The organism is Streptomyces sp. NPDC012794 (assembly GCF_042901085.1).
GTDB lineage: Bacteria > Actinomycetota > Actinomycetes > Streptomycetales > Streptomycetaceae > Streptomyces.
The window spans coordinates 1-52,123 of record NZ_JBIBCI010000028.1 but is presented as its reverse complement, the minus strand read 5'-3'; the positions used below and the strand labels follow the sequence as shown (position 1 = coordinate 52,123).

At 71.7% G+C, this 52,123-nt stretch carries 47 protein-coding genes; 13 read left to right on the top strand and 34 right to left on the bottom strand.

Annotation, left to right across the window (positions count from 1 at the left end; all coding sequences use genetic code 11):
- The first annotated feature begins 448 nt into the window (after positions 1–448).
- The gene (locus ACFY7H_RS31690) at positions 449–1,642 is read left to right on the top strand and encodes an amino acid deaminase/aldolase (protein WP_388945345.1); all 1,194 of its coding nucleotides are present in this window, start codon (positions 449–451) and stop codon (positions 1,640–1,642) included.
- Here the strand turns inward: ACFY7H_RS31690 and ACFY7H_RS31685 are convergent.
- The 4 genes from ACFY7H_RS31685 to ACFY7H_RS31670 all read right to left on the bottom strand — a co-directional run bounded on the left by ACFY7H_RS31685 (position 1,639) and on the right by ACFY7H_RS31670 (position 6,589).
- Positions 1,639–2,925: an HAD family hydrolase gene (locus tag ACFY7H_RS31685; RefSeq protein ID WP_388945342.1), complete on the bottom strand. Its 1,287-nt coding sequence runs from the start codon at positions 2,923–2,925 to the stop codon at positions 1,639–1,641. The two genes, ACFY7H_RS31690 and ACFY7H_RS31685, sit on opposite strands and share 4 nt — an antisense overlap.
- 101 nt (positions 2,926–3,026) lie before the next feature.
- Positions 3,027–3,818: a 3-oxoacyl-ACP reductase gene (locus ACFY7H_RS31680; protein WP_388945339.1), complete on the bottom strand. Its 792-nt coding sequence runs from the start codon at positions 3,816–3,818 to the stop codon at positions 3,027–3,029.
- A gap of 5 nt (positions 3,819–3,823) precedes the next feature.
- Positions 3,824–5,188, bottom strand: a complete 1,365-nt coding sequence (locus ACFY7H_RS31675; protein WP_388945333.1) for an aldehyde dehydrogenase family protein — start codon at positions 5,186–5,188, stop codon at positions 3,824–3,826.
- Between the two features lie 36 nt (positions 5,189–5,224).
- Positions 5,225–6,589 (bottom strand): glutamine synthetase family protein, encoded by a 1,365-nt coding sequence (locus tag ACFY7H_RS31670; protein ID WP_388945330.1) that lies wholly within the window; start codon positions 6,587–6,589, stop codon positions 5,225–5,227.
- 77 nt (positions 6,590–6,666) lie between these two features.
- On the opposite strand from ACFY7H_RS31670, the gene ACFY7H_RS31665 reads away from it, so the two are divergent.
- The 3 genes from ACFY7H_RS31665 (at position 6,667) to ACFY7H_RS31655 (ending at position 9,805) form a co-directional block, all read left to right on the top strand.
- Positions 6,667–7,413, top strand: a complete 747-nt coding sequence (locus tag ACFY7H_RS31665) for a FadR/GntR family transcriptional regulator (protein ID WP_388945327.1) — start codon at positions 6,667–6,669, stop codon at positions 7,411–7,413.
- Positions 7,414–7,557: 144 nt separating this feature from the next.
- Positions 7,558–9,039 carry an ethanolamine permease gene (gene eat / locus ACFY7H_RS31660; protein WP_388945324.1) on the top strand — a complete coding sequence of 494 codons (1,482 nt, stop codon included), beginning with the start codon at positions 7,558–7,560 and terminating at the stop codon, positions 9,037–9,039.
- Positions 9,040–9,085: 46 nt separating this feature from the next.
- A complete protein-coding gene (locus ACFY7H_RS31655) occupies positions 9,086–9,805 on the top strand; it encodes a gamma-glutamyl-gamma-aminobutyrate hydrolase family protein (protein WP_388945321.1) in 720 nt (239 codons plus the stop codon).
- A 101-nt stretch (positions 9,806–9,906) separates the two neighbouring features.
- Here the strand turns inward: ACFY7H_RS31655 and ACFY7H_RS31650 are convergent, their stop codons facing one another.
- On the bottom strand, positions 9,907–10,830 hold the full coding sequence (locus ACFY7H_RS31650) for a LysR family transcriptional regulator (RefSeq protein ID WP_388945318.1): 924 nt from the start codon (positions 10,828–10,830) through the stop codon (positions 9,907–9,909).
- Positions 10,831–10,900: 70 nt separating this feature from the next.
- Between ACFY7H_RS31650 and ACFY7H_RS31645 the strand changes: the two genes are divergently transcribed.
- Positions 10,901–12,025, top strand: coding sequence for a TDT family transporter (locus ACFY7H_RS31645; RefSeq protein ID WP_388945315.1), 1,125 nt, complete (start codon positions 10,901–10,903; stop codon positions 12,023–12,025).
- Here ACFY7H_RS31645 and ACFY7H_RS31640 read toward each other — a convergent pair.
- The 4 genes from ACFY7H_RS31640 to ACFY7H_RS31625 form a co-directional block, all read right to left on the bottom strand.
- Positions 12,015–12,725 carry a helical backbone metal receptor gene (locus ACFY7H_RS31640; RefSeq protein WP_388945313.1) on the bottom strand — a complete coding sequence of 237 codons (711 nt, stop codon included), beginning with the start codon at positions 12,723–12,725 and terminating at the stop codon, positions 12,015–12,017. The genes ACFY7H_RS31645 and ACFY7H_RS31640 overlap by 11 nt on opposite strands.
- Before the next feature lie 4 nt (positions 12,726–12,729).
- Positions 12,730–13,278, bottom strand: a complete 549-nt coding sequence (locus tag ACFY7H_RS31635; protein ID WP_388945355.1) for a helix-turn-helix domain-containing protein — start codon at positions 13,276–13,278, stop codon at positions 12,730–12,732.
- 249 nt (positions 13,279–13,527) lie between these two features.
- The gene (locus ACFY7H_RS31630; RefSeq protein WP_388945310.1) at positions 13,528–15,507 is read right to left on the bottom strand and encodes a Dyp-type peroxidase; all 1,980 of its coding nucleotides are present in this window, start codon (positions 15,505–15,507) and stop codon (positions 13,528–13,530) included.
- Positions 15,508–15,572: 65 nt separating this feature from the next.
- Positions 15,573–16,994, bottom strand: a complete 1,422-nt coding sequence (locus ACFY7H_RS31625; protein ID WP_388945306.1) for a galactose oxidase-like domain-containing protein — start codon at positions 16,992–16,994, stop codon at positions 15,573–15,575.
- A gap of 308 nt (positions 16,995–17,302) precedes the next feature.
- Between ACFY7H_RS31625 and ACFY7H_RS31620 the strand changes: the two genes are divergently transcribed.
- The 4 genes from ACFY7H_RS31620 (at position 17,303) to ACFY7H_RS31605 (ending at position 21,787) form a co-directional block, all read left to right on the top strand.
- Complete coding sequence (locus tag ACFY7H_RS31620) at positions 17,303–18,208, top strand: 5'-3' exonuclease H3TH domain-containing protein (RefSeq protein ID WP_388945352.1); 906 nt, start codon at positions 17,303–17,305, stop codon at positions 18,206–18,208.
- A 49-nt stretch (positions 18,209–18,257) separates the two neighbouring features.
- Entirely contained in the window at positions 18,258–19,103 is an 846-nt protein-coding gene (locus ACFY7H_RS31615) for a siderophore-interacting protein (RefSeq protein WP_388945302.1), read from the top strand.
- Between the two features lie 155 nt (positions 19,104–19,258).
- Entirely contained in the window at positions 19,259–20,800 is a 1,542-nt protein-coding gene (locus ACFY7H_RS31610; RefSeq protein WP_388945299.1) for a serine hydrolase, read from the top strand.
- Positions 20,801–20,818: 18 nt separating this feature from the next.
- Entirely contained in the window at positions 20,819–21,787 is a 969-nt protein-coding gene (locus ACFY7H_RS31605; protein ID WP_388945296.1) for a pseudouridine synthase, read from the top strand.
- On the opposite strand, the gene ACFY7H_RS31600 is transcribed toward ACFY7H_RS31605, so the two are convergent.
- The 12 genes from ACFY7H_RS31600 to ACFY7H_RS31545 form a co-directional block, all read right to left on the bottom strand.
- Positions 21,732–22,433: a helix-turn-helix domain-containing protein gene (locus ACFY7H_RS31600; protein WP_388945292.1), complete on the bottom strand. Its 702-nt coding sequence runs from the start codon at positions 22,431–22,433 to the stop codon at positions 21,732–21,734. The genes ACFY7H_RS31605 and ACFY7H_RS31600 overlap by 56 nt on opposite strands.
- Positions 22,434–22,524: 91 nt before the next feature.
- Complete coding sequence (locus tag ACFY7H_RS31595; protein ID WP_388945289.1) at positions 22,525–25,377, bottom strand: DEAD/DEAH box helicase; 2,853 nt, start codon at positions 25,375–25,377, stop codon at positions 22,525–22,527.
- A gap of 136 nt (positions 25,378–25,513) precedes the next feature.
- On the bottom strand, positions 25,514–26,479 hold the full coding sequence (gene tatC, locus ACFY7H_RS31590; protein ID WP_388945286.1) for a twin-arginine translocase subunit TatC: 966 nt from the start codon (positions 26,477–26,479) through the stop codon (positions 25,514–25,516).
- 53 nt (positions 26,480–26,532) lie between these two features.
- Complete coding sequence (tatA, locus tag ACFY7H_RS31585) at positions 26,533–26,829, bottom strand: Sec-independent protein translocase subunit TatA (RefSeq protein WP_388945284.1); 297 nt, start codon at positions 26,827–26,829, stop codon at positions 26,533–26,535.
- Between the two features lie 209 nt (positions 26,830–27,038).
- On the bottom strand, positions 27,039–27,239 hold the full coding sequence (locus ACFY7H_RS31580) for a hypothetical protein (protein ID WP_388945282.1): 201 nt from the start codon (positions 27,237–27,239) through the stop codon (positions 27,039–27,041).
- 23 nt (positions 27,240–27,262) lie between these two features.
- Entirely contained in the window at positions 27,263–27,496 is a 234-nt protein-coding gene (locus ACFY7H_RS31575; RefSeq protein ID WP_388945279.1) for a hypothetical protein, read from the bottom strand.
- A 15-nt stretch (positions 27,497–27,511) separates the two neighbouring features.
- The gene (locus tag ACFY7H_RS31570) at positions 27,512–28,480 is read right to left on the bottom strand and encodes a helix-turn-helix transcriptional regulator (RefSeq protein WP_388945276.1); all 969 of its coding nucleotides are present in this window, start codon (positions 28,478–28,480) and stop codon (positions 27,512–27,514) included.
- A gap of 47 nt (positions 28,481–28,527) precedes the next feature.
- Positions 28,528–29,484 carry a helix-turn-helix transcriptional regulator gene (locus ACFY7H_RS31565; protein WP_388945274.1) on the bottom strand — a complete coding sequence of 319 codons (957 nt, stop codon included), beginning with the start codon at positions 29,482–29,484 and terminating at the stop codon, positions 28,528–28,530.
- A 125-nt stretch (positions 29,485–29,609) separates the two neighbouring features.
- Positions 29,610–30,002 (bottom strand): FKBP-type peptidyl-prolyl cis-trans isomerase, encoded by a 393-nt coding sequence (locus ACFY7H_RS31560; protein ID WP_388945271.1) that lies wholly within the window; start codon positions 30,000–30,002, stop codon positions 29,610–29,612.
- Between the two features lie 31 nt (positions 30,003–30,033).
- Positions 30,034–31,041 carry an FKBP-type peptidyl-prolyl cis-trans isomerase gene (locus ACFY7H_RS31555; protein ID WP_388945269.1) on the bottom strand — a complete coding sequence of 336 codons (1,008 nt, stop codon included), beginning with the start codon at positions 31,039–31,041 and terminating at the stop codon, positions 30,034–30,036.
- Between the two features lie 128 nt (positions 31,042–31,169).
- Positions 31,170–32,531, bottom strand: a complete 1,362-nt coding sequence (gene pafA, locus ACFY7H_RS31550; RefSeq protein WP_388945265.1) for a Pup--protein ligase — start codon at positions 32,529–32,531, stop codon at positions 31,170–31,172.
- 58 nt (positions 32,532–32,589) lie between these two features.
- Positions 32,590–33,840: an MFS transporter gene (locus ACFY7H_RS31545; RefSeq protein ID WP_388945261.1), complete on the bottom strand. Its 1,251-nt coding sequence runs from the start codon at positions 33,838–33,840 to the stop codon at positions 32,590–32,592.
- Positions 33,841–33,976: 136 nt separating this feature from the next.
- On the opposite strand from ACFY7H_RS31545, the gene ACFY7H_RS31540 reads away from it, so the two are divergent.
- Positions 33,977–34,975 carry a LacI family DNA-binding transcriptional regulator gene (locus ACFY7H_RS31540; protein ID WP_388945257.1) on the top strand — a complete coding sequence of 333 codons (999 nt, stop codon included), beginning with the start codon at positions 33,977–33,979 and terminating at the stop codon, positions 34,973–34,975.
- Positions 34,976–35,045: 70 nt separating this feature from the next.
- On the opposite strand, the gene prcA is transcribed toward ACFY7H_RS31540, so the two are convergent.
- From prcA to arc, 6 genes are all read right to left on the bottom strand, one after another.
- Positions 35,046–35,810, bottom strand: coding sequence for a proteasome subunit alpha (gene prcA, locus ACFY7H_RS31535; protein WP_388945255.1), 765 nt, complete (start codon positions 35,808–35,810; stop codon positions 35,046–35,048).
- A gap of 43 nt (positions 35,811–35,853) precedes the next feature.
- Complete coding sequence (gene prcB / locus ACFY7H_RS31530; RefSeq protein ID WP_388945252.1) at positions 35,854–36,693, bottom strand: proteasome subunit beta; 840 nt, start codon at positions 36,691–36,693, stop codon at positions 35,854–35,856.
- Complete coding sequence (locus ACFY7H_RS31525) at positions 36,645–36,821, bottom strand: endonuclease domain-containing protein (protein ID WP_388945250.1); 177 nt, start codon at positions 36,819–36,821, stop codon at positions 36,645–36,647. The genes prcB and ACFY7H_RS31525 overlap by 49 nt, the downstream gene beginning before the upstream one ends.
- Positions 36,822–37,023: 202 nt before the next feature.
- Positions 37,024–37,236, bottom strand: a complete 213-nt coding sequence (locus ACFY7H_RS31520) for a ubiquitin-like protein Pup (protein WP_030016348.1) — start codon at positions 37,234–37,236, stop codon at positions 37,024–37,026.
- Positions 37,237–37,410: 174 nt separating this feature from the next.
- Positions 37,411–38,922 carry a depupylase/deamidase Dop gene (gene dop, locus ACFY7H_RS31515; protein WP_388945246.1) on the bottom strand — a complete coding sequence of 504 codons (1,512 nt, stop codon included), beginning with the start codon at positions 38,920–38,922 and terminating at the stop codon, positions 37,411–37,413.
- Positions 38,923–39,193: 271 nt separating this feature from the next.
- Entirely contained in the window at positions 39,194–40,960 is a 1,767-nt protein-coding gene (gene arc, locus ACFY7H_RS31510) for a proteasome ATPase (RefSeq protein WP_388945243.1), read from the bottom strand.
- Positions 40,961–41,224: 264 nt separating this feature from the next.
- On the opposite strand from arc, the gene ACFY7H_RS31505 reads away from it, so the two are divergent.
- Entirely contained in the window at positions 41,225–41,545 is a 321-nt protein-coding gene (locus ACFY7H_RS31505; RefSeq protein ID WP_388945240.1) for a ferredoxin, read from the top strand.
- Positions 41,546–41,549: 4 nt separating this feature from the next.
- On the opposite strand, the gene ACFY7H_RS31500 is transcribed toward ACFY7H_RS31505, so the two are convergent.
- The 3 genes from ACFY7H_RS31500 to ACFY7H_RS31490 form a co-directional block, all read right to left on the bottom strand.
- Positions 41,550–42,125: a hypothetical protein gene (locus tag ACFY7H_RS31500; protein WP_388945239.1), complete on the bottom strand. Its 576-nt coding sequence runs from the start codon at positions 42,123–42,125 to the stop codon at positions 41,550–41,552.
- 220 nt (positions 42,126–42,345) lie between these two features.
- A complete protein-coding gene (locus tag ACFY7H_RS31495) occupies positions 42,346–43,242 on the bottom strand; it encodes a tRNA (adenine-N1)-methyltransferase (protein ID WP_007263187.1) in 897 nt (298 codons plus the stop codon).
- An 18-nt stretch (positions 43,243–43,260) separates the two neighbouring features.
- Positions 43,261–44,394: a site-2 protease family protein gene (locus tag ACFY7H_RS31490; protein WP_388945348.1), complete on the bottom strand. Its 1,134-nt coding sequence runs from the start codon at positions 44,392–44,394 to the stop codon at positions 43,261–43,263.
- A gap of 221 nt (positions 44,395–44,615) precedes the next feature.
- Here ACFY7H_RS31490 and ACFY7H_RS31485 point away from each other — a divergent pair, with 221 nt between their 5' ends.
- Both ACFY7H_RS31485 and ACFY7H_RS31480 read left to right on the top strand, forming a co-directional pair.
- Positions 44,616–45,500 (top strand): RecB family exonuclease, encoded by an 885-nt coding sequence (locus ACFY7H_RS31485; protein ID WP_388945236.1) that lies wholly within the window; start codon positions 44,616–44,618, stop codon positions 45,498–45,500.
- A gap of 59 nt (positions 45,501–45,559) precedes the next feature.
- Positions 45,560–46,231 carry a response regulator gene (locus tag ACFY7H_RS31480; protein ID WP_388945234.1) on the top strand — a complete coding sequence of 224 codons (672 nt, stop codon included), beginning with the start codon at positions 45,560–45,562 and terminating at the stop codon, positions 46,229–46,231.
- A gap of 67 nt (positions 46,232–46,298) precedes the next feature.
- Here ACFY7H_RS31480 and ACFY7H_RS31475 read toward each other — a convergent pair whose 3' ends face one another.
- From ACFY7H_RS31475 to ACFY7H_RS31460, 4 genes are all read right to left on the bottom strand, one after another.
- A complete protein-coding gene (locus ACFY7H_RS31475) occupies positions 46,299–47,882 on the bottom strand; it encodes an ABC transporter substrate-binding protein (protein WP_388945231.1) in 1,584 nt (527 codons plus the stop codon).
- A gap of 70 nt (positions 47,883–47,952) precedes the next feature.
- Positions 47,953–49,557: an ABC transporter substrate-binding protein gene (locus tag ACFY7H_RS31470; RefSeq protein ID WP_388945228.1), complete on the bottom strand. Its 1,605-nt coding sequence runs from the start codon at positions 49,555–49,557 to the stop codon at positions 47,953–47,955.
- Positions 49,558–50,038: 481 nt separating this feature from the next.
- On the bottom strand, positions 50,039–50,740 hold the full coding sequence (locus ACFY7H_RS31465) for an HAD family hydrolase (RefSeq protein WP_388945226.1): 702 nt from the start codon (positions 50,738–50,740) through the stop codon (positions 50,039–50,041).
- A gap of 111 nt (positions 50,741–50,851) precedes the next feature.
- The coding region (locus ACFY7H_RS31460) for a vitamin B12 dependent-methionine synthase activation domain-containing protein (RefSeq protein ID WP_388945223.1) at positions 50,852–52,123 on the bottom strand (1,272 nt) is incomplete at its 5' end.

Here is a 52,123-nt window from a genome sequence, read left to right as displayed (position 1 = left end):
GGGGGGGGGGGGGGGGGGGGGGGGGGGGGGGGGGGGGGGGGGGGGGGGGGGGGGGGGGGGGGGGGGGGGGGGGGGGGGGGGGGGGGGGGGGGGGGCGGGGGGGGGGGGGGGGGGGGGGGGGGGGGGGGGGGGGGGGGGGGGGGGGGGCGGGGGGGGGGTGTCGTCCGGGGCGGGCTTCGATGTTCGGCGCCCGTTCCGGGTTTTGGTTGTACGGGGCACCGCGCGCCGAATTCATCTCGTTTTAGCCCCGGACGACACCCCACCCCGTCCCCGCCCCCTCACGTAGCAACTCCGGGTTGGCCGGCCCCCTCAGCCTCGCCGGCGTTTGAGGCGCGGGGGGGGCTGGGGGCGGAGGCCCCAGGGGACGGGGCGCGCAGCGGGGCGCACGGACGGCCCGGCCAGGGCAAGGGCCTACCCACCGGTAGAGCCGTCTGGCAAGCTGCCGCCCATGACTTCGGACCGGGCCCGGTACGACCGGGCGACCGCGCATCTCGACGCGCCCCTGGCCATCGTGGACCTGGACGCCTTCGACGCCAACGCCGACGATCTCGTGCGGCGGGCCGGCGGGAAGCCGGTCCGGGTCGCGAGCAAGTCCGTGCGGTGCCGGGCGCTGCTCGAACGGGTGCTGGCCCGGCCGGGGTTCGCCGGGGTCATGTCGTACACCCTCGCCGAGTCGCTGTGGCTCGCCCGGTCCGGGTTCGAGGACGTGCTGCTCGCCTACCCTTCCGCCGACCGGGGCGGGTTCGCGGAGCTGACCGGTGACGCGAAGTTGGCTTCCGCGGTGACGGTGATGGTGGACGACCCCGCGCAGTTGGACCTCATCGACCGGGCGCGGGGCGGTGGGGCCGAGGTGGTGCGGGTGTGCCTGGAGCTGGACACGGCCCTGCGGTTGCTCGGCGGGCGGGTGCGGGTCGGGGCGCGGCGGTCGCCTCTGCGGGAGCCGGGGCAGCTGGCGGAGCTGGCGGCGGCGGTGGCGGCGCGGCCGGGGTTCCGGGTGGTGGGGCTGATGGGCTACGAGGGGCATGTGGCCGGCGTCGGGGACGCGCTGGCCGGGCGGCCGGTGCGTTCGCGGGTGATCCGGCTGATGCAGGGCGCGGCGCGCAAGGAGCTGGCGGTGCGGCGCGCCGAGGCGGTGCGGGCCGTGCGGGCGGTGGTGGGGGAGCTGGAGTTCGTCAACGGCGGCGGGACGGGCAGCGTCGCGGAGACGGCGGCGGAGGAGGCGGTGACGGAGATCGCCGCCGGGTCGGGGCTGTACGTACCGCGGCTGTTCGACAACTACACGACGTTCCGGGGGCGTCCGGCGGCGCTGTTCGCGCAGCCGGTGGTCCGGCGGCCCGGGGTGGGGGTGGTGACGGTGCTGGGCGGTGGCTATCCGGCTTCCGGGGCGGCGGGGGCCGACCGGCTGCCGGTGCCGTACCTGCCGGCCGGGCTGCGCTACGACCCGCAGGAGGGCGCGGGCGAGGTGCAGACCCCGCTGCTGGGGAGCCCGGCCGACGACCTGCTGATCGGCGACCGGGTCTGGTTCCGGCACGCGAAGGCCGGTGAGCTGTGCGAACGGTTCGACACCCTGCACCTGGTGGAGGGCGACCGGGTGACCGGGTCCGTTCCGACGTATCGGGGTGAGGGGCGGACGTTCCTCTAGAAGACCGTGTCCGTCTGGTCGGGGACGATGCTCGCGTCGGGGCGGCGGACGGGGGCCGGTGTGCCGTCGTGGTCGGTGTAGCCGGTGGTGGAGCAGGGGTAGGGGCCGGGCTTCTGCTTCTTGGGTTCGATGAACATCGGGTTCACGATCCACTTGCCGTCGCTGTTGTCGTAGGCGCGGCACATGAGTTCGTTCTTGTTGCGGTTGATGACCAGGCGCAGGGCGGTGGCGTCGCGCAGGAAGGAGATGTCGGTGTCGGAGTCGCCCGCGGCGAAGACCTGGCGGCGGGCGGGCGGCTGGACCTTCTCGGCGGCGCGGCCGCGGACGCCGAAGACCTCCTGGTTGATCCAGCAGCGCTTGCCGTCGATGTAGGTGGTCATCGTGTCTGCGCCGTCGGGGACGGATCCGCAGCCCTGGAAGTGGCTGGTCAGCCTGCCGTCGCGGGTGGTGTTGCGGATGCCGATGACGTGGTCCGCCGCGATGCCTACGTCCTGGGCCCAGACCTCGACGACGGGCTGCGGGGAGGCGGAGCTGATCCAGACGTCGAAGCCGGCGCGCCGGAGCGTCTCGATCAGGTCGCGCTGCTGGTCGTAGTAGCGGACCCAGGCGGTGGCGGTGCCGGTGCCCACCCGCTGCACGGCGCCGATGGGCGCGGCGAGGTTCTCGGTGCGGGCGGCGGCCGCGAAGCCGCGTACCTCGTCGGCGGCCCAGCCCTGCATCAGCTGCGGCAGCCAGGCGTAGGCGGGGTCGGTCGTACGGCGGTCCCAGCCGGCGAAGGCGGCGGCGCCGGTGCGGGTGGCGGAGGTGCCGTAGACGGTGTGGAGTTCGTCGGCGCAGGCGGCGCCCTCGGGGGTGCCGGTGGGCAGGGGGGCGCCGGGGCGGGCGAGGGGGCCGCAGGCGGTGGCGAGGGCCTGGGCAGCGGCCGGGGTGAGGTGGCGGCTGGTGGTGCTCCAGTCGCCGCCGTGGGGCTGGCGGACCTTTCCGTTGCGCAGGAGCCAGAACATGGTGGCGTCGCCGACGTCGTTCTTGACGACGGTGTTGTCCCAGTCGAAGACGGCGACGGGTCTGGCGCGGTGCGGGCGGTGCGGGGCGCAGTCGCCGTACCGGTCGATGAGCTGCTGGAGGCGGGCCCGGTTGTCCCCGTACCAGCCCGCGCCGGGTTCCGGGGTGGTGCAGGCGGTGGGTGCGGCCTGGGCGGGGGCGGCGGTGGTGAGGGTCGCGGCGGCCGTCGCGACGGCGGCGGCGAGGGTCTGGAGCCGTCGGGCGGGGGAGGGTCGGGTCACGTGGGCTGGTGCTCCTGTTCTCGTACGGGATCGCCGGGGACGGTGGAGCACGGCGGCCGGGCGTCGTGGACGCCCGGCCGCCGTCGAGGGGGTGAGCCGGCCTACAGGGGGGTGACGTACGCGCCGGAGATGCCTCCGTCGACCAGGAAGTCGGTGGCGTTGATGAAGGAGGAGTCGTCGCTGGCGAGGAAGGCGACGGCGGCGGCGATCTCGGTGGGTTCGGCGAACCGGCCGAGCGGGATGTGCACGAGGCGGCGGGCGGCGCGCTCGGGGTCCTTGGCGAACAGTTCCTGGAGCAGGGGGGTGTTGACGGGGCCCGGGCAGAGGGCGTTGACGCGGATGCCCTCGCGGGCGAACTGGACGCCGAGTTCGCGGGACATGGCGAGGACGCCGCCCTTGGAGGCGGTGTAGGAGATCTGGGAGGTGGCGGCGCCCATGATGGCCACGAAGGAGGCGGTGTTGATGATGGAGCCGCGTCCCTGGCGCTGCATGTAGGGGAGGGCGGCCTTGCAGCAGAGGTAGACGGAGGTGAGGTTGACGTCCTGGACGCGGCGCCAGGCGTCGAGCTCGGTGGTGAGGATGGAGTCGTCGTCCGGGGGCGAGATGCCGGCGTTGTTGAAGGCGATGTCGACGGAGCCGTAGGTGTCGAAGGCCGTCTTGAAGAGGGCCTCCACCTGGTCCTTGTCGGTGACGTCGACCTGGACGAAGGTGCCGCCGACCTCCTCGGCGGCGGCCTTGCCGGCGGCCGGGTCGATGTCGGCGCAGACGACGTTGGCGCCTTCGGAGGCGAGGCGGCGGGCGGTGGCGAGACCGATGCCGCTGCCGGCTCCGGTGATGACGGCGGTGCGGCCGACCAGGCGGCGGCAGACGATCTCTTCGGTGCGGTCGGTCATGGGGTTCAGGCCTCCGTGCTGATGAAGACGTTCTTGGTCTCGGTGAAAGCGGTGAGGGCGTCGGGTCCGAGCTCGCGGCCGAGGCCGGACTGCTTGTATCCGCCGAAGGGGGTCCAGTAGCGGACGCTGCTGTGGGAGTTGACGGAGAGGTTGCCGGCCCGGACGGCGCGGGACACGCGCAGGGCGCGGCCGACGTCGCGGGTCCAGAGGGAGCCGGAGAGTCCGTACTCGGTCGCGTTGGCCAGGCGTACGGCGTCCTCCTCGTCCTCGAAGGGGAGGATGACGGCGACCGGGCCGAAGACCTCTTCGGCGGCGACGGGCGCGGTGGGGTCCACGTCCGTGACGAGGGTCGGCGGGTACCAGAAGCCGGGGCCCTCGGGGGCCTTGCCGCGGATGGTGCTGAGGTCGTCGGTGACGTACGAGCGGACGCGCTCCAGCTGGCCGCGGGAGATGAGCGGGCCCATCTGCGTCCTCTCGTCCAGCGGGTCGCCGACGACGACGGACTCGATGCCGGGGGCGACGAGCTCCAGGAAGCGGTCGTAGGCGGAGCGCTGTACGAGGATCCGGGTGCGGGCGCAGCAGTCCTGGCCGGTGTTGTCCAGGTAGGCCATGGGCGCGGCCGCGGCGGCGGCCTCCAAGTCGGCGTCGGCGAAGACGATGTTGGGGCTCTTGCCGCCGAGTTCGAGGGTGAGGCGCTTCACGCGGTCGGCGCACTTGGCCATGATCTGCTTGCCGACCCGGGTGGAGCCGGTGAAGACGATCTTCGCGACGCCGGGGTGTTCGACCAGCGCGTCGCCGGTGACCGCTCCGTGGCCGGGGAGCACCTGGAAGAGGTGTTCGGGGATCCCGGCTTCGAGGGCGAGTTCGGCGAGGCGCAGGGCGGTGAGGGGGGTGGTCTCGGCGGGCTTGAGGATGACGGCGTTGCCCGCGGCGAGGGCGGGTGCCAAGCCCCAGGCGGCGATCGGCATGGGGAAGTTCCACGGCGCGATCACGCCGATGACGCCGAGGGGTTCGAGGAAGGTGACGTCGATGCCCCCGGCGACGGGGATCTGGCGGCCGGAGAGGCGTTCCACTCCCCCGGCGGCGAAGTCGAGGAGGTCGCGTACGTTGCCGGCCTCCCAGCGGGCGTTGCCGATGGTGTGGCCGGCCTCGGCGACCTCCAGGCGGGCCAGTTCCTCGATGTGTCCGTCGACCACCGCCGCGAAGCGGCGCAGGAGCCGGGCCCGGTCCGCGGGGGGTGCCGCCGCCCAGGCGCGCTGGGCTCTGGCGGCCCGGGCGACGGCGTCGTCGACATCGTCCCGTGTGGCGGCCGGGACGGTGGCGACGGTTTCCTCGGTGGCCGGATTCAGTACTTCCAGCACATCGGACACGTGGGTGCCTTCCTGGTGTTCGGTTCGGGGTGGCTTCTACAGGCGTTCGAAGGAGCGGCGCAGCTCCCAGTCGGTGACCGCGGAGTCGTAGGCGTCGAGTTCGACGCGGGCCATGTTGCGGTAGTGGGCGACGACCTCGGGGCCGAAGGCCGCCTTGGCGATCTCGCTGTTCTCCCACAGTTCCGCGGCCTCGCGCAGGGTGGTGGGGACGTGGGCGAAGTCGGCGGTGTAGGCGTTGCCGCTGCAGGGGTCCGGCAGTTCGAGGCGGTTCTCGACGCCGTAGAGTCCTGCCGCGACCAGGCCGGCGACGGCGAGGTACGGGTTGACGTCCCCGCCGGGGAGGCGGTTCTCGAAGCGGGTGGAGCGGCCGTGGCCGACCACGCGCAGGGCGCAGGTGCGGTTGTCGACGCCCCAGGCGACGGCGGTCGGGGCGAAGGATCCGGGGCGGAAACGCTTGTACGAGTTGATGTTCGGGGCGTAGAGAAGGGAGAAGTCGCGCAGCGCGGCCAGCTGGCCGGCCAGGAAGTGCCGCATCAGCGGTGACATCCCGTCCGGGCCGTCCCCGGCCATGGCGTTGTGTCCTTCGGTGTCGGCGAGCGAGAGGTGGATGTGGCAGGAGTTGCCCTCGCGCTCGTCGTACTTGGCCATGAAGGTGAGCGAGACGCCCTCCTGGGCGGCGATCTCCTTGGCGCCGGTCTTGTAGACGGCGTGCTGGTCGCAGGTGGTGAGCGCCTCGTCGTAGCGGAAGGCGATCTCGTGCTGGCCGAGGTTGCACTCGCCCTTGGCGGACTCGACGACCAGGCCGGCGGCCTGCATCTCGTTGCGGATGCGGCGCAGGAGGGGTTCGACGCGGCCGGTGCCGAGGACGGAGTAGTCGATGTTGTACTGGTTGGCGGGGGTCAGGCCGCGGTAGTTGGCGTTCCAGGCCTGTTCGTAGGTGTCCTGGAAGACCATGAACTCCAGCTCGGTGCCGACCATGGCGGTGTAGCCGAGTTCGGCGAGGCGCTCCAGCTGGCGGCGCAGGATCTGGCGGGGTGCGGCGACGACGGGCGTGCCGTCGCTCCAGGCCAGGTCGGCCATGATGAAGGCGCTGCCGGGGTTCCACGGGATGCGGCGCAGGGTGGCGGGGTCGGGGTGCATGGCGAAGTCGCCGTAGCCGCGGTCCCAGGAGGACATCTCGTAGCCGTCGACGGTGTTCATGTCGGTGTCGACGGCGAGGAGGTAGTTGCAGCCCTCGGTGCCGTGGGCGAGGACCTCGTCGAGGAAGAACTGTGCGGCGAACCGCTTGCCCTGGAGACGTCCCTGCATGTCGGGGAAGGCCAGGACGACTGTGTCGATCTCACCGCTCGCGACGAGGGCACGGAGCTCCCCGGGCGCGAGCGGTGGCATGCGGTCTACCACTGGAATCTCTCCTTCGGTGAGCCGAGGAGGCCTAAGGTATTGAATAGAACCATTGCTTGGGAAGGGGAGGAGCCGAGATGACCGACACGGCGGATGGCGGTGGCGCGATCGCGCGGCTGAATCCCGTACTGCGGCAGGTGCGGGCGGGCAACGGTTTCGAGGAGGCTCTGGAGCAGATCCTCCAGGTGGTGCGGCTGGGCCTGGTGCCGGGCGGGGAACGGCTGCCGCCCGAGCGGGAGCTGGCGGAGCGGATGGGGATCAGCCGGGTCACCCTGCGCGAGGTGCTCAAGGTGCTGCAGGACCAGGGGCTGGTGGAGGCCCGGCGCGGACGGTACGGCGGAACGTTCGTGCTGGCCCGTCCCGACCCGCCGGCCGGCGGCGCCGAGGAGGAGCTGCGGCGGCGCGTGGCGGGCGTGGACATCGAGGACGCGCTGCGCTTCCGCGAGGTGCTGGAGGTGGGCGCGGCCGGGCTGTGCGCCTCGCAGGGGCTCTCCGAGGAGCAGGCGGAACGGCTGCTGACCGCGCTCGCCGCCACCCACGACGCCCCGCTCGCCGAGTACCGCCGCCAGGACACCCTCTTCCACCTCACCCTGTGCGAGCTGGCCGGCTCCGCCACCCTGACGGCCCAGTACGCCGCCGTCCGGGCGACGGTGAACGAGCTGCTGGACTGCATCCCGCTGCTGGTGCGCAATCTGGAGCACTCGCAGCAGCAGCACACGGCCCTGGTGGAGGCTGTGCTCGAACGCGACGCCGACGGGGCCCGCGCGGTGATGCGCGAGCACTGCTGCGGGACGGCGGCCCTGCTGCGCGGGTTCCTGTCCTGAGGCGGCGCGCGGGCGGGGCGACGGCTCCGGCGGGGCCGGAGAGGTTTTCGTAACCCCTGTTTAACGCGGGGGTCTTGCGCGTTCCCCGCCCATGGCGCAAAGGTACGCCTCACAACCATTGCATTGCCCTAGGCAGGAGCGCACATGGCCGACGACACCGCACCCGTGCCCGCATCCGCACCACCGGCCCTCGCGAAGGACGCCGCCGCGAAGAACGCCGACGCGGAGTACCTGGAGCGCCGCACCCTGCGCCGCGGCAGCGCCGGCTGGCTGCTGCTGACCGGGCTCGGCGTCGCGTACGTCGTCTCCGGCGACTTCTCCGGCTGGAACGTGGGCCTGGACAAGGGCGGTTTCGGCGGGCTGGCCATCGCCACGGTCCTCATGGGCGCGATGTACGCCTGCCTGGTGTTCTCCCTCGCCGAGCTGTCCACCATCCTGCCGACGGCGGGCGGCGGCTACGGCTTCGCCCGCCGCGCGCTCGGCCCGTGGGGCGGTTTCCTCACCGGCACCGCCATCCTCATCGAGTACGTCCTGGCCCCGGCGGCGATCGTCATCTTCATCGGCGACTACGTCGAATCGCTCGGCCTGTTCGGACTGACCTCCAGCTGGCCGGTCTACCTCGGCTGCTTCGTCGTCTTCATCGGCGTGCACCTGTGGGGCGTGGGCGAGGCGCTGCGCTTCAGCCTCGTCGTCACCGCCGTGGCCGTGGCCGCGCTGCTGATCTTCGCGCTCGGGGCGCTCACCGAGTTCGACGCGGGCTCGCTGGACGACATCGCCGTGGACACGAGCGCGTTCGGCTCCAGTTCCTGGCTGCCCTTCGGGGTCCTCGGCATCTGGGCGGCCTTCCCCTTCGGCATGTGGTTCTTCCTGGGGGTCGAGGGCGTGCCGCTGGCCGCCGAGGAGGCCAAGGACCCGGTCCGCGCCATGCCGAAGGCCCTCGCCATCTCCATGGGCGTCCTCGCCCTCCTCGCCCTGATCACCTTCTTCGCCGCCACCGGCGCCCAGGGCGCCGACGCCGTCAGGACCGCCGGAAACCCCTTGGTCGTGGCCCTGGAGGGGGACGGCGGACCGACCGCGCTCAGCCGCTTCGTCAACTACGCCGGACTCGCCGGCCTGGTCGCCTCCTTCTTCTCCCTCATCTACGCGGGCTCGCGCCAGCTCTTCGCCCTCTCCCGGGCCGGGTACCTGCCGCGCTTCCTCTCGCTCACCTCGAAGCGCAAGGCCCCGTACCTCGGACTGGTGATCCCCGGCGCCATCGGATTCGCCCTGGCTGCGGCCACCGGCGACGGTGCGCGGATGCTGAACATCGCGGTGTTCGGAGCGACCATCTCGTACGCCCTGATGGCCCTCTCGCACATCGTGCTGCGCCGCCGGGAGCCCGGCCTGGAACGGCCGTACCGCACCCCCGGAGGGGTCCTGACCTCGTCCGTCGCCTTCGCACTGGCCCTGTCGGCGCTGGTCGCCACCTTCCTGGTGGACCAGGACGCGGCGCTCATCGCCCTCGCCGTGTACGCCGTCGCCCTGGCCTACTTCGCCTTCTACAGCCGCCACCGCCTCGTGGCCTCGGCACCTGAGGAAGAAGCCGCCGCGCTGGCGGAAGCCGAGGCGGAGTTGACCCGCGACTGAAATCCTTAGCCCCGCACGCTGTCCGGCACCACCCTGGAGGTAATCCGTGCCCAGGCCGCTCATCGGCATCACCACCTACGTCGAGGAATCCACCCGCTACAACGTGTGGGACCTGCCCACGTCGCTCGTGCCCTCCGGGTACTACGAGCTCGTCCAGGCGGCGGGCGGGGCGGCCGTGCTGCTGCCGCCGGACGAACCGGAGCGGGCGGCGGAGGTGCTGGGCCGGCTGGACGGACTGATCGTCTCGGGCGGCCCGGACGTGGACCCGCGCCTCTACGGTGCCGCGCGCGACCCCCGTACGGGTCCCCCCGCGCGCGTCCGCGACGAATGGGAACTCGCCCTGATCGGGGCGGCCCTGGAGGCGGACCTGCCCGTGCTCGGGATCTGCCGGGGCATGCAGGCCCTGAACGTGGCCCTGGGCGGAACCCTGATCCAGCACATCGACGGGCACGTCCACACTCCGGGCGTCACCTCCTGGCACCCCGTCACCCCCGTTGCGGGCACCCGTTACGCGGAGCTGGTCCCCGAGAAGGCGGACGTCCCGACCTACCACCACCAGGCCGTGGACCTCCTGGGCCGGGGCCTGGTCGTCTCGGCCTACGCGGACGACGGCACGGTGGAGGCCATCGAGGACCCCGACCGTTCCCGCTACGTCCTGGGCGTCCAGTGGCACCCGGAGCGGGACAAGGACACCCGGGTGATGGACTCCCTGATCGAGGCCGCCGCCGACCGTCGCGCGGCACCGGTGCCGGTGCCGGTGTCCTGACCCCGGATCCGCCCACGGGCCCCTGGCGCCTCCTCCCGGGCGCCGGGGCCCCTCGCGCGCGGCGCCCGCGGGTGCCGGGCCGTCCCCGGCCCCCGGATGGCCTACGCCCGGCGGCGGGTCAGCGACAGCAGGTCGCGCGCCGGGCCCGCCGGGCGGGCGCCGGTGGGCCAGACGGCGCGCAGGGCGCGGGCCAGGGCGGCGCCCGGCACCGGGACCTCCACCAGCCGGCGGGCCGCCAGCTCGTCGCGCAGCGCCAGCTCCGACAGGACGCACGGCCCGGCCCCGCTGAGCGCCGCGGCCTTGACGGCGGTGGTCGAGGCCAGCTCCAGCAGCGGCTGGGCCAGCCCGCCGGACGCGGCCAGGGCGGCGTCCAGGACCTGGCGGGTGCCCGAGCCCCGTTCGCGCAGGATCAGCGGACTGCGGGCCAGCTCCGCCGGGTCCACCCCGCGCGAGCGCCGCGCCCACGGGTGCCCCGGCGCCACCGCCACCAGCAGGCGGTCCTGGGCGATGACCACCGAGTCCAGGCCGTCCGGGACCGACAGCCCCTCCACGAAGCCGAGGTCGGCCTCGTGCGCGAGGACCCGCTGGGCGACGTCGGCCGAGTTCCCGGCGTGCAGGGACACCGCCGTGTCGGGCCGTTCCCCGCGCAGGGCGATCAGCCAGCCCGGGAGCAGGTACTCCGCGATGGTCATGCTGGCCGCGACCCGCAGCCGCGAATCCCGCCGGCCCCGTAGCGCCTGCGCCCCGGCGTCGAAGGCCTCGGCGGCCTCCACGACCCGCCGGGCCCAGTCCGTGACGAGCGCGCCCTCCGCCGTCAGCGTCGAGCCGCGCGGGGAGCGGTCCACCAGGGCGACGCCGAGCCGTGTCTCCATCGCCCGGATGCGGCTGCTCGCGGCCGGCTGCGTGATGCCCAGGTGCCGGGCGGCGGCGCTCAGGCTGCCGACCCGGGCCACCGTGAGCAGCAGTTCCAGCGCGCCCAGGTCCGGCACGCGGTGCGCCAGCGGAACCGTCTCCCCATTACCCATAACATCAGTTTATGGCCTCATAGGGTGATGACCCCTGCCACCGGCTCCCACCTGGGGCGACGCTGGATCCATGGCCACCACCGTCGTGCGACCCCGCACCTTCACCGAACCCGCGCCCCGGACCCACAAGGCCCCCGCGCTGCGCCACCTCGGCCCCAACTGGTACGCCTCCGTCATGGGAACGGCGATCGTCGCGAACGCCGGGGCCACCCTCCCGTACCAGCTCCCGGGCCAGCGGGTGGCCTGCCAGGTCCTCTGGGCGCTGTCCGCCATGGCCCTCGCCGTCCTGCTCACCGCCCGTGCGGGCCACTGGCTGCACCACCGCGACCAGGCCCGCGCCCACCTCCTCGACCCGGCCGTCGCCCCCTTCTACGGCTGCCTGGCGATGGCGCTGCTGGCCGTCGGCGGCGGCACCCTGATCGTCGGCAAGGACCTCATCGGAAGCGGCGCCGCCCTGGCCGTGGACACCGTGCTGTTCACCGCCGGTACCGTGACAGGCCTGGTCATGGCCGTGGTGGTGCCCTACCTGATGGTCGTCCGGCACCAGGTCGAGGCCTCCCAGGCCACCCCCGTGTGGCTGCTGCCCGTGGTCTCCCCCATGGTCTCCGCCGCCCTCGGCCCGCTGCTGGTCCCCCACCTGCCCGCCGGCCAGCCCCGCGAGGCGCTGCTGCTGGCCTGCTACGCCATGTTCGGCGTCAGCCTGCTGGCCACCCTGCTGCTGCTCCCCCTGGTCTTCGGCCGGCTGATCGTGAACGGCCCCCTGCCCCTGGCGCTGACCCCCGCCCTGTTCCTGGTCCTCGGGCCCCTCGGGCAGTCCACCACCGCCGTCAACCAGCTCGCCGACGTGGCGCCCGGCGCCATCGACGCCCCCTACGCCCACGCCCTCGGCGCCTTCGCGGTCGTCTACGGGGTGCCCGTGATGGGCTTCGCCCTGCTGTGGCTGGCCCTGGCCGCCGCGATGCTGGCCCGGGCAGCCCGCGCCGGCATGGGCTTCGCGATGACCTGGTGGGCGCTGACCTTCCCCGTCGGCACCTGCGTCACCGGCGCCGCCGGGCTGGCCCGCCACACCGGGCTCGACGCCTTCGGCTGGCTGGCCGCCGCCCTCTTCCTGGCCCTGGTCACCGCCTGGGTGGCCGCCGCCGCCCACACCCTGCGCGGCCTGTTCACCGGCCGGCTGCTGCCCGCTACCCGCTGAGCGCCCTGCCGAGTACCGCCGGGGCCTCGGCCAGCGAAGGCCCGTACCAGGTCAGGTGACGCCCGCTCACCAGGGCGGCCCGCAGGCCAGGGAAGGCCTCCGGGCCGTCCGAGGCCGTGAAGGCGTAGGGCTCGTCGGGCAGCACCACCAGGTCGCAGCCGCTCGCCGTCAGCTCGGCGAGCGGCACCTTGGGGTACCGCTCCGGGTGTCCGGCGTACACGTTGCGCACCCCGAGCCGGGCGAGGAGGTCACCGGCGAAGGTGTCGCGGCCCAGCACCATCCAGGGGCGGCGCCAGATCGGCACGAAGGCGGTGAGGGAGCCGACGGGCTCCACGTCCGCCCAGGCCTCCCCGGCCCGGTCCAGCCACTCGGGCCGCTCCAGCCCCATGGCCCCCACCAGCAGCCGGTCGAGCTCGCTCAGGGCCTGCGGCAGGTCCCGGATCTCGGTGACCAGCACCTCCAGTCCGGCCGCGCGCAGGGCCTCCAGGTCCGGGGCCCGGTTCTCCTCCTCGTTGGCGATCACCAGGTCCGGGCGCAGCTCCGCGACGGCCCGTACGTCGGGGTTCTTCGTGCCGCCGATCCGCACCGCGTCCCCGAGGTCCGCGGGGTGCGTGCACCAGTCGGTGACCCCCGCCAGCAGGCCGGGCGCGGTGACGGCCACCGCCTCGGTCAGGGACGGCACCAGCGAGACGACGCGCACCCGCTCAGCGCCCCGGCGAGGGCGGCTCGGACGTGGCGTGGATGTGGTCCCCGACGGCGACCACCAGCAGCCGGGTGTCCTCGCTGACCGCCCGCCAGCGGTGGCGCACCCCGCCGGAGAGGAACAGCGCGTCCCCGCTCTCCAGCCGGTACGCCCGCCCCTCGGCCTCCACCTGGCAGGCGCCGGAGACCACGTACATCAGCTCGTCGTTGCGGTGCTGGTACTCGCGGCCGGCGTCCTGGTCCCCGCTGAACTCCAGCGCGTGCAGCTGGTGGTGGCCGCGCACGAGGGGACGTACGCCCATCACCGGAGCGAGCCCGGGCTCGTCACCGGCCCGTACGAGGTCCACCGTGCGCGCCGTGTCCGAGGCGGCCAGCAGCTCCACGGCCGTGGTCTCCAGCGCGTCGGCGACCCGCTCCAGCGAACGCATGCTGGGGCGGGCGCGCTCGTTCTCTATCTGGCTCAGGAAGGGGACCGACAGGCCGCTGCGCGCCGAGACGGCGGCGAGGGTGAGGTGCAGCGCGCGGCGCCGTTTGCGCACGGCGACGCCCACCCGCAGCGGCTCCTTGGAGTCCTTCTCCTTGTCGTGGCCCTCGGCCGAGCCCGCCCGCGCGGGCTCGTACTCCCGGCCGTCCCTGGCGTCCGCGATGCTTCCGTCATCCTTGTCGTTCATGTCGGGGCTGCCCTCCCCTGTCCTCAACGCACATCGGTGTGCTGTAAGCACCTTACGCAGCAACCGCCCCGTGATTCGCGCGCAGGAGCCCACCGGCCCGCGCCCCGGTGGGCTCCCGTGGCCACCCGGTCACCCTACGTGGCCCCCGCCCTGGCGCCACAGCACGCGGTCACCGGCGAGGATCACCGCGTCGCCCGCCGGGCGGACCAGCAGCCGGGCACCGGGGTGGCCGTCGGTGCCGGTGCTCCACAGGATCACGTCGTCCGCGGTGCGGACGCACAGCTCGCCGTCGGCGGAGAAGACGGCCTCGTTCCCCTCCCCCTCCGTGCCCGCGTTCCACAGCCGGGTCCCTGCGGCGCCGAGCAGGACGAGGTCCCCGCCGGCCTGGAGGGACAGCCGTACGGTGCCGGCGTCGAGGACGTCGCCTGCGCGCAGGACGGTGCCCGCGTGGACCTCCACGGAGTCGTCGAGGGTGCCTTCGGCGAGGGCGCGCAGGGTGGGAAGGGAGGGGGTGAAGGCGTAGAGGGCGCCCTCGGTGCGGACGTACCGGCCGAAGCGCAGGGTGGTGGCGCGGCTGCCGTGCACGGACTCGGTCTCGAAGGTGACGGGGGATTCCGGGCCGAGGACCGGGTCGGCCCCGACGCGGGGGTTACGGCCGGGCGGGAAGTCGGTGTCGTTGATCCACCGCTTGGAGAGGAACTCGAACTGCTGGACCAGGTCGGCCTGGTAGCCGACGAAGACCAGGCCGCGCGGCGCCTTCTGCGCGTGCGCGGGCCGGTCGAAGTCGAAGGCGGGGCCGTACGGGATGCCCCGCCGGATGATCCGCCGCCCGTCCAGCTCGGAGGCGGCCAGCGGGGGCCTGCCCGGGACGGTGACGAGGCCGTCGCGGGGGTTGCCCTTGCGGATGTGCGAGAACAGCGGGGTGCGCCAGCCGTCGGGGTCGTCCGCGTACTTCAGGGCGGCGTCCGGATCCGTGCCGAAGGGGGCGGGCTCCTCGGCGAGCGGGCAGCCGGCGATGGGGGTGCCCCCGGGCCAGCGGCCGACCAGGCGGGCCGCGACCCACGTCTCGGTCGCCTCGGGAGGTGCGGCCCCGGCCCTCTTCAGCTCGGCCAGCCGCTCGCGGGCCTGCGCCCACCAGCCGGGGACGTCCTGGGCGAGCCGGCGGATCACCTGGAAGGAACCGCCGGTGGCCCAGGCGGGCAGGCCGGCGGGCCGCCGCCCGGCCCTCTCCTGTCCGACGAGGAACTCCCCGGCCGGGACCAGCCGGGTGCCGGGCTTGCCCTTCACCGTGCTCGCGTCGGCCGGATCGGGCTCGTGGAAGCCGCGTACGCCGGGCTGGCTGATGCCGTCGGCGAAGCCGAAGTGCTCGTGCCCCTTCAGCGCGCCCGGGAGCTTGCCCGCGTTCTGCCGGAAGACGACCTCGCCGCCGGCCCGGCCGAGGTCCTCCTTGTGGCGGGCCACCGCCGAGGCGAGCCGGGCCGGGTCGTCCGCCGAGAGGCTGAGGACGGCGTGCACGGCGCGGCCGGGCTCCTCGGCGCCGAACAGCCAGGAGCCGGGGGCGCTGTCGCCGGTGTCGCCGACCTCCTCCGCGCGTTCGGCGGCGCCCTGCGCGAACGCCTCGGCGGTGCTGCCGGCGGGCAGCGCCGGGAAGGGGTCCCGCCCGGCGAACAGGCGCAGCCCGGGATGGGTGAGGGACAGCCCGGTCCACTGGGCGGAGAGCCCCGCCGGGTCGGCGCCGCCCGCCTTGAGCCGGGCGGCGCTGAAGGCGGCGTTGAAGCGGGCCATCTCCTCGGTGGTGGAGATCTCCGGCAGCAGCCGTCCGAGCCAGCTCCGGGCCCGCGCGGCGTCGCGGAAGTGCAGGAGCAGCAGGCAGGCGTGGTCCTTCCGGGAGCCGGCGAGGATGTCGCCCTGGGTGGTGCGGTCGGCGCGCAGCGGCAGGCCCGCGGCCCCGCCCGCGGCGGGCGCCGGGGCGGGGCCGCGGGTGGCGGGCGGTGGCGCCGCCGTCGCCGCGCCGGCGGCGTACGGGCACACGGCGAGCGCGGCGGCGGCCGCCGCCCCGGCCCTGATGACGTTCCTACGGGCGGGGGTGAGGGGCTGCGGGTCGTCCATCGGTTCTCCAGGGTGCGGGGCGGAAGGGCCGGGAGGTGCGGGGATCGGGCCGGGATGGGGTGGGGTCAGGCCAGCCGGACCCAGCGCGCGACGCTGGGCACGCCCTTCCCGTCGAGGAGGAAGAGCAGGTGATGGCCGGACGGGGCGGCCGCCCGCGTCGGCGGGGCCTGGAGGGTGAGGAGTCCGCCCTCGCGCCGCTCGATGCGCAGTTCGACCTGCCGCCGGGCGGCCCCGGCGGGGTCGGGAGCGCCGGCCGGCGCCAGCAGCACGGCCCTGCGGACCCGGTCCGGGGTGCTGGTGCGGACCCGGAAGCGGTCGCCGGGGGCGAGGGGCACGGCGGGCACCTCGTCGAGCACGGGCCGGGGCCCCTGGTGCAGGTAGGCGGGCTCGTAGATCTCGATGGTGCCGTGCGCGCCGTCACCGAGGTCCGCGTCGTGGGCGGTCTGCTGGAGCTCGTCGCCGGTGATCGCGACCCGGCCGTCGGGCAGGACCAGGGCGTTGGAGCGGTGGCCGCGCGGCAGCCGCTGCACCGGGCCCAGCCGCCAGCCGCCCTTGGTGTCGCGCAGCTCCAGCTGCCGGTACTTGGGGTCGGGGGCGGGGCTGAGCAGGCCGCTCGCGTAGTCGTGGATGTCGTACGCGCCGCTCACGGTCAGCAGGGTGCCGTCGGGCATCAGGAGGGTGTTGTCGTGGGGGCGGCCGGCGGAGGGCGCGTACGAGGGGCCGCCCGCCGCCGGGGGATGGACGCGCGCGGGGAAACGTTCCACCGCCGGGGCCCGGGTGCCCCAGAGCGGCCCGGCCCCGTCCGGGAAGGGCGCCCGGCGGACGGCGGACGTCGCCGGTCCGCGGCTCCAGGTCTCGGTCCAGGGGTCGAAGACCAGCGTGGGCCCGCCGTCCGCGTGCGCGCCGGGGGCCCCGCGGACGACGAGCCCGCCGCTGGGCAGGAGCGCGTGGCCGGTGGGGAAGAAGGGCGCGGCGGCCCGGGGCGGGGTGACCTTCTCGAACGACCCGGCACCGGTGCCCTTCGCCGGGTCCCACAGGAAGGCACGGCCGGCGCCGGTGTGCTCGAAGGAGAACAGCAGCACCTTGCCGGTCGGCAGCAGCGCGGTGTGCGCGCCGGAATCCGGCGAGTCGAAGTACTCCGTGAACGCGCCGTAGAGAGCGGGGCGGAAACCGGCGTTCGCCCGGGCTTGAGACTCCGTCAGGGACGCGAGGCGGGCGGCCCTGACGGTGTCGGGGCGGCCGGCCTCCTCCCGCACCGCGAGGCGGGTGCGCGCGTGCGCCTCGGCGCGCTCGGGGCCGAGGGCGCGCGCCTCCGCCGGGGAGACCTCCCGCCGGACCCGCTCGCGCACCTCGCCGGGGCTCTGCCGGACGGCGGCGGTGGCGGCGGAAGGACCGGGCGAACCGTCGTGGGCGGCGACGGGGCCGGCGGGCAGCAGGGACAGCACGGTGCTCGCGACGAGGGCGCGGGCGACTCCGCGACGGGGCATGCGGAACCCTCACGTGACGGGGGCGGGCGGAACGGGGCTGAACGGGTCGGTGGGACAGGGCAGAACCGGCTGGCGGCACCGGACGGCGGGACCGGACGGCAGGACCGGACGGACGCCACCGGACGGGACCTGACCGGACCGGCCGGAACCGGACGGGCACCGGACCCGGCCGGTGATCAAACCCTCCGCGAGCGATGGCGAACGCGCGCGCCGGAGCAACTGTTTGAGTGACCGTCCCCTCACTTCGGGTGACCCCCGCGCCTCGACGGCGGTGCGGCATCATCGTCTGCGTGACGACACGACGCCTGATGCTCCTGGACACCGCCTCCCTCTACTACCGCGCCTATTTCGGCGTGCCCGACTCCGTGAAGGCCCCCGACGGCACCCCCGTCAACGCCGTGCGCGGACTGCTCGACTTCATCGGCCGGCTGGTGCAGGACCACCGCCCGGACGACCTGGTGGCCTGCATGGACGCCGACTGGCGGCCGCACTGGCGGGTGGAGCTGATCCCCTCCTACAAGGCGCACCGGGTCGCCGAGGCGACGGAGACCGGCCCGGACGTGGAGGAGACCCCGGACACCCTGGCCCCGCAGGTGCCGATCATCGAGGCGGCACTGGACGCGTTCGGCATCGCCCGGGTGGGGGTCGCCGGGTACGAGGCGGACGACGTGATCGGCACGCTCACGGCCCGCGCCACCGGCCCGGTGGACATCGTCACCGGCGACCGGGACCTCTACCAGCTGGTGGACGACGCCCGGCAGCGCCGCGTCCTGTATCCGCTCAAGGGCGTGGGCAGCCTCCAGGTGACGGACGAGGCCTGGCTGCGCGAGAAGTACGGGGTCGACGGCCCCGGGTACGCGGACCTCGCGCTGCTGCGCGGCGACCCGAGCGACGGCCTGCCGGGCGTGCCGGGCATCGGCGAGAAGACGGCGGCCAAGCTGCTGGACGCGTACGGGGACCTGGCCGGCATCATCGCGGCGGCCGGCGACCCGAAGTCGGGGCTGACCCCCACCCAGCGCAAGCGCATTGACGAGTCCCGCGCCTACCTCGAGGTCGCCCCCAAGGTGGTGCAGGTGGCCTCCGACGTCCCGCTTCCGGCCTTCGAAGCGGCCCTCCCGAAGGCCCCCGCCAGGCCCGAGATGGTCGAGGCACTCGCCCATCGGTGGGGTCTGGGAGGAGCGGTGTCACGTCTGAGCAGCGCGCTGCGCCCCTGAGATGCTAAGTTAGGTAATCCTAAGCTTCGTAGGCGTAAGGGGAGATACCGTGGCAGAAGGACGCGCCCGCACCGTCGGCACCGCAGTCGTCGTACGCACCGAACGACTCACGCCGCACATGGTTCGCCTCGTGCTCGGAGGCGACGGGCTGGCCGGCTTCGACGCGGGCGCGCACACGGACCACTACGTGAAACTCCTCTTCGCACCCGAGGGCGTGCGGTACGCGGAACCCTGGGACCTCGACGTCATCCGCGCCACCCACCGCCGCGAGGCCTGGCCCCGCCAGCGCGCGTACACGGTCCGCGCCTGGGACCCGGCCCGCCGGGAGCTGACCCTGGACTTCGTCGTCCACGGCGACGAGGGCCTGGCCGGCCCCTGGGCGGCCCGCGTACAGCCGGGCGAACGGGTCCACTTCCTCGGCCCCGGCGGCAGCTACGCCCCGGACCCGCTGGCTGGCTGGCACCTCCTCGCCGGTGACGAGAGCGCGCTGCCGGGGATCGCGGCGTCGATGGAACGCATGCCGCGGGGCTCGCTGGTGCACGCCTTCGTCGAGGTCGACGGCCCGGCGGACGAGCAGGACATCCGTACCCCGGACGGCGTCTCCCCGGTATGGCTGCACCGCGGCGACCGCCCGGTGGGCGCGGCCCTGGTCGAGGCGGTCACCTCCCTGCACTTCCCCTCCGCCGACGTGCACGCGTTCGTCCACGGCGAGGCGGGCTTCGTGAAGGAGCTCCGCCGCCACCTCCGCCTTGACCGCGGCGTTGCGCGCGAGCGGCTGTCGATCTCGGGCTATTGGCGCCTGGGCGAGACGGACGAGGGCTGGCGCGCCATCAAGCGCGACTGGAACGCCACGGTCGAAGCCGAACAGGACCTCCCGGCCCGCGCCGCGGCCTGAGGGCCGTCCCGCGACCCCCGGCGGGCGCGCGGCGCCGGCCGGGGGGATCCGGCGGATCAGGGCCGGACCCCGTCACACCCCCTCGGCGCGGCCTCCGCACCGCCCCCCCCCCCGCACGAGCGGCGCGGGGGCGGCTCCGGGCGGACAATGGCCCCATGCGTACGTTCCGCGCAGCCGGACTCGCCGGAGCCGTGGTGCTGATGGTGACCGCGGCCGCGTCGGCGGCGCCCGCCCCGCCCCCACCCCCCGCGCCGCGCCTCACCGACGCCGCGGTCGCCGCCGCGATCGCCCGGCTCGACGCCACCGTCGCCGCCGGCATGCGCCGCACCGGCGTCCCTGGCGTCTCCCTCGCCGTCGTCCACGACGACAAGGTCGTCTACCTCAAGGGCTTCGGGCTCCGCCGCACCGGCGACACCGCCAAGGTCGGCCCGGACACCGTCTTCCAGCTGGCCTCCGTCTCCAAGCCGGTCACCTCCACCGTCATCGCCGGGACCCTCACCTCCCCCGGGGCCTGGGACGAACCCCTCGCCGGAACCCTCCCCGGCTTCGCCCTCAAAGACCCCTGGGTCACCTCGCACGTCACGGCCGCCGACCTGCTCTCCCACCGCAGCGGCCTCCCCGACCACGCCGGGGACCTCCTGGAGGACCTCGGCTACGACCAGGCGTACATCCTCGGCCACCTCCGCGAGGAGCCGCTGACCCCCTTCCGCGCGAGCTACGCGTACACCAACTTCGGGTTCACCGCCGCCGCCGAGGCCGTCGCCCGCGACCACGGCGTGAGCTGGCAGAAGCTCAGCGAGGACACCCTCTTCAAGCCCGCCGGCATGACCCGCACCAGCACCGAGTTCTCCGCCTACGCCAAGGCCCCGGACCGGGCGTCCGGCCACGTCAGGAACGCCGACGGCACCTGGAGCCCCCGCTACGTCCGCGACGCCGACGCCCAGACCCCGGCGGGCGGTACCAGCTCCACCGCCCGCGACATGGCCCGCTGGCTGCGGCTCCAGCTGAACACCGGCACCCTCGACGGGAAGCGCGTCATCCCCGAGGACACCCTCGCCCGCACCCGCGTCCCCGAGATCGTCTCCCAGGCTCAGACCCCCCGGGGCACCCCGCAGTTCTACGGGCTCGGCTGGAACGTCAGCTACGACGACGCCGGCCGGCTGCGCCTGAGCCACTCCGGGGGCTTCGAGCTCGGCGCCAACACCAACGTCACGCTGCTCGCGCTGGAGCGCCTCGGCATCGTCGTCCTGACCAACGGCTCCCCCGTCGGCCTGGCGGACTCCGTCGCCCTGGACTTCTTCGACATCGCCGAGCACGGCAAGCCGACCGCCGACTGGCTGCCGCTCATCGCCGCCACGTACTCGCAGCTGGACGCCGCGGCCCGGTCCGACACCGACTACGCCCGCCCCCCGGCCGGCGCGAAGCCCGCCCGGGACGACAGCGTCTACACCGGCACCTACGAGAACCCGTACTACGGCCCCCTCACCGTCGTCGCCGACCCCTCCGGAAAGGGGCTGGTCCTCTCCCTCGGCCCGAAGCCGACGCGCTTCCCCCTGACCCACTACGACGGCGACACGTTCAGCTTCGAGACGACCGGCGAGAACGCCGTCGGCCGGACGGGGGTGTTCTTCTCCGACGGCACGGTCCGCGTCGAGTACCTCGACCAGAACCGCCTCGGCACCTTCACCCAGAAGTAGCCGCCTACCCTGGTCCCGATGAGCCGCAGATCCCACATCCCGCCCGCACCCCTCCCCCAGCAGGCCGGCATCGACCCGGTCCGGATGCGCCTGCCCCCCGACCACGAGGGCAGGTGGCCCTTGCTCGGCGACTACCTGACCGAGCGGTACGCCGGCACGCGCGGCTCCGAGTCCATGGCCCGGCTGCTCGCGGACGGCCGGGTGCTCGGCGAGGGCGGCCGGGTGCTGCGGCACGAGGACCCGTACGAGCCGGGCGGCTGGCTCTGGTTCCACAGGGACATGCCGCCCGAGCCGCCCGTGCCCTTCCCGATCCGCGTGGTCCACCGCGACCGGCACCTGCTGGTGGTGGACAAGCCGCACTTCCTGGCGACCACCCCGCGCGGCACCCACGTCACCGAGACCGCCCTGGCGCGGCTGCGCCGGGAACTGGACCTGCCCGCCCTGAGCCCGGCGCACCGCCTGGACCGGATGACGGCCGGGCTGGTGATGTTCAGCATCCGGCCCGAGGACCGCGGCGCCTACCAGACTCTGTTCCAGCAGCGGCGGGTCCACAAGGAGTACGAGGCCCTCGCGGCCCACGACCCGTCGCTGGAGCTGCCCCGGCTGGTCCGCAGCCACATCGAGAAGACCCGCGGGGTGATGGCCGCGGTCGAGGTGCCCGGCGCCGAGCCGAACGCCGAGAGCCTGATCGAGCTCGCCGAGACCCGCGACGGGCTGGGCCGCTACCGGCTCACCCCGCACACCGGGCGCACCCACCAGCTGCGGGTGCACATGAACGGTCTCGGCCTGCCCATCCTGGGCGATCCCGTCTACCCGGTGGTGGCCGAGGCGGCCGGCCCGGCGGACTTCCGGCGCCCGCTCCAGCTGCTGGCCCGCGTCCTGGCCTTCACCGACCCCGTCACGGGCACCCGGCACCGGCTGGAGAGCGGGCTCACCCTCCAGGCCTGGCGGGACCGCGCGGGCTGGGAAGCGGGTCCGGCGGTGTGAGCCCGGCGATCCGCAGGGCGGCATCGGCGGCGGCCTCCGCGAAGGCCGCGACCGGGCGCGCCGGATCGGATCGGCGGACCAGCATGACGCCCTCAATCAGGCCGAAGACCAGGTCGTTGCGCAGGGCCAGGGCGGCCCCGTCTCCGTCCGCGGCGAGTGCGGCCCCCGCCGGGGTCGCCGCGAGCAACGCCCGGTAGCCGTCGCGCAGTTCCCCGCGCATCCGCCGGAACCCCGCCAGCCGCCGGCCCCGCAGCTCGGGCAGCAGGTAGAGGGCGCCCAGGTCGTACGGTCCCCCGCACAGCAGCAGCACGTCCGAGCGGCACAGCTCCCACAGCCGTACGGCGGCGGGCCGGCCGGTGTCGGCCAGCAGCCGGCGGGAGAGCTCCAGCGAGGGCGCGACCGTGGACTCCAGGAGTTCGGCGAGGAGTTCCTCCTTGCCGCCGAAGTAGTGGTACATCGTGGCCTGGCGCATTCCGGCCCGTTCGGCCACCGCCCGGGTGGTGGTGGCCGCGTACCCGCGGACCGTGAACAGTTCGGCCGCCGCGCGCAGGAGTTCCTCGCGCGGCGGCCGGCCGCTGTCCGCTCTCAGCCGGTCGGCGCGCGGCCGGCCGACCCGTCTCGGGCCTTCGCCCGTTCCCCCGCTCATACGCCGATCGTCGCACAGGACACGCCGCGACGATCATGGCAGGAGATCAGACCGTGCCTCCAGGGGCTTCGGAGGAAGCCCCAAGACCCGGCTACCCGACGGAGCTGTAGGCCACGACACCCCGCAACAGGGCGTCGACGGCCTTGCGGGCGTTGCGCGCCACCGTGCTGCCGCCCGCCGAGGAGGGCGGGGCCGTCGAGGCGGGGGCCGCCTGCGCGATCTGTCCGAGGACGTCGATGACCTGCTTGCACCAGCGCACGAAGTCGCCGGCCGGCATCTCCGCCTCGCGCAGGACCTCGTCCAGGCTCTTGTCGGAGGCCCACTGGTAGGCCGCCCACGCGAATCCGAGGTCCGGCTCGCGCTGGCCGACGCCCTCCGCCTGGTTGATGCGGTGCTCCTCCTCCAGCGCGTCGAGCCGGCCCCAGATGCGGACCATCTCGCCCAGCGCCGCCTTCGCCGCGCCGCCCGGCACCTTCGGCGGGGCCGCGTCGTCGGACTGCCGGGCCTCGAAGACCAACGCCGATACGCAGGCGGCCAGTTCGGCGGGGCTCAGCCCCTCCCAGACGCCTTCGCGCAGGCACTCCGAGGCCAGCAGGTCCAGCTCCCCGTAGAGCCGGGCCAGGCGCTTGCCGTGCGCGGTGACCTCGTCCTCGCGCAGGTAGTCCAGCTCGGTCAGCAGGGCGTGGATCCGGTCGAAGGTGCGGGCGATGGTGTTCGTCCGGCCCTCGATGCGCCGCTCCAGCTGCTGCGTGTCCCGCTTGAGGCGGTGGTAGCGCTCCGCCCAGCGGGCGTGGTCCTCGCGCTCGTCGCAGCCGTGGCAGGGGTGCGCCCGCAGCTCGGTCCGCAGCCGGGCGATCTCGCGGTCGTCGGCCGCGGCGGCCCGGCCCGGCCGGTGCCGCTGCGGGTGGACGTGCCCGGCCTTGTTGCGCAGCGCCGTCGCCAGGTCCCTGCGGGACTGGGGCGAGCGCGCGTTGAAGGTCTTGGGGATCCGCATCCGGTCGATGGCCTCGACCGGCACCGGGAAGTCGATCGCGGCGAGCCGCTTGACCTGCCGTTCGGCGGTGAGCACCAGCGGGCGGGGGCCCTCGTGGTAGTCGTGCCCGCGGTGTCCGTTGACGCGCCCGCCCGGCACACCCGGGTCCAGGACCAGGGCCAGCCCGGCGAACTTGCCCGTCGGCACGTGGATGACGTCGCCCGGCTTCAGCTTCTCCAGCGAACTGGCCGCCTGCGCCCGGCGCTGGGCGGCGCCCTGCTTGGCGAGGTCGGTCTCGCGGTCCTTGAGCTCGCGGCGCAGCCGCGCGTACTCCTCGAAGTCGCCGAGGTGGCAGGTCATGCCCTCCCGGTAGCCCTCCAGGCCCTCCTCGTTGCGCTGCACCTGCCGGGAGATCCCGACGACCGCGCGGTCCGCCTGGAACTGCGCGAAGGAGGTCTCCAGCAGTTCCCTGGAGCGGTGCCGGCCGAACTGGGAGACCAAGTTGACGGCCATGTTGTACGAGGGCCTGAAGCTGGAGCGCAGCGGATAGGTGCGGGTTCCGGCGAGCCCGGCGAGCTGCACCGGGTCCATGCCGCGCTGCCACAGCACCACCGCGTGGCCCTCGACGTCGATGCCGCGCCGCCCTGCCCGGCCGGTGAGCTGCGTGTACTCGCCGGGGGTGATGTCGGCGTGCTGCTCGCCGTTCCACTTGACCAGCTTTTCCAGGATGACCGTGCGCGCGGGCATGTTGATGCCGAGCGCGAGGGTCTCGGTGGCGAAGACGGCCTTGACGAGGCCGCGTACGAACAGCTCCTCGACGACCTCCTTGAAGGTGGGCAGCATGCCGGCGTGGTGCGCGGCGATGCCCCGCTCCAGGCCTTCGAGCCACTCGTAGTAGCCCAGGACGTGCAGGTCCTCGGCGGGGATGGAGGCGGTCCGCTCCTCGACGATCTCCCGGACCCTCAGGCGCGCCGTGTCGTCGTTGAGCCGCAGGCCCGCGTACAGGCACTGCTGGACGGCGGCTTCGCACCCGGCCCGGCTGAAGATGAAGTTGATGGCGGGCAGCAGGTCGTCGTTGTCGAGCCGCGCGATCACCTCGGGGCGGCCGGGGGTCCAGATCCGGCTGCGGGAGCGGCGCTCGCGCTCGCGGTCGGCCTCGCGGACCATCTTGCCGCGCCGCCGGTCCTTGGGGCTGTAGCCGCGGCTGTTCTCCTCGCGGGCCATGCGCAGCAGGTCGGGATTGACCTCGCGGCGGGCGGAGCCGCGGCCTCCGTGGTCGGACTCCTCCTCGAAGAGGTCGTAGATCCGGCGGCCGGCCATGACGTGCTGCCACAGCGGTACGGGCCGCTCCTCGGAGACGATGACCTCGGTGTCGCCGCGCACGGTGTCGAGCCAGTCGCCGAACTCCTCGGCGTTGGAGACGGTCGCGGAGAGTGAGACCAGGGTCACCGACTCGGGGAGGTGAATGATCACTTCCTCCCACACGGCGCCGCGGAACCGGTCGGAGAGGTAGTGCACCTCGTCCATCACCACGTAGCCGAGGCCGCTGAGCGCCTGCGAGCCCGCGTAGAGCATGTTGCGGAGCACCTCGGTGGTCATCACGACCACGGGGGCGTCGCCGTTGACGCTGTTGTCACCGGTCAGCAGGCCCACCTTCGCGGCGCCGTAGCGCTTGACGAGGTCGGCGTACTTCTGGTTCGACAGGGCCTTGATCGGGGTCGTGTAGAAGCACTTGCGGCCCTGCTGGAGGGCGAGGTGCACGGCGAACTCGCCCACGATGGTCTTGCCCGAACCGGTCGGGGCGGCCACCAGGACGCCCTTGCCGGCCTCCAGAGCCTTACAGGCCTCGATCTGGTACGGATCCAGGTCGAATGCGTACATCTCGCGGAAGGGGGCCAGGGCGGAGGCCTCTTCGGCGGCGCGGATCCGGGCAGCGGCGTACCGCTCGGCGGGTGAGAGTTCTTCGGTCATCTTGCTCTCGAGCCTACCCGCCGCCCCTGACAACAGTCGCGATCATTTAAGTGACCGTCCCGGGCGACCCGGGAACGCGGGACGGGGCCGGGCCGCGCGGCGTGCGCGGCCCGGCCCCGTCCCGGGGTTGCTCCGGTCAGGTGGCGTCGTCGTAGCCGTTGATCTGGCGGCGGCCGCCGTCGTCCTGCACGGGCAGGGGGGAGGCGGACGGGGCCGCTCCCGTCGCGCCGATCGGGGCCGGGGTCAGGTCCAGCTCGGAGGCCTCGTCGTCGTCGAGCCCGGCGTCGGGGTCGCCGCGCCTGCGCCGCCGGTCGTTGAGCAGGCAGACGCCGAGGGCGATGAAGTACAGGGCGACGATCGGGGAGGCCAGCGTCAGCATGGTGATCGGGTCACCGGTGGGCGTGGCGAACGCCGCGAAGAGCGTGATGCCGAGGACCATGGCGCGCCACCAGCTGCCCAGCCGCTTCCCGGTGAGCACTCCGGTGAAGTTCAGCAGCACCAGCATCAGCGGCAGCTCGAAGGCGATGCCGAAGACCACGACCATGCGCGTGACCAGGTCGAGGTAGTCGTCGACCGGGAGCAGGTTCTTGACGTGGTCGGGGGTGAAGCCGAGGAGGATCTCCGCCGTCTGCGGAAGGATCTTGTACGCGAGCACCGCGCCGGCGAGGAAGAGGGGCGCGCCGACCGCGACGAAGCTCAGCGCGTACTTCTTCTCGTTCCGGTGCAGGCCGGGGGCGGCGAACGCCCACAGCTGGTACAGCCAGACCGGGGCGGAGAGCACGATGCCGGCGGACAGGCCGACCTTCAGGGCGATGGAGAAGGGCGCGGTCAGGCCGTTGGTGGTCATCTCGGCGCAGGGGGCGCCGTTGCGCTGGTGCGTCGCGCCGTTGGTGCAGCCCACGGACGACAGCATCGGCTCCAGCAGGAAGTCGATGATCGGCCGGTAGAAGTAGGCCGCGACGACCGTGACCACGATGATCGCCAGAACCGACTTCAGCAGCCGGTTCCTCAGCTCACGCAGGTGCTCGACCAGCGGCATCCGCCCTTCGGCGTCCTTCGCCTGCCGGTCCTGTTTCCCCTGCTTGCGGGCAGACTTGAGCAACCCACGTCCCTTGTCTCGTTGCAGATGACTGGCGTGACGGCGACCGCCGCGCGTCAGCCCTGGGTGGTGCGGTTCGGCTCGTTGACGGGCCGGGCGCTGGTGACGTCACCGGGCGCGGCCTGGATGGTACGGGGGGCGGCGGGCTGCTGCGCGGCCTGATCGGCGGCCGGGGCGGCGGTGGCGGCGTCCTCGGCCTCGCCGTCCTTCTTCATCGCCTTGGCCTCGCTCTTGAGGATGCGGGCCGACTTGCCGAGCGAGCGGGCCATCTCGGGGAGCTTCTTGGCGCCGAACAGCAGCACGATGACAGCGATGATCAGAAGGATCTCAAGGGGCTTCAGATTGCCGATCATGTGTGTCTTCCTTCTCACCGAAACGGCTGGTTGTGGTGGCCAGGCGATTCCGGACAAAGATCCGGTACCGCTCTGACATGGATCGTAACCCCCGACGGTTAACGCCCGGCAATCCCCGGGGGGCTGCGCGATTGCCTGCCGCACCCGACGGTACGGGTCCGGCTCCGCGGTTTCCATATCCAGAAGGCCGCGTGCTGGTCGCGCGGCCGCTACGGAGCCGCCGCGCGCCCCGCCCGCGCGAGGTCGGAAGCGGCCCGTTCCAGGTCGCCCGAGGCCTCGGTGATCCGGCGGCTGGCCAGCGCGACCTGCCCGGACAGCCGCCGCACCTCCAGGAAGACCCGCAGGGCGAGGACGGACAGGACGGCGAGCCCGAGGAATCCCAGGGCGATCGCGAGCATCGGCCACAGCATGCCAAGAGCCTAGCGCCCCGCCCTCACACACTGCGCAGGGTGCTCACTCCCCCGCCGGTCAGCAGCTCCACGATGCGCTCACCTGCCGGTTTGCGGACAGCCGCCGCGCACTCGGGACAGGTGAAGGAGTAGAAGGTGGTGCGCCGGCTGCCCCCGATCGCCAGGCGCAGCGCGTCCGCCGCGAGCTCGAAACGCGCCCGGCACTCGGGGCAGGCCGCCTTGAACGTGACCGGTACGAGACCTGCTGATCGCGACATCGCTCCCCGCTCCCCCTAGACCTTTTCCCCGTACCCCGCGAGTGCTTCTCCAGCGGCCTTCCGCGCGCTGTCCGCCAGCTCCGGCGGTGACACGATCCGCCCGTCACGCCCCAGACGCAGCGCGAGCCGGCGCAGCGAGGCCGGGTCGGGGCTGCGCAGCGTGATCCTCAGGCCCCCGCCGGGCAGCTCCTCGGCGCTGTCGTGGGGGTAGTACTCGGCGACCCAGCGCCCGCCGGGACCCACCTCGACGACCACCTCCGGGTCCTCGGCGGCCGGCTGCACGAGGCCCACGGACAGGTCGCGCGGCTCGATCGCGGGCGGCTCGGCCCGCTCGTCGAGCAGCCGGATCTCGGCGACCCGGTCGAGCCGGAAGGTGCGCCGGGCCTCCGAGAGGTGGCACCAGCCCTCCAGGTAGGTGTGGCCGACCGCGAAGAGCCGGATCGGGTCGACGGTGCGCTCGGTCAGCTCGTCGCGGGCCGGCGAGTAGTAGCGCAGCCACAGCCGGCGCCGCTCGGAGATGGCCCGGTCGACGTCCGCGAAGACCCCGCCCTCCGACTCGAAGGTCACCGACAGCCGGGCGCTGGCCCCGGCGGCCTCGCCCGCGGCGGCCTCCAGCTTGGCGGTGGCCCGCAGCAGCGCGTCCCGGTCGCTCTCGCGCAGCCCGGGCAGGGTCGCGACGGCGCGGGCGGCGACCAGCAGGGAGGTGGCCTCGTCGGCGGCGAGCCGCAGCGGCTCGGCGGTGGACTCCCCCGAGGCGTCGGCGTTGTGCCACCAGATGCGGTCGCCGTCGGTGTCGATGTCGAGCAGGTCACCGCCGCGGAAGCTGGTGCCGCACATGGGCAGCACGTCGAGGTCCGAGATCAGCTCGTCCTCGGTGATCCCGAAGGCACGGGCGACGTCCGCGACGTGCGCGCCGGGGCGCTCGCGCAGGTAGGTCACCAGGGACAGCATCCGGCGGGTCTGGTCGATGGCGTTGGCGGCCATGCTGCTACGTCTCCCCCTCAGGGCGTTGCTGCTGTTGTTGTTCGGGTTCAGCCCTGGGCGACGGCGCGCAGCCGGTCCACCACGTCGGCCCGCAGGTCCGCCGGGCCCACCACGACGACGTCGGGGCCGAACTCCACGAGCCAGGCGTCCAGCCCGTGCCCGTACGGGATCTCCAGCTCGTCCCAGCCGTCACCGCCCTCGCGCACGGCGGTGGCCTTCGCCCGCAGCGGGTAGCCGGCCCCGGCGCGCAGCCGGATCAGGGCGGTGCGCTGGGCGCCCTCGCCGGCCCAGGCCGCCACGGTCTCGCGTACGGTCACCACGTCCGGCACCTCGGCGGTGTACTTCCCGGCCCGCGAGCGGACCTTGCCCGTAATCCGGGAGAGCCGGAAGACCCGCTCCGCCCCGCGGTCGCGGTCGTAGCCGGCCAGGTACCAGTGGCCCCGCCAGCACTCCAGGGCCCACGGCTCCACCTGCCGGGGCTCGGGCCGCGCCGCGTTGGACTTGCGGTACTCGAAGACCACCGGGCGCCGGTCGCGGCAGGCCAGCATCAGCGGCTCGAAGGCCGCCTCGTGGACGGGGATCCGCGGCTCGATGGCGCTGTGCTGGCCCTCGTACGGATCACCGGCCTCCGGCATCCCGCCCGCACGCAGCTTCTGCAGCGCGCCGCTGGCCGCGCCGGCGAGGCGGGCCTGCTGCCACACCTTGGCCGCCAGCCCGAGGGCGGCGGCCTCCTCCGCGTCGAGGGAGACGGGCGGCAGCCGGTTGCTGTCCCGGCGGGCCAGGTAGCCGGTCTCACCCTCCAGGTTCTCCACCGTCTCGATCACCAGACCGAGCTCGCGCAGATCGTCCTTGTCCCGCTCGAACATCCGGTTGAACGACTCGTCGTTCCCGGCTTCGAGATAGGCCTCGATCGAACCGCGCAGCTCACGCTTGCTGAGGGGACGGCGCGTCCCCAGCAGACACAGCGCCAGGTTCATCAGCCGCTCGGCCTTGGCAATCGCCATCGACGCCCATCCCCCACTCCTCGGCACACACTCGTGACCGTTGACCGTACCGCCCCCGCGGTCCCCGGCAAAAGCGAGGGCCCCCGCCTCACGGCGGGGGCCCTCCATGATCACAACGCGTGAGATCAGACGCCCATCAGGTCACAGACGAAGATCAGCGTCTCGCCCGGCTTGATGGCGCCGCCGGCACCCCGGTCGCCGTAGGCGAGGTGGGCGGGGATCGTCAGCTTGCGACGGCCGCCGACCTTCATGCCCTCGATGCCCTGGTCCCAGCCCGGGATGACCTGGCCGATGCCCAGGATGAACTGCAGCGGACCGCCGCGGTTCCAGGACGCGTCGAACTCCTCACCGGAGGAGAAGGCCACACCCACGTAGTGGACGGAGACCTTGTTGCCGGCCGTGGCCACGGCGCCGTCGCCCTCCCAGATGTCCTCGATGACCAGGTCGGTGGGGACCGGGCCCTCGGGGAAGTCGATCTCGGGCTTCTCGAGCTTGTCGCTCACGGAACTGCTCCTCATACCTGCGAATCGGTGTACAACCGGAACAGTCTTACACTGCTCCGACGATGTCCACGACGAAGACCAGCGTGGAGTTGGCCGGCAGGTCCTCACCCTTGGCCTGGTCCTTGTACGCCTGCTCCGGCGGGATCACCAGCAGCACGCGGCTGCCGACCTTCTTGCCCACCAGGCCCTTGTCCCAGCCCTCGATGACCTGACCCTGGCCGATCTTGGTCGAGAACGGGGCGCCCGTCTTCCACGACGTGTCGAAGAGCTTCGCCGAGTCCTTGCCCTGGTTCGGCGCCCACGCCGCACCGCTGTACTGCATGTAGACGGTCTGGCCGTTCTTGACCTCGGCGCCCTTGCCCTCGATCAGGACCTTGTCGACCAGCTCCTTCGGAGGGTCGTTCTTCGGGATCGTGATCGTCGCGGCCTTCTCCTCGTCGGCCTTGACCTGCGGCAGCTCCGACGGGATCGGCGCCTGCGTACCCTCGGCCTTCTTCGGCAGCACCGAATCGACGTCGAGGACGAACACCAGGTTGTCCTTCGGGCCGACACCCAGCTGCGACTGGCCCTGCTCACCGAAGGCCGCCGCCGGCGGGGCGACGACCAGCACCCGGCTGCCGACCTTCTTGCCCAGCACCGACTCGCTGAACAGCGGCAGGATCTGCTGCGAACCGGCCGGGACGACCAGCGGCTGGCCGTCCGGGTCGTAGGAGCCGCTGAGCTCCTTGCCGCTCTTCCAGACCTTGCCCGTGTACTTCGTGACCACGAGATCGTCCTTCTTGATCTCCGGCCCGGAACCCTCCTTGAGGGTGTTCACCACGAACTTGCCGCTCGGCTCGCCCTTGGGAACCGTGATCTCCGCCTTCTTGCCGGCCTCGCCGGCCACCGTCGGCATCGGATCGGCCGACGCCACCGGCTTCGGCACCTCCGTCTTCGCGGCATCGGCCGACGGCGACGCGGAGGGCTCCTTCTTCCCGGAGTCCTCGCCCCCTCCGCAGGCCGCGGTGAGCATCAGAGCCGGCACGATGAGCGCGGCAGCAAGTCGGCGTCGCACAGTGGTCCTCAGGGTCGCTGGAATGGTCCGTCGTAGCGGCCCACTCTACGGGCTGACCCCTCCGCGACAAGGCCGTGGCGTGCGAAGACCCCGTACGCCACAGCGCACGGGGCCCCGGCCGCACAGCGTCACATGCCGGCGATCAGCTTCTCCACCCGGTCGTCCACCGACCGGAACGGGTCCTTGCACAGCACCGTGCGCTGCGCCTGGTCATTGAGCTTCAGGTGCACCCAGTCGACCGTGAAGTCCCGCCGCTGCTCCTGCGCCCGGCGGATGAAGTCGCCGCGCAGCCTGGCCCGGGTGGTCTGCGGGGGCACCGACTTGCCCTCGAAGATCTTCAGGTCGTTGCACACCCGCGCCGCCTGCCCCTTGCGCTCCAGCAGGTAGTAGAGACCCCGCCGGCGGTGGATGTCGTGGTACGCGAGGTCTATCTGGGCGACCCGCGGATTGGACATCGTCATGTTGTGCTTGGCCCGGTACCGCTCGATCAGCTGGTACTTCATGACCCAGTCGATCTCCGTACCGATGCGGTCCAGATCCTGCGCCTCGACGGCCTCCAGCGTGCGGCCCCACAGCTCCAGGACCTGCGCCACCACCCCCGTACGGATGCCCCGCCGGTCGGCGAAGTCCAGGGCCTTGTCGAAGTACTCCCGCTGGATCTCCAGCGCCGAGGCCTCCCGGCCACTGGCCAGTCGCACCTTGCGCTGGCCCGTGATGTCGTGGCTGACCTCCCGGATCGCCCGGATCGGGTTCTCCAGGGTCAGGTCCCGCATCACCGTCCCCGCCTCGATCATCCGCAGCACGAGGTCCGTGGCGCCCACCTTGAGCAGCATCGTCGTCTCGGACATGTTCGAGTCGCCCACGATGACGTGCAGCCTGCGGTAACGCTCCGCGTCGGCGTGCGGCTCGTCGCGCGTGTTGATGATCGGCCGGGAGCGGGTCGTGGCGGAGCTGACGCCCTCCCAGATGTGCTCGGCCCGCTGACTGACGCAGTAGACCGCGCCCCTGGGCGTCTGCAGCACCTTGCCCGCGCCACAGATCAGCTGACGCGTGACGAGGAACGGAATCAGGATGTCCGCGAGGCGGGAGAATTCTCCGTGCCGGGCCACGAGGTAGTTCTCATGACAGCCGTACGAATTGCCCGCCGAGTCGGTGTTGTTCTTGAACAGGTAGACGTCGCCCGCGATTCCCTCCTCGTGCAGGCGGCGTTCGGCGTCGACGAGCAGGCCCTCGAGAATGCGCTCGCCGGCCTTGTCGTGCGTGACCAGTTCGGTCAGGTTGTCGCATTCGGGAGTTGCATATTCCGGATGCGAACCCACGTCGAGGTAGAGGCGGGCGCCGTTCCGCAGGAAGACATTGCTGCTGCGGCCCCATGACACAACACGGCGGAAGAGGTAGCGCGCCACTTCGTCAGGAGACAGTCGGCGCTGTCCCCTGAACGTGCACGTGACGCCGTACTCGTTCTCCAGCCCGAAAATGCGGCGGTCCATGACTGAACATTACGCCTTCCGCACTCTTCTGAAACCGGGTTGGAGAACGGCGTTCAGGTCAGTTTTTGATCAACGGCTCCGAAACCGCCCCGGCCGGCCCCTCCGCCGACCCCGCCACGGCCCTGCTGCGAGAGGCACCCGCGAGCGCCCGCTGAGTCAGCATCAGCACCAGCAGCGCCGCCGCGCCACCACCACAGGCCACCGCGAAACCAGCCACCGTACCACCCTGTTCCAGCGCCGGACCAGCCACCGCCGTACCGATCGCCGCACCCACCCCGAAGAACGTCACCAGCCACGAGAACGCCTCCGTCACCGTCCCCGCCGGCGCGTGCCGGTCCACCACGATGAACGCACACGCCAGCGAAGGCGCCAGGAACACGCCCGCCAGCGCCGACAGCGCCGTCATCGCCACCGGACCCACCTCCAGCACCAGCGGCAGATAACACACCGCCAGCAGCGCCACCAGCACCCGCAGCCGCCGCTCCGGCGCCCCCGCCCACTGCCGCGCCCCGTAGAACACACCGCCCACCAGCGCACCCAGGCCCAGCGCCGCCATCAGCCAGCCGTACACCGCCTGACCACCGTGCCCGTCCGCGTACGCCACCGCCGCCACCGCGATCGACCCCAGCGCCATGCCGACGAAGAAGAACGCGCCCAGCAGCGCCAGCAGGCCCCGTGAACGCAGCGCCCCCAGCCAGTGCGCCTCGCGCGGCGCGGAACGCCAGGTCCGCGACGGCTCCGACACCACGACCGACAGCACGCCCAGCACACCGACGCCGTTCAGCACCAGCAGCGCCACCGCCGGCGACCACAGCGACACGCACAGCGTCACCAGCAGCGGCCCCACCGTGTACATGACCTCCTGGGCCACGGCGTCCATCGCGTACGCCGCGTGGACCCGCTCCTCACGGCCCCCCAGCACCCCCGGCCACAGCGCCCGCAGCCCGCCCTCCAGCGGCGGCGTGAACAAACCGGCCAGCACCATCGCCGCGTACGCGGCCGCCACCGACCCCGTACCGGCCACCGCCAGCCAGACCATGCCCAGCGCCGACACCAGCGCCGCGGGCAGCTGCACCCGCGGCTGCCCGTACAGGTCCACCGCCCGGCCCAGCAGCGGCTGCCCCACGGCGTTCGCCAGCCCGTACGCGGCCGCCAGCGCGCCCGCCAGGCTGTAGCTTCCCCCCTCGTCCCGGATGAAGAGGACGATCGCGATCGCCGCGGTGCCGTTCGGCAGCCGGCCTATCAGGGTGCCCACCAGCAGCCTGGCGGCGTACCTGGTCCTGAGCAGCTCCGCGTAACCCGCGGCCATGACCGCCCCCTTCTGCCCGGATCCACCCCGGGGTAATACGTATAACGAGACACGTCATACGTACCATGGCCACAGACCCCCGGTCCAGCCGCACGCCGCCCGCACCCCGCCCCACCTCGCACTTCAGGAGCAACCTGTGACGAGACCCACCAGCCGCGACGTCGCCACCGCCGCCGGAGTCTCCCAGGCCACCGTCTCCCTCGTCCTCGGCGGCAAATGGCGCGGCCGCGTCTCCGAACGCACCGCCACCCTCGTCCGCGAAACCGCCACCACCCTCGGCTACCGCCCCAACCTCGCCGCCCGCAACCTCCGCCTCGGCACCACCCGCACCGCCCTCCTCGTCGTCCCCGCCCTCACCAACGAATTCTTCGCCCGCGTCTACACCGGCGCCGCCCGCGTAGCCGCCGAACACGGCTTCGGCGTCGTCCTCTACCCCTCCCCCGAAGGCACCGGCCCCGCCCGCGACCCCTTCGCCTCCGCCCGCGCCGCCCTCGACGGCATCATCGCCTCCTCCATGGCCACCGACGCCCTCGACGCCCTCGGCGGCGACGGCCTCCCCCTCGTCATGCTCGACAGCGACCCCACCTCCGGCCAAGCCGCCGCCCACGTCAACCTCGCCATCACCGACGGCATCCGCCAGGCCGCCGAACACCTCCTCGGCCTCGGCCACCACCGCTTCCTCCACTTCGCCGCCGACGTCGACTCCTGGACCTTCCACATCCGCGCCCAGGCCCTCGCCGCCCTCCTCGCGGCACCCCACGAGCTGCGCACCGCACGGGCCGCCCTCACCGTCGACGCCGCCCGCGCCGCCGCCGAAACCGCCCTCGCCGACCCCCGCCACCGGCCCACCGCCGTCGTCTGCGACGACGACATCCTCGCCGCCGGCGTCTGCAAGGCCGCCCGCCGCCTCGGCCTGCGCATCCCCGAGGACCTCTCCGTCACCGGCTTCGACGACCTCGCCCTCGCCACCGCCGTCGAACCCGAGCTCACCACCGTCCGCCTCCCCGCCGAACGCGTCGGCGAACAGGGCATGACCGCCCTCCTCGCCGTCCTCGACGGCACCCCCTGGACCGCCCCCGACATCCCCGTCGAACTCACCGTCCGCGACTCCACCGGCCCCGCCCCCACGCCCTGAGACACCCCGGGACGCACGAAAGCCCCGGTCCGCCCCCACAGGGGCGGACCGGGGCCCGCACGCCACAGCCCTACTCGGCGTCGTCCTCCGGAACCTCGTCGTTCGACACCGCATCCGCCTGAGCGGCCGCCGGAACATCCGCCTCCAGCAACCGCGCCAACTGCCGGCCCCGGATCCGCTTGAACTTGCGCTGCTGCGCCCGCGTCCGGTCCAGCACCGCCACCTCCAGCCGCTCGGCCGGAATCGTCTTCTCCGCGCCGTTCGCCTGACTCGACAACGCCTGCACCGCCAGCTTCAACGCGTCGGGCAGGGTCATCCCGTCCCGGTGCCGCTGATCGAGGAACGTACTGATCTGCTCGGCGTTCCCGCCGACCGCGACCGAACCGTGCTCGTCCACGATCGACCCGTCGTGCGGCAGCCGGTAGATCTGGTCCCCCGCCGCCGTCGCACCCACCTCGGCCACCACCAGCTCCACCTCGTACGGCTTCTCACCGGCCGAGGAGAAAATGGTGCCGAGCGTCTGCGCGTACACGTTCGCCAGCCCGCGCGCCGTCACGTCGTCACGGTCATAGGTGTACCCGCGCAGATCGGCGTAGCGCACACCACCGATCCGCAGGTTCTCGTACTCGTTGTACTTCCCGGCGGCCGCGAAGCCGATCCGGTCATAGATCTCACTGAACTTGTGCAGCGCACGGGACGGGTTCTCACCGACGAACACGATGCCGTCGGCGTACTGCAACACGACGAGGCTGCGGCCGCGGGCGATGCCCTTCCGGGCGTATTCCGCCCGGTCGGCCATGGCCTGCTGGGGTGACACATAGAACGGAGTCGACACCGGTTATCCGTCCCTTTCTTCTGGGCGACGAGACGAGGACTGGTCAGAGCAGAGCGGCACGCGGCCCGTCGGGCTCCTGGAGCCGACGGTCCGTCACCTTGCGGGCGAGTTCCTGCGACTCGTCGTCGTCCAGCCTGCGGAAGCCTTCGTCGGTGATGACGGTGACGATGGGGTAGATGTGGCGGTACAGGTCCGGCCCGCCGGTCGCCGAGTCGTCGTCGGCGGCGTCGTACAGCGCCTGCACGACCAGCGTGGTCGCCTGCTCCTCCGTCAGGTCGGGGCGGTACAGCTTCTTCATCGAACCCCGGGCGAAGATCGACCCAGAGCCCGTGGCGGCGTACCCGTGCTCCTCCGAGCGGCCACCGGTCACGTCGTACGAGAAGATCCGGCCCTTCTCCTTGGCCTCGTCGTACCCCGCGAAGAGCGGAACCACGGCCAGACCCTGCATGGCCATCCCCAGATTGCTCCGGATCATGGTCGAGAGCCGGTTCGCCTTGCCCTCCAGGGAGAGGGTCGCCCCCTCCACCTTCTCGAAGTGCTCCAGCTCCAGCTGGAACAGCTTGACCATCTCCACGGCCAGGCCGGCCGTACCGGCGATGCCGACCGCGGAGTACTCGTCGGCCGGGAACACCTTCTCGATGTCCCGCTGCGCGATCATGTTCCCCATGGTCGCCCGCCGGTCACCGGCGAGCACGACCCCGCCGGGGAAGGTCGCGGCGACGATGGTCGTCCCGTGCGGCGCCTCCACGATCCCCTCGGGCAGCTTCCGGTTCCCCGGCAGCATCTCGGGCGCGTGCGCGCCCAGGAAGTCCATGAAGGACGACGACCCCGGCGTCAGGAAGGCTGCCGGTAGACGCCCTGTGCCACGATTGTTGGCTTCCACGCGTGTCCCTCCAGGTATGAAACGACCCGACGAGCGGCGTCGGGATCGTCTCCCAACTTGCCGATGGCCGTATTGCGGTTGAAGCAAGGTATGCCACGGACCCTACCCGCCGCGTGGCAATGATCCACATGTACGGCCGGGGCCTTCGAGCAGATGTGGGCGGCGGCCCGCCGGCTCCGGTTCGGGGGGCGGCTCGGCCTCTTCGCACTGCGGACACCGCTCGTTGCCGGACGGTACGTCCACCTTCACCCGCACCGTCCGGCCCCTCAGCTCCTGCCGCGCCTTGTAGGCACCCGCACCCACGACCTTCGATTCGAAGGCCAAAAGACCCTACTGGCCACCCTTTTGTACGAACGACCGCACGAAGTCCTCGGCATTCTCCTCGAGGACATCGTCAATCTCGTCAAGTACCGAGTCGACGTCGTCGGAGAGCTTCTCCTGCCGCTCCTTGAGGTCGGTCGATTCCTCGACCGCCGCCTCCTCGACCTCCTCGGTCGAGCGCGTCGCCTTCTGCTGTCCGCCGCCGGTGTCCTTGGTCGCCATGTCTACCTCACCCCGCTCGGTTCGCACGCTCACACGGAGAGACCCCGGGATTCGGGACCTCTCAAGATCAGACCCTACGTCGGACCCTACAAGGAGGGCCCGGCATTCGTCCCCGTACTTTCACAACGTCCGGGTGCCTTCATGATTCCCTCGGCGGAGGCCTTTCAGCCCCCTTCACTGCCCCGAAAGCACCCGGACCAGGTCCTCCGCCGTACGGCAGCGGTCCAGGAGCTCCTTGACGTGGTTCCGGGTCCCCCGCAGGGGTTCCAGGGTCGGGACCCGCTGGAGGGAGTCCCGGCCCGGGAGGTCGAAGATCACCGAGTCCCAGGAGGCCGCCGCGACGTCGTCCGCGTACTGCTCCAGGCATCGGCCCCGGAAGTAGGCCCGGGTGTCCTCGGGGGGCTTGCTCTCGGCCCGCTCGACGGCCGGCTCCTCCAGCAGCCGCTTCATCTTGCCGCGGGCCGCCAGGCGGTTGTACAGGCCCTTCTCGGGCCGTACGTCCGCGTACTGGAGGTCCACCAGGTGCAGCCGCGCCGCGTCCCAGCCGAGTCCGTCGCGCCTGCGGTAGCCCTCCAGGATCTCCCGCTTGGCGACCCAGTCCAGCTCCCCCGCCAGGCTCATCGGGTCGGTCTCCAGCCGGCCCAGTACGTCCTCCCAGCGGCCCAGGACGTCCTTGGTCTGCTCGTCGGCGTCCGTCCCGAACCGCTCGTCCACGTACTTCCTGGCCAGCTCGAAGTACTCCATCTGGAGCTGTACGGCGGTCAGGGTGCGCCCGCTGCGCAGTGTGATGAGGTGCTGGAGGTCCGGGTCGTGGGAGACCTGGTGGAGGGTGCGTACGGGCTGGTCCACGGCGAGGTCGACGTTGATGAAACCGTCTTCGATCATGGACAGGACCAGGGAGGTCGTGCCGAGCTTGAGGTAGGTGGAGATCTCGGAGAGGTTGGCGTCGCCGATGATCACGTGGAGGCGGCGGTACTTCTCGGCGTCCGAATGGGGCTCGTCGCGGGTGTTGATGATGGGGCGCTTGAGGGTGGTCTCGAGTCCGACTTCGACTTCGAAGTAGTCCGCGCGCTGGCTGATCTGGAAGCCGTGCTCGCGGCCGTCCTGGCCGATGCCGACGCGGCCGGCGCCGGTGACGACCTGGCGGGAGACGAAGAAGGGGGTGAGGTGGCGCACGATGTCCGAGAAGGGGGTTTCCCGCTTCATCAGGTAGTTCTCGTGCGTGCCGTAGGAGGCGCCCTTGTTGTCGGTGTTGTTCTTGTAGAGGTGGATGGGCTGGGCGCCGGGCAGCTGGGCGGCGCGCTCGGCGGCCTCGGCCATGATCCGCTCGCCGGCCTTGTCCCAGAGCACGGCGTCGAGGGGGTTGGTGACCTCGGGGGAGCTGTACTCGGGGTGTGCGTGGTCGACGTAGAGGCGTGCGCCGTTGGTCAGGATGACGTTGGCGAGGCCGATGTCCTCGTCGGTGAGCTGGCTGCTGTCGGCGGCCTCGCGGGCGAGGTCGAAGCCGCGGGCGTCCCGCAGCGGATTCTCCTCCTCGAAGTCCCAGCGGGCGCGTCGCGCCCGGTGCATCGCCGCCGCGTAGGCGTTGACGATCTGGGACGAGGTGAGCATGGCATTGGCGTTCGGGTGTCCCGGAACGGAGATCCCGTACTCCGTTTCGATCCCCATTACTCGCCGTACGGTCATGCGGCCCTCCTTGCCCGGCGGCGCTCCCGTTCGGGGCGGCGCTCAAGTACCGCTGGTGCTCCGGTGCGTCGTGTGCGGTGCCCGTCCCCGCACTGCGCGACCGGCGGTACGGAAGAGCCTAGAACCACTCCGCGCTGCTGGGGAGATCATTTCAGTCATTGACTTCGCCTTGTCACCGGCTGAAAAGGGCGGCGGTAAGGCTTGCGGTATTACGGGATGTAAAGCAGTCGGCCGCGGGTGCCGGTGAGGCTCCCGCGGCCGCCTCGCTTCGTCAGAGGTACTGACCTGTGTTCGCCACCGTGTCGATGGAACGTCCGGTGTCCGCGCCCTGCTTTCCGGTGACGAGCGTGCGGATGAATACGATCCGTTCGCCCTTCTTTCCGGAGATGCGGGCCCAGTCGTCGGGGTTGGTGGTGTTGGGCAGGTCCTCGTTCTCCTTGAACTCGTCCACGCAGGCCTGGAGGAGGTGGGAGACGCGGAGGCCCTTCTGGTTGTGTTCGAGGAAGGCCTTGATGGCCATCTTCTTGGCCCGGTCCACGATGTTCTGGATCATGGCGCCGGAGTTGAAGTCCTTGAAGTAGAGGACTTCCTTGTCGCCGTTGGCGTACGTGACCTCGAGGAAGCGGTTCTCCTCGGTTTCGGCGTACATCTGCTCGACGACGGTCTGGATCATGCTGTGGACGGCCGCTTCGGGCGAGCCCGAGTGTTCGCCGAGGTCGTCCGTGTGGAGCGGGAGCGAGGCCTTGAGGTACTTGGCGAAGATGTCCTTCGCCGCCTCGGCGTCCGGGCGCTCGATCTTGATCTTCACGTCGAGTCGTCCGGGCCGCAGGATGGCCGGGTCGATCATGTCCTCGCGGTTGGAGGCGCCGATGACGATGACGTTCTCCAGGCCTTCCACGCCGTCGATCTCGGCGAGCAGCTGGGGGACGATGGTGTTCTCCACGTCCGAGCTGACTCCGGATCCGCGGGTGCGGAAGAGGGATTCCATCTCGTCGAAGAAGACGATGACGGGGGTGCCCTCGCTGGCCTTCTCCCGGGCGCGCTGGAAGACGAGGCGGATGTGCCGTTCGGTCTCGCCGACGTACTTGTTGAGGAGCTCGGGGCCCTTGATGTTCAGGAAGTACGACTTGCCGGCTGCCTGTCCGGTCACTTCGGCGACCTTCTTGGCAAGGGAGTTGGCGACGGCCTTGGCGATGAGCGTCTTGCCGCAACCGGGCGGGCCGTAGAGCAGGATGCCCTTCGGGGGCCGCAGTTCGTGTTCCTTGAACAGGTCGGGGTAGAGGTAGGGGAGCTCGACGGCGTCGCGGATCAGCTCGATCTGGTCGCCCAGGCCGCCGATCTTCTCGTAGTCGATGTCCGGGACCTCTTCGAGGACCAGGTCCTCGACCTCGCTCTTGGGGACGACCTCGTAGACGTAGCCGGAGCGGGGTTCGAGCAGGAGGGCGTCGCCGGGGCGGATGGTGATGTCCAGGAGCGGCTCGGCGAGCCTCACCACCCTTTCCTCGTCGGTGTGCCCGACCACCAGGGCGCGCTCGCCGTCCTCGAGGATCTCCTTGAGGGTGACGATGTCCCCGGCCCGCTCGAACTGCATGGCCTCGACCACGTTGAGCGCTTCGTTGAGCATGACCTCCTGGCCGCGCCGGAGGTCTTCCGGGTCGACGCTGGGGCTCACGTTCACGCGGAGCTTGCGCCCGCCGGTGAAGATGTCGACGGTGCCGTCCTCGTTCGCCTGGAGGAAGACACCGAAGCCGGCCGGCGGCTGGGCGAGCCGGTCGACTTCTTCCTTGAGGGCCACGATCTGGTCGCGGGCCTCACGGAGGGTATTGGCCAGTCGTTCGTTCTGCGCGGAGACGCCTGCCAGATTGGTCTGGAGCTCGACGATCCGCTCTTCGAGAATCCTCGTGTGCCGCGGAGAGTCGGCGAGCTTGCGTCGCAGGACGGCGATTTCCTGCTCGAGATAGGCAACCTGGCCAGCGGGGTCCTCAGACCCTCGCCCGGGCCGGATGCCGCGGTTGATGTCGTCGTCGTGGGCTGCCACGGTCCTCACCTCCTCCAAGGGGAGCTGGACGCTTCCTGACCCTACCTGGGCTGGTGGTGATTGAAACCCCTAGATCACAAAGACGGTAGAGGTGTGTCCGATCTTCACCCTTGCGTACTCCCTCACGCCAGGGAAATACCCACCCTTCAACATCGGAAAGCAGCCGGTTGTAAGGTCGAAGCGTTCAACACCCGTCCGGGGTCGTGCGACTTGCCGCGAGTTCCGGCCGGGGCGGATCACTCAGAGCAGGAAACGGCAGGAGATATGACCGTGCAGCAGGAGGCCCCGACGGGTGGTTCCGAGGGGGCCGGGGAGCCGCTGGAGGTCTGGATCGACCAGGACCTGTGCACCGGGGACGGCATCTGCGTGCAGTACGCCCCGGAGGTGTTCGAGCTGGACATCGACGGTTTGGCGTATGTGAAGAGCGCCGATGACGAGCTGCTCCAGGAGGTGGGGGCGAGCACTCCGGTTCCTTTGGTGCTGCTGCGGGACGTGGTCGATTCGGCGAAGGAATGTCCGGGCGACTGCATCCACGTGAGGCGCGTTTCGGATGGTGTGGAGGTGTACGGCCCGGACGCCGAGTGACGGTTCAAACGCGTTCCGCGGTCGGATCCGTCAGCTCCTGGCGGAATTTCCCGCCGGTCCAGCGCCACTTGGTGAGCTGGTCGAGGTCGGGGCTGTAGCGGGGTACGGACGGTGACGAGTAGCCGAGGAGCCGTGCCGTGATCGAGCCGTCGCGGACAGTGAGGCCGGTGGCGGTGCGGCGGCGTTCGGCGTCGAGGAGGGTGGCGACGACGCGGGGGGCGGAGCCCTTCTCCGGGTCCTGGGCCAGTACGTAGATCGCGTGCGGCGGGGTGCCGGAGCCGGCGTCGCAGCGGACGGCGGCCACGGTCTCGGGCCGGCCGTCGCCGTCGAGGTCGCCCTGGGCGGTTTCGGTGACGGTGTGCGGGGCGCCCTTGCAGTCCAGGGGGTACGTGACCGCGTGCGCGTCGGGGGCGGTTGGCCGGGGGTCGTTCCCGGGTCCGGCCGCGGGGGTGGCTCCGGTGGCGCGGCCGGGCTGGAGGAGGCCGGCGCCGGCTATGACGGCGGCGAGGGCGGTGGCCGTGGCGAGCCAGTGGGCGGGCCTGGTGCGACGGTGCGCCAGGTCGGTGGGGCTGTGCAGCACGCCGGGTGTCTCCTGTGCGAAGGGTGACGGGGAGCCAGCATCGTGCCATACCTCACACGGGGGTGGAGCGGCCGGGTCCGCACCGGTTCGCGGCGGCTGCCCGCCGGCGGGGGCGTGGTGTCGTCGGGTCCGCACAACGAAGAAGCGCTGTGGCGCAGTTCCCGGTCGGTGCGGGGAACTGCGCCACAGCGCTTTCGTGTTGGTGGGGCGACGACAGGGCCTAGGCGGAGCGGTCGCTGCCGGGGCCTTCGTAGTCCTCGCCGTAGGCGCCCTTGGAGGGGCGGCGGCGGCGCATGGGGGGCTCGACGCCGTCGGCGAGGCGGCGGGCGGTGACGAGGAAGCCGGTGTGGCCGATCATCCGGTGGTCGGGACGGACGGCGAGGCCTTCGACGTGCCAGTTGCGGATCATCGATTCCCAGGGCTGCGGTTCGGCGTAGCAGCCGAACTCGCGGATGGACTCGACGGTGCGCGAGAGCTGCGTGGTGGTGGCCACGTAGCAGCAGAGGATGCCGCCGGGGACGAGGGCCTTGGAGACGGCCTCGAGGCACTCCCAGGGGGCGAGCATGTCGAGGATGACACGGTCGACGTCGGTGTCGGACAGGTTGTCCTGGAGGTCTCCGACGGTGAGCTGCCACGCGGGGTGGGGGCCGCCGAAGTAGCGCTCGACGTTGGCCGTGGCGATCTCGGCGAAGTCCGCGCGGCGCTCGTAGCTGTGGAGCATGCCCTGGTCGCCGATGGCGCGCAGCAGGAAGCTGCTGAGGGAGCCGGAGCCGACTCCCGCTTCCACGACGCGGGCGCCGGGGAAGATGTCGGCGAAGGCCAGGATCTGGCCCGCGTCCTTGGGGTAGACCACGGCGGCACCGCGGGGCATGGACAGGACATAGTCGGGGAGCAGGGGGCGCAGCGCGAGGTACGCGACGTTCCCCGTGGTACGGACAACACTGCCCTCGGGAGCACCGATCAGCTCGTCGTGGGGGAAGGAACCCTTGTGGGTGTGGAAATTCTTCCCGGCTTCGAGCGTGAACGTGTAGTGGCGGCCCTTGGGGTCGGTGAGCTGAACCTGGTCCCCGACCTCGAAGGGCCCGCGTCGGCGGGCGGCACCGGTCGGTTCGGACATGTGACCAGTGTATTGGCTTCAGGACTGGGGCCGCGCCATGGCCTTCACGAAGGCCTTTTCGACGTCGAGGGTGGAGAGGACGCCGTAGATCTCGCCGGTGGGTTCGAGGACGAGGTATTCGGTGGCGGGGGTGGTGCGGAGGTGGTCGAGGAGTGCTTCGCCGGTGAGCTCGGCGGAAACCTTCATGCCGTCGGTGAGGTCCTGGGCGAGGGTGCTGACGGCGACCCAGGGGCGGCGGTGTTCGGGGACGGAGGCGATGGCGCTCTCGCGGACGATGGCGGTGGGGTCGCCCTGGCCGTCGACGACGACGAGGGCTCGGGCTCCGGCTTCGTTGGCGCGGCGGAGGGCTTCGGAGAGGGGGGTGGCGGTCTGGACGGGGATGGCGCGGCGGGTGAGGGTGCGGGCGCGGAGCTCGGGGAGGTGTTCGCGCAGGCGTGCCATGCGCAGGCTGTTGCCCGCGCCGGTCCAGATGATGGCGGCGAGGATCGCGGCGAGGAGGGCGTCCATGACGGTGTCCATGCCGCCGATGTCGCGGCTGGGGTTGCCGAGGGTGCCGGTCTGGGTGAGGAGGGGCAGTCCGATGAGGACGGCGACGGCGAGGGCGCGGCCGACCCAGGCGGCGGCGATGGTGCCGGTCATGGGTTTGCCGGTGATGCCCCAGATGACGGCGCGGAGCATGCGGCCGCCGTCGAGGGGGAGGCCGGGCAGGAGGTTGAAGGCGGCGACGAGCAGGTTGGAGATCATGAGGCCGGCGAGGAGTACGCCTGGGACGGTGGCGGGGTGGACGGCCTTCATGCCGAGGTAGAAGGCTCCGGCGAGGGCGAGGGAGAGGAGGGGGCCGACGAAGGCGAGGACGAATTCGCGGCCGGGGGTCTCGGATTCCTTTTCGATCTCGGAGACTCCGCCGAAGAACTGGAGCTGGATGCGGCGCACGGGGAGCTTGAAGCGGAGTGCGGCGATGGTGTGTGCCAGTTCGTGGACGAGGACGGAGGCGTAGAAGGCGACGGCGAAGAAGAGGGAGACGAGGTAGCGGACGGGGCCGAGGTGGGGCAGGACCCGGTCGAGCTGGTCTCCGAAGACCCAGGTGATGAGTGCGGCGACGAGGAACCAGCTGGGCGAGACGTAGACGGGCACGCCGAAGGGGCGGCCCATGAGGATGCCGCCGCCCGGGTCGGAGCGCTTGGCCTTGCGCTCGCCGGTTTCGTCGGTGTCTGCCACGGTTTTCCTTCGTTCGTGCGGTGCTTCGGTGTGGTCCGTGTCGCGTCGGTGGCGCGGGGGTCGTTGCGCGGTGTGATGCTCCGATCATGCAGGGCGAGGGGCCTGTAGTCGATGGTATGCGTGTGCTGTCCGTTCCGGGTCGTAGGGTTTTACGCATGACGACGACCCCCGGTGCCGGTTCCGCTGATGATTCTTCGGGTGCTTCCCGGCCGACCGCGCTGTCCCCTTCGCGGGCCGGTGACTTCATGCAGTGCCCGTTGCTGTACCGGTTCCGGGTGATCGACCGGCTTCCGGAGAAGCCGAGTGCGGCGGCGACGCGGGGGACGCTGGTGCACGCGGTGCTGGAGCGGCTCTTCGATCATCCGGCGCACGAGCGGACGGTGCCGAGGGCGAAGGCGTTGGTGCCGGGGCAGTGGGAGCGGCTGCTTGAGGCGAAGCCGGAGCTGGCGGAGCTGTTCCCGGAGGGGGACGAGGGGGCGGGGCTGGCGCGCTGGCTGTCGGAGGCGGAGGCGCTCGTGGAGCGCTGGTTCACGCTGGAGGATCCGACGCGGCTGGAGCCGGTGGAGCGGGAGTTCTTCGTGGAGACGGAGCTGGAGTCGGGGCTGCGGCTGCGCGGGATCATCGACCGGGTGGACGTGGCGGCGACGGGTGAGGTGCGGATCGTCGACTACAAGACGGGCAAGGCGCCGCGGCCGGAGTACGCGGAGGGCGCGCTGTTCCAGATGAAGTTCTACGCGCTGGTGGTGTGGCGGCTGCGGCAGGTGGTGCCGAGGCGGTTGCAGCTGGTGTACCTGGGCAGTGGGGACGTGCTGACGTACGACCCGGTGGTGGCGGATCTGGAGCGGGTGGAGCGGAAGCTGCACGCGCTGTGGGAGGCGATCCGGGAGGCGACGGAGACGGGTGAGTGGCGGCCGCGGCCGACGAAGCTGTGCGGGTGGTGTGATCACCGGGCGGTGTGTCCGGAGTTCGGGGGTACTCCCCCGGTGTATCCGCTGGTCGTCTCTCCGAGGAGCGGGGCGGATCGCCCGGCCGGTGGCTGATCGGCCGGTCAGGGCAGAATGGGCGGGTCCGCCGTTGACCGACGAATTCGAGGTACCCCGTGGCGATCCGCGTCCTGCTGGTCGATGACCAGCCACTGCTGCGCACCGGCTTCCGGATGATCCTGGAGGCGGAGCAGGATCTGGTGGTGGTGGGTGAGGCCGGGGACGGTCTGCAGGCGCTGGAGCAGGTGCGGGCGCTGCAGCCGGACGTGGTGCTGATGGACATCCGGATGCCGCGGATGGACGGGGTGGAGGCGACGCGGCAGATCACGGGTCCGGAGCGGAACGGGCCGGCGAAGGTGCTGGTGCTGACCACGTTCGATCTGGACGAGTACGTGGTGGAGGCGTTGCGGGCGGGGGCGAGCGGGTTCCTGCTGAAGGATGCTCCGGCGGTCGAGCTGGTGCAGGCGATCCGGGTGGTGGCCGCCGGGGAGGCGATGCTCGCGCCGAGCATCACGCGGCGGCTGCTGGACAAGTACGCGGGGCATCTGCCGTCGGGTGAGGAGAGCCTGCCGGACATGCTGGGGACGTTGACCGAGCGTGAGGTCGAGGTGCTGAAGCTGGTGGCCCGGGGGCTGTCGAACGCGGAGATCGCGGCGGATCTGTTCGTGAGTGAGACGACGGTGAAGACGCACGTGGGGCACGTTCTGACGAAGCTGGGTCTGCGGGACCGGGTGCAGGCGGCGGTGTACGCGTACGAGAGCGGTCTGGTCCGTCCGGGCGCGCAGTAGCGGGCCGGGACGCGCCTCCGCCCCGGTGCCCTTCTCGGGTGCCGGGGCGGAGGTGTGTCCGGGGGTGTCAGCCCTTGCTGATCTCCCAGAAGCGGAAGACCGTGGAGGCGTCCAGGGACCACTGGAGGCCGGTGACGTTCTGGCGGGCGACGGCGTACTGCTTGCCCTGCCAGAGCGGGAGGAGCGGGAGCTCGTCGGCGACGATGTCCTGGAGGCGGGTGTAGTCGGTGTTGGCCGCGGTGCGGTCGGACTTGGTGGAGGTCGCCGGGATGATGTTCCCGCTGATCTCCTTGTTGTCGTAGTTGTTGTGCAGGACGTTGTCCGGGCCGAAGAACGGCTGGGTGAAGTTGTCGGCGTCCGGGTAGTCGGGGACCCAGCCCTTGACGTAGATGCCGTACTTGCCGGCCTGGATGTCCTTCTCGTACTGCTCGAACTCGACGGACTTGACGTCGGCGTCGAAGAGGCCGCTCTCGTTGAGCTGCTTGGCGATGACCTGGAACTGGTGGTCGGTGGAGGGGCCGTAGCGGGCCGGGGTGGACCACAGGGTCAGCTTGATCTTGCCGGTGATGTTGGCGGCCTTGAGGACGGCCTTGGCCTTCTCCACCTGCGGGGTGCCGCCGTAGCGGTCGAAGTAGGGGGTGGTGTGTCCGGCGATGCCGGCCGGGACGATCGAGTAGAGCGGGGCGGCGGTGCCGGCGTACACGTCCTTGACGAGCGCTTCGCGGTCGATGAGGTAGGCGATCGCCTTGCGGACGGGGAGCTTGCCGACGACGGGGTCGCTGACGTTGAAGACCAGGTGCTGGACTTCGGCGCCGGTGCCCTGGACGACGTCGACCTTGTTGTCGCCGGTCTTGGTGGCGGCGAGGCCGGCGATGTCCTTGGCGGCGAGGCCGCGGAAGGCGAAGTCGACGTCGCCGCTGTCGAGGACGGTCTTGAGACCGGCCTGGTCGCCGTTGAAGAACTTCAGGGTGACGCCGGTGTTCTTGGCCTTGGCCTTGCCGCTGTATGAGTCGTTGACGGAGAAGTTGGCGCTCTTGTCACTGAAGGCGTCCAGCTTGTAGACGCCTGAGCCGATCGCCTTGTTGTCGCCGCGGAGCTTGTCGGCCGGGTATTCGCGGTGGTCGACGATGGCGCCCGCACCCGATGCGATCTTGCTGGGGAAGGTCGCGTCGGACGACTTCAGCTTGAAGACGACGGTCTTCTCGTCGGGGGTGTCGATGCTCGAGATCGACGAGAGCATGACGGCGGGGCCGTTCACGTCGTTGATCTTCAGCGTACGCTCGAAGGAGAACTTGACGTCCTTGGAGGTCAGGCTGTTGCCGTTGCTGAACTTCAGGCCGCTGCGCAGGGTGCACTTGTACACCTTGCTGTCACCCCCCTCGAAGTTGCAGGCCTGGGCGGCGTCGGGCTCGGGGGTGGTGCCGCCCTTGGGGAACGTCAGCAGGGACTGGAAGACGTTGTTGAAGAGCAGCCAGGAGCCCGGGTCGTAGCCCGACGCGGGGTCGGTGGACTTCACCTTGTCGGATATGCCCATGACCACGCCCTTGCCGTTGCCGGCGGCGGAGCCGTCCTGCGAACCGCAACCGCTGAGCAGCGCTGCGGCAGTGGCCGCGCCGAGCGGGGCTGCCAACCACTGGTTACGTGTCTTCACGCGAATGTCCTTCACAGTCTTGTCTGGTCGTTGCGCCGGCCTGCGACGTGCGCCGCCGGTTGTTCTGGTCTCAGCCGCTGACACCCCGGCCGAGTTCCCACAGCTGGAGGTCGGAGATGGCGTTGACCGACCATTCCACTCCGGTGATCCCGTCGCGTGCGGCGACGTACTGCTTGCCCTGCCACAGGGGCAGGACGGGTACGTCGTCGGCGACGATGTCCTGCATCTCCGTGATCGCGGGCACGGCGACGTTGCGGTCGGCCGCGCGGCGGGATTCGGGGATGAGCCTGGTGCGCACCGCGGTGTTGGCGTACGGCGTGCCCAGGAAGTTGTCCTGCTCCAGGAACGGGGCGAGGAAGTTGTCGGGGTCCGGGTAGTCGGGGAACCAGCCGAGCCCGTAGGCGGCGTAGTCGCCCTTCTTCTGGGCGGGGCGGAAGGTGCCCCACTCGTTGCCCTGGACGGTGATGTCGAAGAGCTGGGTGGAGTTCAGCTGGGTCTTGAGGGCCTCGAACTCGGCGGCGGTGCCGTCGCCGTAGTGGTCCGTGGTGTAGTTCAGGGTCAGTTTGACGGGGGTCTTGACCCCGGCGGTCTTGAGGAGCTCGGCGGCCTTGGCGGTGTTGGCCTCGCCGTACTTGTTGAAGAACGAGTTGACGTGGCCGGGCACGGCGGTGGGGACGAGCGAGTACAGGGGCTGCGCGGACTTCCCGTAGACCTTGGCGATCAGGTTGTTGCGGTCGACGGCGGCGGCGAGGGCCTGGCGCACGGCCTTGTTGTTGACGGTCGGGGCGTCGGTGTTGAAGCCGATGTAGCGGATCTCGAGGCCGGGCATCGGGGTGAGTTTGACGCCCTTGGGGGGCGTCTTCGCGAACTCGGTGATCTGGGCGGGCGACAGGGTGCGGGAGACCACGTGGATCTTTCCGTCGGTGAGTGCCTTGCCCATGGTGGCGGAGTCGGCGAAGGTGCGCAGTTCGACCTTGTCGTTGTGGAGCTTGATGTCGCCCTTGTAGTGGGGGTTCTTGGTGAAGACGGCGCGGACGAGGCGGTTGTCCTTGACCTCGGCCTTCATCGTGTAGGGGCCGGAGCCGTCGACGGCGAAGCCGGGGCGGAGCTTCTTGGCCTCGTAGTTCTTCTCGCTGATGATGCCGGCGGCGGGCGTGGCGAGCTTGTACGGGAAGGTCGCGTCGGCGGTCTTCAGGTGGAAGACGACGGTGTCGGTGCCCTTGGCCTCGACGGTGTCGAGGGTGGAGAGCAGGGAGGAGGGGCCGTTCTCGTCCTTGATCGCGAGGACGCGGTCGATGGAGAACTTGACGTCCTTGGCGGTGATCGGGTCGCCGCTGGCGAACTTCAGGCCGGGCCGCAGGGTGCAGCGGTAGCTCTCGTTGCCGGTGTCGGTGAAGCGGCAGTCGGAGGCGGCTTCGGGGACGGGCTGGCCGCCGCCGCGGGGGGTGCGCACCAGCGTCTGGACGGTCTGGCGCAGGATGTTCCAGGCGCCGGCGTCGTAGGCGTAGGCGGGGTCTATGGGGGCGGGGGCGTAGTCGGCTGCCTCGAACCGGTCGGTGGTACCGACGACGATCGCTCCGGACGCTGCTCCTCCGCCGCTCGCGCTGCCGCATGCGGACAGCGCAGGGGTGAGCAGGCCGATCGCGGCCGTCAGCACCATGGTCTTGCGGTTCATGCTGGAAGTACTCCCTCACCCGGCACTTGCTCAAAGCGGCGTAGAGGGCACTTCGCGGCGGTCGCCCGTTCAGGGCGGAACGATCGGGCCGGTGTTTGACGATCGGTCCACGCGGTAGCGGCGCAGGGGTGTGCGTCCGGTACGGCAAGGGTGCGTGCGGAGTGCCCGCGTTGACATTAGTGGGCTGGGGCGGGATGGCTGGAACTGGCAGGAGTTGGGGTGTAATCGCACGGTGATGGGTGCGGACTTACCGCTTATGCCGGAGTCCTCGCAGATGCGGGCAGGAGATGATCAATCCGGACACAAAGGAAGCCCCTGGAGCCGGTGACGGGGCTCGGCAGGGGCGTCCCGGGTGACCAAGCTCACCCGACGGATCCTTGTCGGATGGGGGTGGAATTTCGGCCTCCGGGGTTAGGGGCGGAAGATCCTCTCGTCGGACCTGGGCGCCACCGTCGTTCCGTTCGGCACGGAGCGTGCGTGCTCAGTTCATGGGAGTGATGAGGGAACGCAGGAACGGCAGGTTCACGTCCTCCAGCGAACGCACGACGGTGCGGCCGGGGGCGGGCTCGATGCCGCCGACGGAGGGAACGGCCACCACCCGGCAGCCGGCGGCCTCGGCCGCGGCGATCCCGGTGGCGGTGTCCTCGATCACGGCGCAGCGCGAGGGGTGCGCGCCGAGGCCGCCGGCGGCGATCAGGTACGGGTCCGGGTGGGGCTTGGTACGGGGGACCTCGTCCCCGGCGACCGTCAGCGTGAAGCGGTCGCGGCCGAGGGTGAGCAGGACCTGGTCGATGACGCGGCGGTGCGAGGCGGAGACCAGGGCGGTGGGGACGTTGTGCCGGGCCAGCTCACTCAGGAGGCGTTCGGCGCCGGGCATCAGGGGGACCCGGTCGGCGATGCGGGCCTCGAACCGCTCGTTGAGCAGGACGCTCAGCTCGGCGAGGCCGATGTCGGCTCCCGTCCTCTCGATGAGGAACGAGGCGCTGCGGCTCATGGGGCCGCCGACGACCACGTCCCGCCAGGACGCTTCCAGGCGGTGGCCCAGCTCGTGGAAGATCTGTTCCTCGACCTCCCACCAGAACCCCTCGGTGTCGACGAGGGTGCCGTCCATGTCCAGCAGCACCGCCTGCAGTGCGTGCCCGTCGGCCGTGCGGGTGACGGGTGCGGGAATGGTGCTGGTCATGCGTACACCTCTCTGGGGACGACAAGGCCGGCCACCTCGACCCGCGGGAGCGTCTCCCCCGGGAACAGGTGACCGGCCTGTATGGGACCGACCAGTGTACGCCGGTCTGTGTCAGCGTGCGTTGAAATACTTCGCTTCGGGGTGGTGAATCACCAGGGCGTCGGTGGACTGCTCGGGGTGCAGCTGGAACTCCTCCGAGAGGTGGACGCCGATCCGCTCCGGCTGGAGGAGGTCGGCGATCTTCGCGCGGTCCTCCAGGTCGGGGCAGGCCCCGTAGCCGAGGGAGAAGCGCGCCCCCCGGTACTTGAGGTCGAACATGTCCTCGACCTTCTCGGGGTCCTCGCCGCCGAAGCCGAGCTCGGCGCGGACGCGGGCGTGCCAGTACTCGGCCAGGGCTTCGGCGAGCTGGACGGACAGGCCGTGCAGCTCCAGGTACTCGCGGTAGGAGTCGGACTCGAAGAGCCTGGCGGTGGCCTCGCCGATCCTCGACCCGACGGTGACGACCTGGAGGCCGATGACGTCGGTCTCGCCGGACTCCTCGGGGCGGAAGAAGTCGGCGAGGCACAGGCGGCGGCCGCGGCGCTGGCGCGGGAAGGTGAAGCGGGTCCGCTCGTTGCCCTGCTCGTCGAGGATGATCAGGTCGTCGCCCTTGGAGACGCAGGGGAAGTAGCCGTAGACCACGGCCGCCTCGAGCAGGTTCTCGGTGTGCAGCTTCTCCAGCAGGCCGCGCAGGCGCGGTCGGCCCTCGCTCTCGACCAGTTCCTCGTAGGTGGCCCCGCCGGCGCGGGCCTGCTTGAGGCCCCACTGGCCCTTGAACAGGGCGCCCTCGTCCAGCCAGGAGGCGTAGTCCTTGAGCGGGATGCCCTTGATGACGCGGGTCCCCCAGAAGGGCGGGGTGGGGACGGGGTTGTCGATGGCCACGTCGGAGCGGCCGCCGGTCTCCTCCGGCTCCTCCACCTGGAGGGCGGGGGTGTCCCGCTTGGCGACGCGGCGCTGCTTGAGCTCGGGCAGGGTCGCGCCGGGAACGCCGCGCTTGACCGCGATGAGGGCGTCCATCAGGCGCAGGCCTTCGAAGGCGTCGCGGGCGTAGCGGACTTCGCCTTCGTAGATTTCGTGGAGGTCTTGTTCGACGTAGGCGCGGGTGAGGGCGGCGCCGCCGAGGATGACGGGGTAGTCGGCCGCCAGCTTGCGCTGGTTGAGTTCCTCCAGGTTCTCCTTCATGATCACGGTGGATTTCACGAGGAGACCGGACATGCCGATCACGTCGGCCTTGTGTTCCTGCGCCGCTTCCAGGATCGCGGAGACGGGCTGCTTGATGCCGATGTTGACGACGTTGTAGCCGTTGTTGGTCAAGATGATGTCGACCAGGTTCTTGCCGATGTC

Bases quoted from the DNA above. Each gene is read 5' to 3' on its own strand.
- eat (WP_388945324.1), top strand. From the start codon at position 7,558: ATGGCCGACGACACCGCACCCGTGCCCGCATCCGCACCACCGGCCCTC.
- ACFY7H_RS31505 (WP_388945240.1), top strand. From the start codon at position 41,225: ATGACCGTGCAGCAGGAGGCCCCGACGGGTGGTTCCGAGGGGGCCGGG.
- ACFY7H_RS31650 (WP_388945318.1), bottom strand. From the start codon at position 10,830: ATGGGTAATGGGGAGACGGTTCCGCTGGCGCACCGCGTGCCGGACCTG.
- ACFY7H_RS31495 (WP_007263187.1), bottom strand. From the start codon at position 43,242: ATGTCCGAACCGACCGGTGCCGCCCGCCGACGCGGGCCCTTCGAGGTC.
- ACFY7H_RS31485 (WP_388945236.1), top strand. From the start codon at position 44,616: ATGACGACGACCCCCGGTGCCGGTTCCGCTGATGATTCTTCGGGTGCT.
- ACFY7H_RS31630 (WP_388945310.1), bottom strand. From the start codon at position 15,507: ATGGACGACCCGCAGCCCCTCACCCCCGCCCGTAGGAACGTCATCAGG.
- ACFY7H_RS31595 (WP_388945289.1), bottom strand. From the start codon at position 25,377: ATGACCGAAGAACTCTCACCCGCCGAGCGGTACGCCGCTGCCCGGATC.
- ACFY7H_RS31605 (WP_388945296.1), top strand. From the start codon at position 20,819: ATGAGCCGCAGATCCCACATCCCGCCCGCACCCCTCCCCCAGCAGGCC.
- pafA (WP_388945265.1), bottom strand. From the start codon at position 32,531: ATGGACCGCCGCATTTTCGGGCTGGAGAACGAGTACGGCGTCACGTGC.
- ACFY7H_RS31490 (WP_388945348.1), bottom strand. From the start codon at position 44,394: ATGGGCCGCCCCTTCGGCGTGCCCGTCTACGTCTCGCCCAGCTGGTTC.
- ACFY7H_RS31645 (WP_388945315.1), top strand. From the start codon at position 10,901: ATGGCCACCACCGTCGTGCGACCCCGCACCTTCACCGAACCCGCGCCC.
- ACFY7H_RS31610 (WP_388945299.1), top strand. From the start codon at position 19,259: ATGCGTACGTTCCGCGCAGCCGGACTCGCCGGAGCCGTGGTGCTGATG.
- ACFY7H_RS31600 (WP_388945292.1), bottom strand. From the start codon at position 22,433: ATGAGCGGGGGAACGGGCGAAGGCCCGAGACGGGTCGGCCGGCCGCGC.
- ACFY7H_RS31690 (WP_388945345.1), top strand. From the start codon at position 449: ATGACTTCGGACCGGGCCCGGTACGACCGGGCGACCGCGCATCTCGAC.
- ACFY7H_RS31465 (WP_388945226.1), bottom strand. From the start codon at position 50,740: ATGACCAGCACCATTCCCGCACCCGTCACCCGCACGGCCGACGGGCAC.
- ACFY7H_RS31575 (WP_388945279.1), bottom strand. From the start codon at position 27,496: ATGTCGCGATCAGCAGGTCTCGTACCGGTCACGTTCAAGGCGGCCTGC.
- ACFY7H_RS31545 (WP_388945261.1), bottom strand. From the start codon at position 33,840: ATGGCCGCGGGTTACGCGGAGCTGCTCAGGACCAGGTACGCCGCCAGG.
- ACFY7H_RS31680 (WP_388945339.1), bottom strand. From the start codon at position 3,818: ATGACCGACCGCACCGAAGAGATCGTCTGCCGCCGCCTGGTCGGCCGC.
- ACFY7H_RS31665 (WP_388945327.1), top strand. From the start codon at position 6,667: ATGACCGACACGGCGGATGGCGGTGGCGCGATCGCGCGGCTGAATCCC.
- ACFY7H_RS31580 (WP_388945282.1), bottom strand. From the start codon at position 27,239: ATGCTGTGGCCGATGCTCGCGATCGCCCTGGGATTCCTCGGGCTCGCC.
- ACFY7H_RS31565 (WP_388945274.1), bottom strand. From the start codon at position 29,484: ATGGCGATTGCCAAGGCCGAGCGGCTGATGAACCTGGCGCTGTGTCTG.
- ACFY7H_RS31470 (WP_388945228.1), bottom strand. From the start codon at position 49,557: ATGAACCGCAAGACCATGGTGCTGACGGCCGCGATCGGCCTGCTCACC.
- tatA (WP_388945284.1), bottom strand. From the start codon at position 26,829: ATGATCGGCAATCTGAAGCCCCTTGAGATCCTTCTGATCATCGCTGTC.
- ACFY7H_RS31570 (WP_388945276.1), bottom strand. From the start codon at position 28,480: ATGGCCGCCAACGCCATCGACCAGACCCGCCGGATGCTGTCCCTGGTG.
- ACFY7H_RS31625 (WP_388945306.1), bottom strand. From the start codon at position 16,994: ATGCCCCGTCGCGGAGTCGCCCGCGCCCTCGTCGCGAGCACCGTGCTG.
- ACFY7H_RS31520 (WP_030016348.1), bottom strand. From the start codon at position 37,236: ATGGCGACCAAGGACACCGGCGGCGGACAGCAGAAGGCGACGCGCTCG.
- ACFY7H_RS31620 (WP_388945352.1), top strand. From the start codon at position 17,303: ATGCTCCTGGACACCGCCTCCCTCTACTACCGCGCCTATTTCGGCGTG.
- dop (WP_388945246.1), bottom strand. From the start codon at position 38,922: ATGACCGTACGGCGAGTAATGGGGATCGAAACGGAGTACGGGATCTCC.
- ACFY7H_RS31560 (WP_388945271.1), bottom strand. From the start codon at position 30,002: ATGAGGAGCAGTTCCGTGAGCGACAAGCTCGAGAAGCCCGAGATCGAC.